The 55,387-nt window shown below is 62.7% G+C and carries 56 protein-coding genes and 2 pseudogenes (2 of these 58 only partly in view); 30 read left to right on the top strand and 28 right to left on the bottom strand.

Features of this window, described 5'->3' with window-relative positions:
• The 3 genes from ACCD11_RS06210 to ACCD11_RS06200 form a co-directional block, all read left to right on the top strand.
• Positions 1–296, top strand: partial view of an SDR family NAD(P)-dependent oxidoreductase gene (locus ACCD11_RS06210; RefSeq protein ID WP_413312998.1) — the 3' end only. Its footprint begins 469 nt before the window's first position; 296 of the gene's 765 nt are visible here — the last part of the coding sequence; its start codon lies off the left edge, out of view; its stop codon occupies positions 294–296.
• Positions 297–432: 136 nt separating this feature from the next.
• Complete coding sequence (locus ACCD11_RS06205; RefSeq protein ID WP_209536935.1) at positions 433–1,200, top strand: SDR family NAD(P)-dependent oxidoreductase; 768 nt, start codon at positions 433–435, stop codon at positions 1,198–1,200.
• Between the two features lie 53 nt (positions 1,201–1,253).
• Positions 1,254–2,630 carry an MFS transporter gene (locus tag ACCD11_RS06200; protein WP_413312995.1) on the top strand — a complete coding sequence of 459 codons (1,377 nt, stop codon included), beginning with the start codon at positions 1,254–1,256 and terminating at the stop codon, positions 2,628–2,630.
• A 228-nt stretch (positions 2,631–2,858) separates the two neighbouring features.
• On the opposite strand, the gene ACCD11_RS06195 is transcribed toward ACCD11_RS06200, so the two are convergent.
• Positions 2,859–3,197 carry a DUF4158 domain-containing protein gene (locus ACCD11_RS06195; RefSeq protein ID WP_413312994.1) on the bottom strand — a complete coding sequence of 113 codons (339 nt, stop codon included), beginning with the start codon at positions 3,195–3,197 and terminating at the stop codon, positions 2,859–2,861.
• 185 nt (positions 3,198–3,382) lie between these two features.
• Between ACCD11_RS06195 and ACCD11_RS06190 the strand changes: the two genes are divergently transcribed.
• Both ACCD11_RS06190 and ACCD11_RS06185 read left to right on the top strand, forming a co-directional pair.
• Entirely contained in the window at positions 3,383–3,754 is a 372-nt protein-coding gene (locus tag ACCD11_RS06190) for a tautomerase family protein (RefSeq protein ID WP_413312984.1), read from the top strand.
• A 59-nt stretch (positions 3,755–3,813) separates the two neighbouring features.
• Positions 3,814–5,163, top strand: coding sequence for an MFS transporter (locus ACCD11_RS06185; RefSeq protein WP_413312992.1), 1,350 nt, complete (start codon positions 3,814–3,816; stop codon positions 5,161–5,163).
• Between the two features lie 922 nt (positions 5,164–6,085).
• On the opposite strand, the gene ACCD11_RS06180 is transcribed toward ACCD11_RS06185, so the two are convergent.
• From ACCD11_RS06180 to ACCD11_RS06170, 3 genes are all read right to left on the bottom strand, one after another.
• Entirely contained in the window at positions 6,086–6,742 is a 657-nt protein-coding gene (locus ACCD11_RS06180) for a flavin reductase family protein (protein WP_413312990.1), read from the bottom strand.
• A 24-nt stretch (positions 6,743–6,766) separates the two neighbouring features.
• Positions 6,767–7,759 carry a tripartite tricarboxylate transporter substrate binding protein gene (locus ACCD11_RS06175; RefSeq protein WP_413312988.1) on the bottom strand — a complete coding sequence of 331 codons (993 nt, stop codon included), beginning with the start codon at positions 7,757–7,759 and terminating at the stop codon, positions 6,767–6,769.
• Between the two features lie 70 nt (positions 7,760–7,829).
• Positions 7,830–9,113, bottom strand: a complete 1,284-nt coding sequence (locus ACCD11_RS06170) for a serine hydrolase domain-containing protein (protein WP_413312986.1) — start codon at positions 9,111–9,113, stop codon at positions 7,830–7,832.
• 498 nt (positions 9,114–9,611) lie between these two features.
• Here ACCD11_RS06170 and ACCD11_RS06165 point away from each other — a divergent pair, with 498 nt between their 5' ends.
• From ACCD11_RS06165 to ACCD11_RS06150, 4 genes are all read left to right on the top strand, one after another.
• A complete protein-coding gene (locus ACCD11_RS06165) occupies positions 9,612–9,983 on the top strand; it encodes a tautomerase family protein (RefSeq protein WP_413312984.1) in 372 nt (123 codons plus the stop codon).
• 87 nt (positions 9,984–10,070) lie between these two features.
• Positions 10,071–10,823, top strand: a complete 753-nt coding sequence (locus tag ACCD11_RS06160) for an SDR family oxidoreductase (RefSeq protein WP_413312982.1) — start codon at positions 10,071–10,073, stop codon at positions 10,821–10,823.
• A gap of 55 nt (positions 10,824–10,878) precedes the next feature.
• Positions 10,879–11,802 (top strand): 3-keto-5-aminohexanoate cleavage protein, encoded by a 924-nt coding sequence (locus tag ACCD11_RS06155; RefSeq protein WP_413312980.1) that lies wholly within the window; start codon positions 10,879–10,881, stop codon positions 11,800–11,802.
• Positions 11,803–12,066: 264 nt separating this feature from the next.
• Positions 12,067–12,936, top strand: a complete 870-nt coding sequence (locus ACCD11_RS06150) for a helix-turn-helix domain-containing protein (RefSeq protein ID WP_413312978.1) — start codon at positions 12,067–12,069, stop codon at positions 12,934–12,936.
• A gap of 116 nt (positions 12,937–13,052) precedes the next feature.
• Here ACCD11_RS06150 and ACCD11_RS06145 read toward each other — a convergent pair whose 3' ends face one another.
• The 6 genes from ACCD11_RS06145 to ACCD11_RS06120 all read right to left on the bottom strand — a co-directional run bounded on the left by ACCD11_RS06145 (position 13,053) and on the right by ACCD11_RS06120 (position 18,336).
• On the bottom strand, positions 13,053–13,661 hold the full coding sequence (locus ACCD11_RS06145) for an NAD(P)H-binding protein (protein WP_413313020.1): 609 nt from the start codon (positions 13,659–13,661) through the stop codon (positions 13,053–13,055).
• Between the two features lie 88 nt (positions 13,662–13,749).
• The gene (locus tag ACCD11_RS06140; protein ID WP_413312976.1) at positions 13,750–14,640 is read right to left on the bottom strand and encodes a fumarylacetoacetate hydrolase family protein; all 891 of its coding nucleotides are present in this window, start codon (positions 14,638–14,640) and stop codon (positions 13,750–13,752) included.
• Positions 14,641–14,691: 51 nt separating this feature from the next.
• Positions 14,692–15,462, bottom strand: a complete 771-nt coding sequence (locus tag ACCD11_RS06135; protein WP_413312974.1) for a hydratase — start codon at positions 15,460–15,462, stop codon at positions 14,692–14,694.
• A 32-nt stretch (positions 15,463–15,494) separates the two neighbouring features.
• Complete coding sequence (locus ACCD11_RS06130; RefSeq protein ID WP_413312972.1) at positions 15,495–16,556, bottom strand: ABC transporter ATP-binding protein; 1,062 nt, start codon at positions 16,554–16,556, stop codon at positions 15,495–15,497.
• Between the two features lie 92 nt (positions 16,557–16,648).
• Positions 16,649–17,326: a hypothetical protein gene (locus tag ACCD11_RS06125; protein ID WP_413312970.1), complete on the bottom strand. Its 678-nt coding sequence runs from the start codon at positions 17,324–17,326 to the stop codon at positions 16,649–16,651.
• 188 nt (positions 17,327–17,514) lie between these two features.
• Complete coding sequence (locus ACCD11_RS06120) at positions 17,515–18,336, bottom strand: IclR family transcriptional regulator (RefSeq protein ID WP_413312969.1); 822 nt, start codon at positions 18,334–18,336, stop codon at positions 17,515–17,517.
• 132 nt (positions 18,337–18,468) lie between these two features.
• Here ACCD11_RS06120 and ACCD11_RS06115 point away from each other — a divergent pair, with 132 nt between their 5' ends.
• The 6 genes from ACCD11_RS06115 (at position 18,469) to ACCD11_RS06090 (ending at position 24,052) form a co-directional block, all read left to right on the top strand.
• The gene (locus tag ACCD11_RS06115) at positions 18,469–19,380 is read left to right on the top strand and encodes a carbohydrate ABC transporter permease (RefSeq protein WP_413312967.1); all 912 of its coding nucleotides are present in this window, start codon (positions 18,469–18,471) and stop codon (positions 19,378–19,380) included.
• A 5-nt stretch (positions 19,381–19,385) separates the two neighbouring features.
• The gene (locus ACCD11_RS06110; protein WP_413312965.1) at positions 19,386–20,219 is read left to right on the top strand and encodes a carbohydrate ABC transporter permease; all 834 of its coding nucleotides are present in this window, start codon (positions 19,386–19,388) and stop codon (positions 20,217–20,219) included.
• Positions 20,220–20,268: 49 nt separating this feature from the next.
• Positions 20,269–21,591, top strand: coding sequence for an ABC transporter substrate-binding protein (locus ACCD11_RS06105; RefSeq protein WP_413312963.1), 1,323 nt, complete (start codon positions 20,269–20,271; stop codon positions 21,589–21,591).
• Positions 21,588–22,445 carry a shikimate dehydrogenase family protein gene (locus ACCD11_RS06100; RefSeq protein WP_413312961.1) on the top strand — a complete coding sequence of 286 codons (858 nt, stop codon included), beginning with the start codon at positions 21,588–21,590 and terminating at the stop codon, positions 22,443–22,445. The genes ACCD11_RS06105 and ACCD11_RS06100 overlap by 4 nt, the downstream gene beginning before the upstream one ends.
• 77 nt (positions 22,446–22,522) lie before the next feature.
• Complete coding sequence (locus ACCD11_RS06095; protein WP_413312960.1) at positions 22,523–23,542, top strand: Gfo/Idh/MocA family protein; 1,020 nt, start codon at positions 22,523–22,525, stop codon at positions 23,540–23,542.
• An 81-nt stretch (positions 23,543–23,623) separates the two neighbouring features.
• Complete coding sequence (locus tag ACCD11_RS06090) at positions 23,624–24,052, top strand: cupin domain-containing protein (protein WP_413312958.1); 429 nt, start codon at positions 23,624–23,626, stop codon at positions 24,050–24,052.
• Between the two features lie 45 nt (positions 24,053–24,097).
• On the opposite strand, the gene ACCD11_RS06085 is transcribed toward ACCD11_RS06090, so the two are convergent.
• Genes ACCD11_RS06085 through ACCD11_RS06065 form a run of 5 tightly spaced genes read right to left on the bottom strand, consistent with a single transcriptional unit; the run spans position 24,098 to position 28,738 of the window.
• The gene (locus ACCD11_RS06085) at positions 24,098–25,009 is read right to left on the bottom strand and encodes a LysR substrate-binding domain-containing protein (protein ID WP_413312957.1); all 912 of its coding nucleotides are present in this window, start codon (positions 25,007–25,009) and stop codon (positions 24,098–24,100) included.
• A gap of 58 nt (positions 25,010–25,067) precedes the next feature.
• A complete protein-coding gene (locus ACCD11_RS06080) occupies positions 25,068–25,856 on the bottom strand; it encodes an enoyl-CoA hydratase/isomerase family protein (protein WP_413312955.1) in 789 nt (262 codons plus the stop codon).
• 40 nt (positions 25,857–25,896) lie between these two features.
• Entirely contained in the window at positions 25,897–26,787 is an 891-nt protein-coding gene (locus ACCD11_RS06075; protein WP_413312954.1) for an alpha/beta hydrolase, read from the bottom strand.
• A gap of 28 nt (positions 26,788–26,815) precedes the next feature.
• On the bottom strand, positions 26,816–28,003 hold the full coding sequence (locus tag ACCD11_RS06070; protein ID WP_413312952.1) for an alpha/beta fold hydrolase: 1,188 nt from the start codon (positions 28,001–28,003) through the stop codon (positions 26,816–26,818).
• 27 nt (positions 28,004–28,030) lie between these two features.
• Positions 28,031–28,738 carry a flavin reductase family protein gene (locus ACCD11_RS06065; protein WP_413312950.1) on the bottom strand — a complete coding sequence of 236 codons (708 nt, stop codon included), beginning with the start codon at positions 28,736–28,738 and terminating at the stop codon, positions 28,031–28,033.
• 245 nt (positions 28,739–28,983) lie between these two features.
• Here ACCD11_RS06065 and ACCD11_RS06060 point away from each other — a divergent pair.
• A pseudogene (locus ACCD11_RS06060) lies at positions 28,984–29,215 on the top strand (MarR family transcriptional regulator); the annotation flags it as partial.
• Between the two features lie 47 nt (positions 29,216–29,262).
• On the opposite strand, the gene ACCD11_RS06055 reads toward ACCD11_RS06060, so the two are convergent.
• From ACCD11_RS06055 to ACCD11_RS06025, 7 genes are all read right to left on the bottom strand, one after another.
• Positions 29,263–30,900, bottom strand: coding sequence for a tannase/feruloyl esterase family alpha/beta hydrolase (locus ACCD11_RS06055; RefSeq protein WP_413312948.1), 1,638 nt, complete (start codon positions 30,898–30,900; stop codon positions 29,263–29,265).
• Between the two features lie 103 nt (positions 30,901–31,003).
• Positions 31,004–31,435, bottom strand: a complete 432-nt coding sequence (locus ACCD11_RS06050; RefSeq protein WP_413312946.1) for a MaoC family dehydratase — start codon at positions 31,433–31,435, stop codon at positions 31,004–31,006.
• The gene (locus ACCD11_RS06045; protein WP_413312945.1) at positions 31,428–33,080 is read right to left on the bottom strand and encodes an AMP-binding protein; all 1,653 of its coding nucleotides are present in this window, start codon (positions 33,078–33,080) and stop codon (positions 31,428–31,430) included. Before ACCD11_RS06045 ends, ACCD11_RS06050 begins: the two co-directional genes overlap by 8 nt.
• Positions 33,077–33,817: a nitroreductase gene (locus tag ACCD11_RS06040; protein ID WP_413312943.1), complete on the bottom strand. Its 741-nt coding sequence runs from the start codon at positions 33,815–33,817 to the stop codon at positions 33,077–33,079. Before ACCD11_RS06040 ends, ACCD11_RS06045 begins: the two co-directional genes overlap by 4 nt.
• Positions 33,818–33,881: 64 nt before the next feature.
• The gene (locus ACCD11_RS06035) at positions 33,882–34,649 is read right to left on the bottom strand and encodes a 3-hydroxyacyl-CoA dehydrogenase (protein ID WP_413312941.1); all 768 of its coding nucleotides are present in this window, start codon (positions 34,647–34,649) and stop codon (positions 33,882–33,884) included.
• Between the two features lie 160 nt (positions 34,650–34,809).
• Complete coding sequence (locus ACCD11_RS06030) at positions 34,810–36,150, bottom strand: MFS transporter (protein WP_413312940.1); 1,341 nt, start codon at positions 36,148–36,150, stop codon at positions 34,810–34,812.
• A 119-nt stretch (positions 36,151–36,269) separates the two neighbouring features.
• Positions 36,270–37,307: an AraC family transcriptional regulator gene (locus ACCD11_RS06025; protein WP_413312939.1), complete on the bottom strand. Its 1,038-nt coding sequence runs from the start codon at positions 37,305–37,307 to the stop codon at positions 36,270–36,272.
• A 239-nt stretch (positions 37,308–37,546) separates the two neighbouring features.
• Here ACCD11_RS06025 and ACCD11_RS06020 point away from each other — a divergent pair, with 239 nt between their 5' ends.
• The 10 genes and pseudogenes from ACCD11_RS06020 (at position 37,547) to ACCD11_RS05975 (ending at position 48,075) form a co-directional block, all read left to right on the top strand.
• Complete coding sequence (locus tag ACCD11_RS06020) at positions 37,547–38,662, top strand: NADH:flavin oxidoreductase (protein WP_413312938.1); 1,116 nt, start codon at positions 37,547–37,549, stop codon at positions 38,660–38,662.
• 484 nt (positions 38,663–39,146) lie between these two features.
• Positions 39,147–39,515, top strand: coding sequence for a winged helix-turn-helix transcriptional regulator (locus ACCD11_RS06015; protein WP_413312936.1), 369 nt, complete (start codon positions 39,147–39,149; stop codon positions 39,513–39,515).
• Positions 39,516–39,620: 105 nt separating this feature from the next.
• Positions 39,621–40,214: pseudogene (locus ACCD11_RS06010) on the top strand (type IV secretory system conjugative DNA transfer family protein); the annotation flags it as partial.
• A gap of 487 nt (positions 40,215–40,701) precedes the next feature.
• Positions 40,702–41,664, top strand: a complete 963-nt coding sequence (locus ACCD11_RS06005) for a Bug family tripartite tricarboxylate transporter substrate binding protein (protein ID WP_413312934.1) — start codon at positions 40,702–40,704, stop codon at positions 41,662–41,664.
• A 32-nt stretch (positions 41,665–41,696) separates the two neighbouring features.
• Entirely contained in the window at positions 41,697–43,253 is a 1,557-nt protein-coding gene (locus tag ACCD11_RS06000; protein ID WP_413312932.1) for an AMP-binding protein, read from the top strand.
• An 8-nt stretch (positions 43,254–43,261) separates the two neighbouring features.
• Entirely contained in the window at positions 43,262–44,329 is a 1,068-nt protein-coding gene (locus ACCD11_RS05995) for a CaiB/BaiF CoA transferase family protein (protein WP_413312930.1), read from the top strand.
• 58 nt (positions 44,330–44,387) lie between these two features.
• Positions 44,388–44,849 (top strand): MaoC family dehydratase, encoded by a 462-nt coding sequence (locus ACCD11_RS05990; RefSeq protein ID WP_170855495.1) that lies wholly within the window; start codon positions 44,388–44,390, stop codon positions 44,847–44,849.
• A gap of 14 nt (positions 44,850–44,863) precedes the next feature.
• On the top strand, positions 44,864–45,277 hold the full coding sequence (locus ACCD11_RS05985) for a Zn-ribbon domain-containing OB-fold protein (protein WP_413312928.1): 414 nt from the start codon (positions 44,864–44,866) through the stop codon (positions 45,275–45,277).
• Complete coding sequence (locus tag ACCD11_RS05980; protein WP_413312927.1) at positions 45,274–46,419, top strand: thiolase C-terminal domain-containing protein; 1,146 nt, start codon at positions 45,274–45,276, stop codon at positions 46,417–46,419. The genes ACCD11_RS05985 and ACCD11_RS05980 overlap by 4 nt, the downstream gene beginning before the upstream one ends.
• Positions 46,420–46,422: 3 nt before the next feature.
• Positions 46,423–48,075, top strand: coding sequence for a CocE/NonD family hydrolase (locus tag ACCD11_RS05975; protein WP_413312925.1), 1,653 nt, complete (start codon positions 46,423–46,425; stop codon positions 48,073–48,075).
• Positions 48,076–48,080: 5 nt separating this feature from the next.
• Here ACCD11_RS05975 and ACCD11_RS05970 read toward each other — a convergent pair whose 3' ends face one another.
• The 6 genes from ACCD11_RS05970 to ACCD11_RS05945 all read right to left on the bottom strand — a co-directional run bounded on the left by ACCD11_RS05970 (position 48,081) and on the right by ACCD11_RS05945 (position 53,433).
• On the bottom strand, positions 48,081–48,773 hold the full coding sequence (locus tag ACCD11_RS05970) for a TetR/AcrR family transcriptional regulator (RefSeq protein ID WP_413312923.1): 693 nt from the start codon (positions 48,771–48,773) through the stop codon (positions 48,081–48,083).
• Positions 48,774–48,854: 81 nt separating this feature from the next.
• Positions 48,855–49,643: an SDR family oxidoreductase gene (locus ACCD11_RS05965; RefSeq protein ID WP_413312922.1), complete on the bottom strand. Its 789-nt coding sequence runs from the start codon at positions 49,641–49,643 to the stop codon at positions 48,855–48,857.
• 43 nt (positions 49,644–49,686) lie between these two features.
• Positions 49,687–50,652, bottom strand: coding sequence for a Bug family tripartite tricarboxylate transporter substrate binding protein (locus ACCD11_RS05960; protein WP_413312921.1), 966 nt, complete (start codon positions 50,650–50,652; stop codon positions 49,687–49,689).
• Positions 50,653–50,667: 15 nt separating this feature from the next.
• Positions 50,668–51,606 carry an NAD(P)-dependent oxidoreductase gene (locus ACCD11_RS05955; RefSeq protein WP_413312919.1) on the bottom strand — a complete coding sequence of 313 codons (939 nt, stop codon included), beginning with the start codon at positions 51,604–51,606 and terminating at the stop codon, positions 50,668–50,670.
• A 53-nt stretch (positions 51,607–51,659) separates the two neighbouring features.
• A complete protein-coding gene (locus ACCD11_RS05950) occupies positions 51,660–52,430 on the bottom strand; it encodes a class II aldolase/adducin family protein (RefSeq protein WP_413312918.1) in 771 nt (256 codons plus the stop codon).
• A 28-nt stretch (positions 52,431–52,458) separates the two neighbouring features.
• Positions 52,459–53,433 carry an amidohydrolase family protein gene (locus tag ACCD11_RS05945; protein WP_413312916.1) on the bottom strand — a complete coding sequence of 325 codons (975 nt, stop codon included), beginning with the start codon at positions 53,431–53,433 and terminating at the stop codon, positions 52,459–52,461.
• Positions 53,434–53,784: 351 nt separating this feature from the next.
• On the opposite strand from ACCD11_RS05945, the gene ACCD11_RS05940 reads away from it, so the two are divergent.
• From ACCD11_RS05940 to ACCD11_RS05925, 4 genes are all read left to right on the top strand, one after another.
• On the top strand, positions 53,785–54,165 hold the full coding sequence (locus ACCD11_RS05940) for a transposase (RefSeq protein WP_413312914.1): 381 nt from the start codon (positions 53,785–53,787) through the stop codon (positions 54,163–54,165).
• Entirely contained in the window at positions 54,162–54,386 is a 225-nt protein-coding gene (locus ACCD11_RS05935; protein WP_413312913.1) for a hypothetical protein, read from the top strand. Before ACCD11_RS05940 ends, ACCD11_RS05935 begins: the two co-directional genes overlap by 4 nt.
• A 697-nt stretch (positions 54,387–55,083) precedes the next feature.
• Positions 55,084–55,254: a hypothetical protein gene (locus tag ACCD11_RS05930; RefSeq protein WP_413312912.1), complete on the top strand. Its 171-nt coding sequence runs from the start codon at positions 55,084–55,086 to the stop codon at positions 55,252–55,254.
• Positions 55,251–55,387: the 5' portion of an excisionase gene (locus ACCD11_RS05925; protein ID WP_413312910.1), read on the top strand. 130 nt of this gene lie beyond the right edge of the window; 137 of the gene's 267 nt are visible here — the first part of the coding sequence; the start codon lies at positions 55,251–55,253; the stop codon falls past the right edge of the window. The genes ACCD11_RS05930 and ACCD11_RS05925 overlap by 4 nt, the downstream gene beginning before the upstream one ends.

Here is a 55,387-nt window from a genome sequence, read left to right as displayed (position 1 = left end):
TTGTCTACCAGGCTACTAAAGGCGCAGTGGTCAATATGACCCGTTCGTGGGCTGTCGAATGGGCGCCCTACAACATCCGCGTCAACGCTGTAGCGCCGAGCATTATTCGCACTCCAATGACCGAAGCGCTCACAAGTCAACCGGAAGCGGTTGCGAAATTCGAAGCGCTGACACCGCTAGGACGACTGTGCGAACCTGCGGACATGACCGGGCCAGTATTGTTTCTTGCTACTACCGCATCGAGCATGGTTACCGGCCATATCCTTCCCGTCGATGGCGGCGTGTTGGCGCAATAAGAGTTGAACCCAACCGATCCCAACAGATCGTCGATCCAGATTTGGGCCACGGGTTTCCTGTTCAGTACGCCACACAATTTGCCGGTTCTGCCCTGCAATTTCTGAATTAATTAAATTGAGACATGGAGAAAACACTATGAATTACAAGGGGTTTGACCTTGCTGGAAGAGTCGCAATAGTAACCGGCTCGACTTCCGGAATGGGGCTGGCCATTGCTCGTGGCTTGGCCCAATGTGGTGCGCAAGTCATTGTATCCAGCCATCTCCAGTCGGACACCGATGCGGCAGCGTCGTTATTGGCAAGCGAGGGTTTCGACGTCAAAGGTATCCCCTGCGACATCACCAATCTGGACGGCGTCAAACGCTTTGCCGAAGAATCCAAACGCGCTTTCGGTCGCGTCGATATTGTCGTTTGCCACGCGGCCGGCCCGGTCCCGGTCGGACCGATTGCCGACACCGACATTGATCAGCTGGGCGCTTTGCTCCTCACAACAGTGCGAAATAACCTGGTGTTGGTCCGTCAATTCTTGCCGGAGATGGCCGAACGCCGCTACGGGAGCGTTCTCATGACGTCCAGTATTGCATCGGAACGCGCCAGTCCGGCCCTCGGCGCCTATGGTGCCGCCAAGGCTGCGCTGAACGGCGTGGTACGCAGCATCGCGGCGGAATGGGGGCAATGGAACGTTCGCGCCAACGCCTTAGCCCCGTCGATGGTACGCACGGCGTTCTCGCAAATCATGTTGAACACCCCAGAAGCTGAAAAAGCGATGGCCGCAAAATCGCCCTCTAACCGCATCGCCGAACCAGACGATGTCGTCGGCGCCGCGATTTTGCTGGCGTCGCCAGCCGGATCGTATATATCTGGCCAAACCCTGCTCATCGACGGCGGTCGTTCAATCATTTAACCCGTACTACGGCGCGCTTCGCGCTGACCCACACAAAAAATACGGAGACAACCATGTCGGAGAATCAAAAAATTAATGTCCGCTCATTCATCGATGAGCGGCCGGTCGGACGCTATCAAATCTTTATCATTATCTTGGTTTTTCTGGTCGTTGCATTTGATGGCATGGATGTCGCGATCATGGGTTTCGCCGCGCCGGAAATCATTCGGACCTGGGGCATTACAAAGTCGCAAATGGGCTCGATCTTGGGGGCAGTTTTCTTCGGCGTAGCAGCCGGCGCCCTCATTGCAGGCCCCATCGGCGACCGCTACGGTCGCAAGCTCATTCTGACCGCGAGCGTGTTCTGGTTCGGCGTGCTGACCTTGGTTTCCTCTCAGGCGGCAGACGTCAATATGTTGATCACGCTGCGGATCTTGACAGGCCTCGGCCTCGGTGCGGCATTGCCGAACGCTGTTACGCTGATTTCCGAGTATGCGCCCATGAGAAAACGCTCGCTGATCGTCACGATCGTCTATAGCGGTTTTACTGGCGGGGCTGCCGTTGCCGGTCTGATTGCGGCATGGCTGCTTCCGGCATTTGGATGGCGAGTCATGATCGCAATTGGGGGGCTGCTCCCGATCGCATTGGCCCTCGTCCTAGCCATGTGGCTGCCTGAATCGGTCGCGTTTCTCACGCTGAAAGGAAAACGCCTTGCGGCCATCCCTAAAATTCTCCGCAAAATCGACAAGAGCTCCAACGTCCTCTCAGACGCCGCGTTTTGGATTCCGACACCCGTTGATCAATCAAAGGGATCTGTCGCCATCTTGTTCACAAAAGCCTATGCCATGGGGACTTTTTTGCTGTGCCTGGCGTATTTCATGGGCGTGTGCGCCACGTACGTCATGGTCAACTGGCTGCCAGTCATTGCCAAGGACGCCGGCTTCACCCTCGGGCAGGGCGTGGTCATTACGTCCCTGATCACGCTCGGCGGTCCGATCGGATCGATCTGTATCGGTGCGATCATGGATCGGGTACGTCCGCACTGGGTACTGGTACCGACGTTTCTGATCGCTGGCGCATTCCTCGCCTCCCTCAGCGTCGCACCAAGAAATTTCGGTGCCTTGTGCGTCTTGATGTTTGCCTTGGGATGCTTCTTCCATGGATCAATGACTGGCTTGCAGGCGCTCTCGGCTATGTCATTCCCAACTGCGGCCCGCTCGACAGGAATCAGCTGGATGCATGGCTTCGGCCGCTTGGGCGCTATTGCCAGCGGCTTTATCGGCGCAACCATGATGAGCTGGGGGTGGGGACTCGGACAGATTTTCCTGGCGCTGGCGGTGCCGATGGTCGTCGCAGCCTGCGCCGTCGCCCTTTTGGGCATGCGCAATAAGCGCACGCGTATCGAGCGTATTGAAATAGGTAACTCACAGGCACTCAGTTTGCGAACCTGACCCTCGAACGGTCCTTCTGGTCGTTCGGTATGGTTGGAGTCTCATTACGACCAGCGGCTCGTGCAGCATGGCGATGCGGCCGTACGGACCGTACGACATCAGCATCGGATGACGACCAGCGCCATCTGGTCGAAAAACATCGGCGCTGACGCGTTGAGGTCGACAGGGTAAGCGTTGCCAGGCGACGTAGCACGGCCGCGCGGGCCGGGGGCGGTGTCGCCTTGGCGATCAGTCCGTCGTCCGTGGGTATCTCGACATCCCAATCGCGATGATCAGCTGGTGCTCATACAGCCATTGGCCTACATGCACCAAAAGCTGTTCACGATCGACGCGGCGCAGCGCTTCATCGCGCAGCACCCGCACGAGCGCTCGGCGCTGGTGTTCGCTGATCCAGCGGAACCCAAGGGTCTCGCAGGCCAGTTGCTGATGGTTCGACAAAGTGCGCTTGCGTATACAGCGATCGCAGCGAGGCAAGGTATCGGACACCTCGATGTCGAGCTCCGCGCTGAGGTAACGCAGCAGGGCAGCAGGCAGGGCCCAAAGTGTGTTCAACGGCCGCCCACCCATGCGCACGAGAGAGCGAGTGCCAACGGCGAGATCAATGTGGGGTCAGCACCGGCTCGCGCAGAACTGGCCGCACGACGCCATGTAATAGCACTCTCAAGCAAGTGGTGGCGCCGCGCTGCAATCGGCAACGGCTTTGCTCCGAGAGACTGGGAGCCTCAATAGCCCCCTTTCCACGGAGACACGAAATGCCCGTCATTGTTTGCGAATGCAAGGCCGCAATCCCAGCCGGCGTCAAGGCCAGGATGGCCGCCGAGTTCACCAGCGCCATCAGGGAAATCATCCTCTCGCCGCTCGACCTGATCAGCGTCGTCTTCCATGAAGCCGCTCCCGAGAACACCTACCGTTCGGGAGAGCCCACCGCTGAAACGCTGATCTTCTGCCACATACGGGACGGGCGCAGCGACGGCGCCGTGCTGTCGCTGGCCAAAAGGGTGAGCTCGATCTGGAGCGCGTGCACCGGGGCTTCAGAGGACGAAGTCGAGGTTCTCGTCGCGCTTTATCCCGCCAAGTACGTCGTGCGTGGCGGCGAACGCCTGCCCGAAGCCCCTCGCGTATGAGGTTAAGGCAGTCTGCGCGCTGCGTCCTAAACCTCGTACAAAAATAAGGAGACAAGTCAATGAAATCAACCCGCCCGATAGATGTTCATAAACTGGCCGACGAGGCTAAGTTCAACAGCTTTCATTGCTCCGTGCTGCTCTGGTGTTTCGTGGTCCTGGTGCTTGACGGCTACGACCTGGCGGTCGCCGGCATCGCGCTTCCGTCGATCATGAAAGCCATGAATGTCGAGGCCGCGACCGCGGGATTCATGGCCAGTTCGGCGCTGTTCGGCATGATGTTCGGCGCTATCGCGCTCGGCGCGCTGGCCGACAGGATTGGCCGCCGATGGGCAATTTCGATCTGTGTGTTGTTCTTCAGCGTCTTCACCGCGGCCGCCGGGTTTACCCACGACCCGATCACTTTCAGCGCAATGCGTTTCCTCGCCGGGCTCGGCATCGGCGGCGCCATCCCGAATGCGGCCGCCCAGATGAGCGAATACTCACCGAAGAAAGTGCGCAGCGTGATGGTCACGCTGATGTGCTGCGGCTACCCGGTTGGCAGCATCCTCGCTGCGCTGCTTGGCAAGCAGCTCATCGAGACCTACGGCTGGCAATCGGTCTTCATCGCCGCCGGCGCCCCGGTGTTACTGATCCCGTTCATCCTGAAGTACATGCCTGAGTCACTGCCGTTCCTGGCCAAGCAGCACAACGACACGTGTCTGCGCGAAGTGGTCCGGAAGATGCGACCCGACATTCGGCTTGAGCCGCACGAGGAGTTTCTCGTTCCAGCTGAGGACAAAGCCGAAGGCCCGGCGATAGGCAGGTTGTTCCTGGACGGCCGCGGCCTTAGCACGTTGATGTTCTGGCTCGCTTTCATGACCTGCCTGTTCACGCTCTACGCGCTCAGTTCGTGGCTCGTCAAGCTGATGGGCATGGCCGGATACAGCCTCGGTTCCTCGCTGAACTTTCTGCTCGCCTACAACGCTGGTGCAGTCGTGGGCGCTGTCGGCGGCGGATGGCTCGCCGACAAGCTGAACATCAAGTGGGTGACGAGCGCCTTCTTCGCGGTCGCCGCGGTCTCGCTGACGCTGCTCGGCTACGGAGCGCAGCCGCTGTTCCTCATCGTTGCAGTCATCGGCGCGTCTACGCTGGGCACGCAGATCCTGCTGTATGCGTATGCCGGGCAGTTCTATCCGACGTCGATCCGCGCGACGGGACTCGGCTTTGCTTCGGGGGTCGGGCGCATCGGCGCAATCGCGGCGCCGATCATGATTGGACTGCTGGTTTCTATGAAGCTGCCACTGGTGCAGAACTTCCTCGCCATTGCAATTGCCGCGGTCATCGGCGGTGTCGCGGTTGCTCTGATCAGGCAAAGGCTGCCGATCTCTTCACACAGCCACGACACGAGAGCCATCGGCCAGCTGCCTTGACGCTCGACCTGCTGAGGGTGGGCGATTTGATGGCGAAACCTACTCAACAGCCTACCCTCTGAGAAGCGGCACGGCGACGGACTGAAGCCGATGACTTGTTCTACGTCCGCCGTCGAGCTTCGGGATGGACGACGAAAATGATCACCCTCGCGCAGTTGGAGAGCCCAACCAGTCGCGCGGCCGACGCTTTGCCCTGATTCGAATTGAAGCAGCGCAACCACGCGGAGCTGTGTCTCGAAAACTTGCCTGAGATGGCTCTTCCCTGACTGGAAGTGCAACGCTTCGATGAGCGACCTCCACGCACCGGCGCCCCCGGAACGTCTAGACGACACGTCGTGACACTCTTATGGCGTGCACGTCGAGTAGGAACCAGGTGCGCCTTCCTCCTGCAACAGGCGCATGCAGTCTTCTATGGCGACGCGCAGATGCTCGAGTCCTCGCGCCAAGCGCTTCAGCCAATTGCCGTTCGGCTTGATATTGAAGCTCGTGAGCCCCCCACATCATCTGCAGCCCAGCCTCCGGCACCGGTCGGCCACGTACTCCCGTTGAATCCATCGCGCCGCCAACAATGGACGAAGGTTTCGATGCAGGCTGCATTCCGCCATTCCCATGGCGCGCGCCAAGTCAATCAAGCGCACGGGGGCCCCGCGCTCAGAGCGTACATTGCGTCTCATACCGCGTGGTCTTGATACGAGGCCAATGAGCCGCAGGAATGGGGCCGCGGCGGCGCTCGCTTCATCGGAATTCTGCTCGGCTCATGCCGAGAGACAGTGGTCTGATCCGAAGCGCGGAACCGCAGTATGTGGCAGGCTGCAGGCGCGACGGCCGGACGAGTCAGCGCGCGAACACTGTCGGCGCGCGGCTCAAAAGAAGCGCAACACACGCCGCGCTTGCTTCTGACTCTGACATCTAGCGGATGTTGCTATCCCTTGCCATGCGACGACGGGCTGCTGGCGCCCGCGAGCCGCGCGATCTGAAAAACACTCTCCGGCGAAACCTGAACATAGTCATTCAGCCCCCCGGAGCGCATGATCGGATACGCCTCTGCCGTCTGATAGACGCCGCCTTTCAGAAGTGCCATGTCTATGTATACGCCCACCACTTCGCCCAGCACTAACCAGCCACTTACCTTTTCGCCCGCGGTGTTTCGGAACTGCACGATGTCGATCACCTTGCATTCCATGGCAGCGCGGCTTTCGCCCACCCGCGGGACGTTGACCATGCGGCCTGCCACCGCTGTGAGGCCCGCGAACGGGAATTCGTCCTCCCCATGCGGAAGCGGTGCCGAGGTCTGATTCATCTGATCGCCGAGTTCGCGCGTGACCAGGTTCCAAGTGAACTCACCCGTTTCCGATGCGTTCTGAACGCTATCTTTCCAGGCGATCGAAGAAAATCCGATGATCGGTGGATCGTAGTTGAACGCATTGAAGAAACTGTAGGGTGCGAGATTGACCCGCCCCTGGGCGTCGCGTGACGAGATCCAGCCGATAGGCCGCGGCGCTACCAGCGCATTGAGCGGGTTGTGACTCAGCCCGTGACCCTTGGCGGGCTCGTAGTAATGAAAGTCTCGAACGGTCATCTGAGGGGCCTTTCTGTAGCGGCGCTATTGCGCCACCAGATGAAGCGTCTTGGCGACGTTGATGAACTTCTCGTTTTCTGCACGCAAGAAGGTCGCTGCCTGCGGGAGGGTCATGGAGTCCAGCTTGCGCAAACCCTGCGCGGTGGCGAGCGCCAGGAATTCCGGACTGTCATTCCATTCTCGAAAGGCCGTGCTCAGGCGCGCAGCGACGGAATCGGGCGTGCGAGCGGGCGCGAACAGGCCGGTCCAGATGCCGAACTCGAAGTTCTTGAACCGAGCGTCCTCACTTAGCGTCGCCAGGTTCGGCAGGAGCGGATGACGCTTGGGGCTCGCGATGGCGATGGCCTTGATGCGCCCAGTCTGAATCATTCCCAGAATTGGTCCCGCAAGAGGGACAAAGGCGAGATCCACCTCGCCGCCGCCGATGGCCGTGGCGATGGGAGCGATGCCTTTGTACGGCACCTCCAGCAACTTGGCGCCGACACGCCCCTGGAATTCAGCGGCCGCGAGATGAGCGAGCGTGCCTTGGCCCCAATGGGCAACGGAAAGCTCCTTCGCGCCTGGCTTTTGCAACTGTTCGACGAGTGCGTTGAGGGTGTTGAAAGGTCGGTCGGGATGGCTGACGAGGACCATGTCCGCAATCCCGAACGAACCAATGAGCTTGAAGCTGTCGAACGTGTACTTGGCCGAAGCGACCGTGAGCGGCGCCACCACGAAGTCCGGACCGGCGGTTGCGAGCAAGGTGTATCCGTCAGGCGACGCGTTCAGCACGTTCATCGCCGCGATGGAGCCGTTCGCGCCAGGCATGTTGTCAACCAGAAGAGACTGTCCAAGGGCGCGCTGCAGCACGGGTACGGATGGCCGCACCGAGGCGTCAACGCCAAACCCGGCAGGATAGGCGACCTTGATCAGGATGGGCTTGTTCGGATAGGGCTGCGCGTTGGCGGTGGCCGCGGCACCACAAAGTGCGACCGCAACAAGGGCGGTCTCAAAGAGTCTGCGGATCGGTGTTTTCATGTTTGTCTCCGTGCGCCAGTCGAAAGGCCGGCAAGGTGTTGTGATCGGTCATGTCATGGGTGCTGCACAGTCAATCTGAGGCGGTGATCCTCCCTTCAGGGCAACAGTTCAGCGAGGCATAGACGCTCTTTTCAAAACCGTGGAACAGGTCAAGGGTTCTCGGGTCCGAGAACGGCAGAGCCTGCGTCATAGCCAGGCCTGCGATGCTCAGACTGGGATCGATCCAGAAGTACGTGTTGGCCAGTCCCGCCCACGCCAGGCTGCCGGCGCTGCGGCCGGTGGGCGCCGCGCCCTCGTTGACCAAGAAGCCCAGGCTCCAGGTGGTGGGAACGCCAGGGAAAAATTCCACGTCGCGTGAGAAAAAGGGGATCTGCGTTGGCAGCTTCCTCACGCGAAGCGCGCCCATGGCATTGCGCGACATCAGGGCCACCGTCTCCGGCCGGAGGATCTGATTGCCATTGCCCTGCCCCCCATTGAGGATCATGCGCATGAACTTCAGGTAGTCGTTGGCGGTGGAGTACAGGCCCGCGCCGCCTGACTCGAACTCGGGATCTTGCACTTTGCCGAGATCGATCACCGACAGTTTTCCGTCGTCGCCGCGCAAGTGCATGCCCGCAAGTCGGGTGCGCATGGGCGCGCTGATCTTGAACGCCGTGCTGTCCATGCCCAGCGGGCCTGTGATGTTGCGCTGGAAGTATTCACCCAAGCTCAGGCCGCTGGCGGCCTCGACAAGCTGGCCCACCCAATCGATGCCTAAGCCATATTCCCAGCGCGTGCCGGGGTCGAAGCACAGAGGCACGCGCAGCGCCGCTTTCTGTCCCGTCAGAACGCCGGGGATGTTCTGTGTTCGGCAGAAGCGCCCAAGGTTCGCATTCCAGATCTCATAGGCGAACCCGGACGTGTGGGTGAGCAGGTGCCGCAGAGTGAGCTGCCCCTCTGCATCGCGCAGCAGGGGTGCATCATTCGCGTCCCAGCCCTGCAGAACCTTGAGAGCGCCCAGCTCGGGGACAACTGCGGCAGCTGGATCGTCCAAGCTCAACCTGCCCTGCTCGACCAGCTGCATGGCTGCGGCGCTCGTGATCGGCTTGGTCATGGAGGCGATGAACATCACCGTGTCCAGATCCATTGCTGCGGTGGCGCCGAGCGTGCGCGCCCCCTGCGCTCCGGCGTAGAGGGTCTGATCGCGAGTAATCACCGCAGCAGCTACGCCGGCCGTGTCGCCGTATGCCACGGCACGGGCCAGCACGGCATCGGCGCTGGCCTTCAGCGCGGTGGTTTCTTCTGATGGCGCGCTGAAAGCCGCGGCCGGCAAGGTTGCGGTCGCCCTGAGAAGGGTTCTGCGAGCTTGTGCCAAGTTTGTCTCCGTGCACCGGCCAAGAACGGCAAGGTGCTGTGACTGAAGAATCATTCGTTGTGGCTTGGCCAGCTGCGTCAGCTCCGAGCCTGGGTGCACATTTGTGCGAGTGTGATCAGTCCTCAAACCATCAAGTTGTCTCCGATTTCACGTTGCATAGTGGCATCGCCCAAACAATATAACGATCGTTTAGTAAACGAAGGCTATGCCATCAACCGCTTTGCGTCAACAAGGATTTCCTCCATGGCATGGAGCGCTGGACGCATTCACGGAGCACTGAATCGGCGCGGACATGACCGTGCGGCCACGAAGGTTTCATGTACACCAGGCTCCGAACGCGGCGCCTCCGGCAACGTCATTGACGCAGACGCAACCCGTATCTGTCAGGAACCCATTCGTGGCACTCCCAAGCAAGTGGTGGCGCCGCGCTGCAATCGGCAACGGCTTTGCTCCGAGAGACTGGGAGCCTCAATAGCCCCCTTTCCACGGAGACACGAAATGCCCGTCATTGTTTGCGAATGCAAGGCCGCAATCCCAGCCGGCGTCAAGGCCAGGATGGCCGCCGAGTTCACCAGCGCCATCAGGGAAATCATCCTCTCGCCGCTCGACCTGATCAGCGTCGTCTTCCATGAAGCCGCTCCCGAGAACACCTACCGTTCGGGAGAGCCCACCGCTGAAACGCTGATCTTCTGCCACATACGGGACGGGCGCAGCGACGGCGCCGTGCTGTCGCTGGCCAAAAGGGTGAGCTCGATCTGGAGCGCGTGCACCGGGGCTTCAGAGGACGAAGTCGAGGTTCTCGTCGCGCTTTATCCCGCCAAGTACGTCGTGCGTGGCGGCGAACGCCTGCCCGAAGCCCCTCGCGTATGAGGTTAAGGCAGTCTGCGCGCATCTGCACGCAACTGATCCTCGCAGCATCCGAGCCCACTCCACTCGCAATCAATCAAGGAAACTCTCATGTCACGCAAACTCGACGGCAAGATCGCAATCGTTACCGGTGGATCCACGGGAATCGGGCTCGCCACCGCCAAGCGGTTCGCCAGCGAAGGAGCGCATGTCATTGTCACCGGCCGTCGGCAGGCCGAACTCGATGCCGCGGTGTCCGAACTCGGTAACGCCACCGGAATGCGGGTCGACTCATCGAACATGGCCGAACTGGACACGCTGTTTGATTGGGTGAAATCGGAAAAGGGCCGAATCGACGTGCTGTTCGTCAACGCAGGGGTCGGCTCGAAACTGCCGCTCGGTAAGATTACCGAGGAACACTATGACAACACCTTTGGCAGTAACGTCAAGGGCGTACTGTTTACGGTGCAGAAGGCTCTGCCCTTGCTAGCGGACGGCGCATCAGTCATCTTGAATGGCTCCACCGCTGCCAGCGGCGGCACCGAGGCATTCAGTGTCTATGCCGCCTCAAAGGCCGCCGTACGCTCATTCGCCCGCAACTGGATTCTCGATCTGAAGGGCCGCGGCATCCGGGTCAACACGCTCAGCCCTGGACCCACCAAGACGCCGGGCTTGTTCAACCTGGCCGGCACAGATGCAGAACGGCAGCAGGGAATACTGGACGCCCTCGCATCGAAGATCCCGATGGGCCGCGTCGGCGATCCGGACGAAATTGCCAAGGTGGCAGTCTTCCTTGCTTCCGATGATTCAAGCTTCGTCAACGGTATTGAACTGTTCGTCGACGGTGGCAAGGCCCAGATCTGAAGATGGCGACGGTGGCACCAAACTGGCCATCTCATGCGGGCTTCCCTTTCGCAATATGAGCAAAGTCATCATCACATGTGCTGTCACCGGCGCGATCCACACGCCCTCGATGTCTCCGCATTTACCGGTTACACCGGAAGAGATCATCGAAGCCTCGGTGGGCGCGGCCGAAGCTGGCGCCGCGATCATTCACCTGCATGCGCGTGATCCTGTCACGGGCAAGCCAGATCAAAGCCCCGATGCATTCGGTCGATTCTTGCCGCAGATCAAGGCACGCACCGATGCAGTGTTGAATATCACCAGCGGTGGCTCGCCCTACATGACGATCGAGGAACGCATCCAGCCGTCGATGCGCTTTGCGCCCGAGGTGGCCTCTCTCAACATGGGTTCCATGAACTTCGCACTGTTCCCGATGCTGGCGCGTTTCAAGGAGTTCAAACATGCCTGGGAGCGCGAGGCGCTCGAAGCCAGTCGTGACTTGATCTTTCGCAACACCTTCAGGGATATCGAATACGCCCTGGCGCAATGTGCTTCCAACGACACGCGCTTTGAATTCGAGTGCTACGACGTGAGCCATCTTTACAACCTGGCGCACTTCGCCGAGCGTGGCCTGGTCAAAGCGCCGTTCTTCGTTCAGACCGTGTTCGGGATCCTGGGCGGTATCGGATCGCATCCAGAAGACGTGTTGCACATGAAGCGGACAGCCGATCGCCTGTTCGGCGATGACTATCGCTGGTCGGTGCTGGGGACAGGCAAGGATCAGCTTCGCCTTGCAGCAATGTCTGCCAGTATGGGCGGCAATGTGCGCGTCGGATTGGAAGACAGCCTATGGCTTGGACGCGGCACGCTGGCCGAGAGCAATGCGGCGCAGGTGCTGCAGGCGCGCCAGATCATCGAAGGGCTTGGTCTCGAAATCGCCAGCCCGAACGAAGCCCGGGAAATCCTCCAACTGAAAGGCATCGGGAAAGTCAAGTTCTGAGAGGGAACAGGGTTGACGTGTTTGCCAAAGCCAACGGCGGCGGCTCGTTGCCCTGGGCTCATCGCAACGCCGTTGCTGCAGCACAGCACAAGGAGCCAAGGTGTAGTAGGATGGAGACGCAAGCGAGACGGTTGATTTGACCTCTGTCTATGTGTCGACGGCTCTCCCTTCAAGGGGAACTCACCCGCAATTGATTCGCTTGCAAGGTCAGGGGAGAGGACGCGCCGCACAATGACGGACGCAAGGCCGAAGCGGAGGCAAGCAATGCATGGCCACCTAGACGCACAAACGGAATATCGCGAGGTGGGAGGCGAATTCGTATCCGGCACGATTGTTGATTCGCGCACCACGCATCTTGAAGTCCTCGCGCGCCGAGCGACCGGCCCTATTTCCTGGCGCTTTCGTCAACCGCGGCTCGCGCTGTTCTGGTTTCGCAACGGCCTTAAAGAGTTGAATCTGGAGCTCGACGGCCGCCGCATCCACTCCGGAATAAGACAAGGAACAAGCCTTGCGCTGTTCCCGGCCTCGACTTCGGTCGAAGGCGAGTTCGACGTCGCCCCGCACTTCGACTACACGGTGGTCTTCCTCGACCCGACCGTTGCGTCCGACACTGGCTGCCACTTCGACAGGCCGCTGATTGCCTTCGGCAATGACGATCTGCAACGTGGCCTTTCGGTTCTATGCCGTGAGGCGCGCAATGCAGACAGCCTTTACGGGCTGTTCGCCGAGGGTTGGGCAATGCAAGCACTCGCGCTGCTCGGGCGCGTCAACGGTAACCCGACAGCCACCGCTCGCCCGTCCGGGGGCCTCGCACCTGGCAGCTTGCGGCGCGTCATCGACTACATCGAGGCCGACTTGTCGAGACCGTTCACGATCGATGGCTTGGCGGAAATCGCCGGCGTCAGTCCTCGGCATTTCATGCGGGCTTTTCGGGAAAGTTCCGGTCAGACGCCATTGCGCTTTGTGTACAGCCTGCGTCTGCAGCGGGCCAAGGAATTCCTTTTGGATCCTCGCCGCACTGCAACTGAAGTCGCGCTGGAATGCGGCTTCAGCCATGCTCAGCACTTCAGCACTGCGTTCAAGAAGGCGACCGGCGTGACGCCGTCCGATTTCCGCAGGGCTGCAATGCGCTGATGCATCCCACGGATCGACCCAGCTGCCGTCTCGGGAAACCGCGCCAGTGGGCCAACTCGGAGCCGGCTCGCCTGCGCGCGATGTTTCGATTCCTGGCGGGCGGGGGAATGGAGAGCTCAGGCTCGAAATTCGCTGAGGTTGCGCGGGCCGGACAGGTGGTACGCACGTTGCGACGTTGGCTCGATCTCCTCAAGCAACGCGATGCGCGCCACCTCGGCAACATCGCGGGTATCGATGAAGTTCACTCGGCCATTCCCCGCAGCGCCAGCCCAGGACCCGGTGGCGATGTGTGGCCCCACGCGCTTGAGCACATCGGGGAAGGTCGTCGGCCGCAAGACCGTAGACGCGATCGGCTGCCGTGCCAGATGCGCCTCGATCTGCATATGCCAGGCGAGGGGCAGAAGCCGGGTCGCAGGACCGAGGGCAGACAGTTTGACGATGTGCCGAACGCCTGTTGCGACGGCTGCATCGATCAACGCGATTTCGTTGACGACCTGTTCGAGGGAGGTGCCATGCGCGATGAAGAGCCGGTCGACGCCGCGCAGGGCCCTGCCGAGCGTCTCAGCGCCTTTGAAGTCGACCTTGGAAATGGCCCCCCTTCGGGCAGTTGCGCTGGGCTGGATTGGCGCGGCAGCACGACGAGATCGACCGGATCGTCGACGAGCAGCGCCGTCAATCTGCCCCCAACGCGTCCTGTCGCACCCGCGAGAAGCTAGGCATGGCATGTACACCGGCTCGACGGTCGCCGGCGTGCGAACGCAGCTCCCATCCTCGCCGGGCCCCCTTGGGTATGCACCCGCGCAGGCAATCGCCTTAAAGCGCAGGCAAGTGGCCAGCGCGCCAGGCGGCGCCCATGGCGTCGCTGTAGGCGATGGTTTGCTGGCGCTGCGTGCCGAGCAGTTCACTGCCCAAGGTCATCACATCACCGTCCTTCAGGAACACAGGCGGTTTCTGGCCGAGACCGACACCCGGCGGCGTACCGGTTGGAATCACGTCGCCGGGCTGAAGCGCCATAAAGCGGCTGAGGTAGGACACGATGGTGGCAACGCCGAAAATCTGCGTGCGGGTGTTGCCCGTCTGCCGGCGAGTTCCGTTCACGTCGAGCCAGAGGTCGATGTTCTGCGGATCCGGCACTTCGTCAGCCGTCAGCAACCAGGGGCCAATCGGCGCATAGCCCAGGTAGCTTTTGCCCTTGGTCCACTGGCCTTCCATTTCGATTTGCCAGGCACGCTCTGACACGTCGTTGCAAAGGCAGTAGCCGGCCACATATTGCAGCGCTTCTGCTTCGCTGACATGCCAGGCCGGACGACCGATCACGATAGCGAGCTCGACCTCCCAATCAAGCTTGCCCGAGCCGGGCGCGATGACGACCGGGTCGTTGGGGCCTGCCAGCGCGCTGGTGTGCTTGTTGAACACAATCGGCTGCGTCGGGATCGGCGTGTTGGTTTCTGCCGCATGGTCGGAATAGTTGAGGCCGATGCAAACCACATTCGGAACCTGGCCGACGCAGGGGCCGAGCCGTGTATCGACGGGCACGGCGGGCAAGCTCGAGGTATCGAGGGCGCGCAGCCTTGCAAGGCTCTCGGGTGAAAGTGTTGGCCCGTGAATGTCGCTCACGACGGAAGACAAATCGCGCAAGGTGCCTTGTGCATCAATGAGGCCGGGTTTTTCAGAGCCACGGGGGCCGAATCGAACGAGACGCATGGGGAATCCTTTTGGCTTTTGAAGTAGGTATTCAGGCTGAAGGCCGCGTTGTCAAAGCGGCTCGAGCGTCAGCGCAAGCTCGCCGAAGTTGCCATAGCGAAGCACGGCGGGACGCTTGAACGGCAGGTCGATCGCCCCCGCCAATGAGCCGGTGATGACGGCTTGCCCGACCTCCAGACCCATGCCCTGGCTGCGCAGAAACTCGGCCAGCCAGTAAAGAGGCAAGCGCGGGTCGCCGTTGGGGTGGCTGGCTGCAAATGTGATGTCGTCCTGGCCCTGCACCGAGAGTGCAATCTCGAAGGGACCAGGAAATGGCTCCTGCGCAAGGTCCACGGCGACAGTCGGCCCCAGCGCCACGCTTTGGTGCCACAGGCTGTCGGCCATCAGTTCAGGGCCGCTGGCGCCTGCAGCATCGTCATAGCGACAACCGAGCACCTCGACCGCCAGCCGCACGCTACCGATGGCGGCGTTGACATCGGCAGGGGTGTAGGGGGTGGCCCGTGGCGACAGGCTTTGCTTGAGTTCGAAGGCCAGTTCGGGTTCGATGCGCGCTGCGCCCGTTGGTCCGGCAGGCGCGGCAGCCACACCGCCCGATGGCCTGGCATCATGCAGCGCGGCGGCGACCCAGCGATCGCCCGGGGGCAACCCGCATTTCCAGCCGATGGCGGGGCTGCCGCGCAGTTCGCTGATCCGCCGCTGGATACGCCAACCGTCTTGCGGCGTGGCAGGGCGCAAGCCGGCCTCCAGCCTTGCACCGAAGCGACCCGACGACTGAAGTGCGTGCAGGTAGCGCGCGGCAGCCTCGATGGCGCTCGGCTTCATGTTGGTCATTCCTCTTGTGATCCTTGCAAGGATCAGTGCAACGTCTCGAGCCGTTCGCCGGAGTCCACGCGGAAAAGATGAACATGCGCGCTGTCCGCACCCAGGCGCACCTGGTCGCCGGGGCGCACACTGACCCGTTCGCGCAGCACGCAGGTGAGCTTGGTGCCGCCCGCATCCACGATGAGGTGCGTCTCCGAGCCGGTGGACTCCACCACCAGCACCCGCGCCTCCACGCCATCGGCGTCCAGCCGCAGGTGCTCGGGCCGCACGCCCAGCGTGAGGTCCTGCCCGCTTGCGGCCGGCACACCGGGCACGGTCCAGTGGTTGCCCGCGTTGTCCACAACGCCCTTGCCGTTCATCTTGACGGGCAGCAGGTTCATCGACGGCGAGCCGATGAAGGCCGCGACGAAGACGTTGCGCGGCCGGTCGAACAGGTCGAGCGGCGTGCCTACCTGTTCCACGATGCCATCGTGCATGGCCACAATCTTGTCTGCCATCGTCATGGCCTCGATCTGGTCGTGCGTGACGTAGACGGTGGTGGCCTTCAGGCGCTGGTGCAGCTCGCGAATCTCAGCGCGCATTGCCACGCGCAGCTTGGCGTCCAGGTTGGACAGCGGCTCGTCGAAAAGGAAGACCTGCGGGTCGCGCACGATGGCGCGGCCCATGGCGACGCGCTGGCGCTGGCCGCCGGAGAGCTGCTTGGGCAGCCGCGTGAGCAGTGGCTCCAGCCCCAGGATCTTGGCGGCCCGGGCCACGCGCTCTTCGGTCTCCTGCTGCGGCGCATGGCGCAGCTTCAGCGAGAACGCGAGGTTGTCCGCCACCGTGAGATGCGGGTACAGCGCATAGTTCTGGAACACCATGGCGATGTCGCGGTCCTTGGGCAGCAGGCCATTCACGCGGCGCCCGCCGATGCGGATCTCGCCCCCGTCGATGCCTTCCAGGCCCGCGACCATGCGCAATAGCGTGGACTTGCCGCAGCCCGACGGGCCGACCAGCACGACAAATTCACCGTCTCGGATGTCGATGCTCACGCCGCGGATGATCTGCGTGCTGCCGAAGGACTTGGCTACGTCCTGGATCTCAACTGTTGCCATCTTGTCTCCTCATTCAAAAAGTGAAGCCGGTGTCGCGCACAGCCGGCCGCGTGCCGCCGGGCGCACGCCGGGTCGAAGGAGGTTGTGATCCCTCACCCCGCTTGCCAGGCGGTTTTCAGCCGCGTGTATTCATGCAGATAGCGACCCACGGCAGCGTCACGCAGTTCGGTGGACTGTTGCAACAGCGCAAGGGCCGCGTCAAAGGCGCCGGGATCACAGGCTTCCAGCAACAGCACCCAGCGAGCCGGGGCCTGCAGGTCCTTGCGGTCCTTGCTTTCGGCGGTGCGCTGGCCCGACATGCCGACGTCCGAGCCCAGCAGGTGCGCACCGCTGATGCGCGGCAGCCGCGCAGCGGCTTCCAGCGCCGAGCTCAGACGCGGCACCACGTCGCGCACCGTGTCGTCCGCGATGTCGAAGCGCACGGTCAGCATCGCGCCACCCGAGCCCACGCCGTGGCTCGCCACCACGCGCGTGAGTGATCGCGTGGTCGCCTGGAAATGTGCGGTGGCCGCACGCGTCCACTCCGTAGGCTCGTTCAAGCGCGACAGATAGTCGCTGCCCTGGATGACTTGGAAGCTCGCGGTTTCATACAGGGTGAAGAACTCCGGCTGCGTCGCTGCGTCGGCAGCGCGATAGCGGCGCCCCCGCACAAAGCCGGGAATGCCCACGCGCTCGGGCATGTGCTCGTGCAGGTGCCAGGCGTAAAACTCCGCGCGCCCGGCCTCGGCGATGTCGTTCCAGATAGCCACTGCACCTTCACCTGCCAGCATGATTTTGCTCCTTGAATGTGGTGGGTACGGCCTCGCGCAGGTTGAGCGCGGCTTGGCCGACCCTTCGGAAACACAGCGCAACCGCTCGTGCGGCCGCGCACGATGGACGCCTGTGAATGAAAGCGACGCCTGGTGCGGCGCTTGCGCAGGACACCTCGGCTCCGGCAAGCTTCCGACGGGGAAGGCCTTCAGCCATTGGAGACTTTCAGCGGCGTAATCCCCATCATGGCTTCCATCACCTTGCGGCTCGGCCACAGGTCGGCGATCTCCGCCGCGGTGGCTTGCACGTCCGGCGCGATGGCGGCGATGCGCTCTGGTGGGAGTCGCGCCACGGGACCGGCCACGCTGACGGTACCGATGGCGCGGCGGCTTTGCGGATCCACGATGGCGCAGCCCACCGCACACGTGCCGGGCTCCCCTTCCTCGATGGAGGTGCCATAGCCGCGCTCGCGCGTCAGTGCGAGTTCGGCACGCAGGCTCGCCTCATCGCGCACGATGGGCCGGCCGAAACGCGAAGGTACGACAAAGCCGCGCGCCTTGACCAGCGCCACGGCCTGCTCTTCGTCCAGGCTCGCAAGCCAGGCCTTGCCGGTCGACGTGGCATGCAGCACCACGGGTTGCCCCATATCCGGGTCATAACGCAGGCCCGAAAGCGCACCTTGGGCCTTGGCGATCCAGATGAGCGCATCGTCTTCCACCAATGCGAGGCGTACCAGTTCGCCGGTGCGCGCGGCCAGCCGGTCCAGGGAGGGCTGACAAATTTCCGTGATGCCGGAGGCCGCGAGGAAACGAAAGCCGATGGCTGCCAGCTTCACCGTCATGCGGTAGCGCTGGCTGTACTCGTCCTGCACCGCCAGCCCACGCCTCACCAAGATGGACAGCAGCCGGTGCACGGCGCTCTTGGGCAATTCCAGTCGCCGCGCGACCTCGCTGATTGGCAGCCCTTGGGGGTAGTCGGCCAGCAGCGTGAGGATGTCCAGCACGCGCTCGATCATGTCGCCAGTGGCCACGAAGATCTCCATGTATTTAGAACAGAGTTCCAATGTAGCATCACATAGCAACCCAAAGCCGAGGGATATCCCGCATGACTAGGCACATTCAAGCCACTACATTGGAACAATGTTCTATGTAAGGTCGTTTTTATGAATGCCATTCCCTATGCGGAGGCCGCGACTGTGGCGCAGGCGCCCCCCCGACCGCCGGGCTTCTGGGCGCGTTTCGCCTGGTTTGCGCCAGCCGTCGCCGTGCTGCTCGCCGTCACGCTCTACCCCACGGCCGTGGTGCTGTGGCTGAGCGTCCACCGCACGCGCCTCTATGAAGTGGTGGAAGGCGTGGGCCTGGCGAACTACGTCTCGGTGATCACCTCTCCCGCCTTCCTCGAACTCAGCCTCAACTCCCTGCTGTACGTGTTCGGCGCGCTGGCCGTGGTGCTGCCTCTGGGTCTGGCCAGCGCCCTTGCGCTGCAGAACATTGCGCGCGGCGCTGCGTACGTGCGCACCCTGCTGTTGCTGCCCTGGACGCTGTCCATGGGCGTGGTGGGCTGCTTCTGGCTGTGGCTGCTCAATCCCTCGTACGGGCCCATGAGCTACCTGATGCGGTCCCTGGGCATGGAGCCCGGCCTGATGCTGGGCGATCCTTCGCTGGCGCTCGTGCTCGTCATCCTGGTCACCGCGTGGTGGTCCTTCCCCTACGTGATGGTGATGATGAGCGCCTCGCTGCAAAGCATCCCGGCCGAGCTGTACGAGGCGATCGACATCGACGGAGGCGGCCTGCGCGCGCGCCTGCGCCACGCGGTGTGGCCGCACATCGCGCCCACGCTGGGCAGCACCGCGCTGGCGCTGGGCATCCTCTATCTCACGCTCATCACGCTGATCCTGGTGCTCACCGGCGGCGGGCCGCTGGGCTCGACCGCCACCTGGAGCTTCGAAGTGTTCTCCAGCGCTTTCCGCTCGGTGGACCTCTCGCCCTCGTCGGTCATCTCCGTCGTGGTGCTCGCGGTCAATCTCTTCCTTGGCTACCTCTACACGCGGCTCACCGGCCGCGTCTCGGGCTGAACATCATGCATATCCGTCGTTCCGAAAAAATGCTGTCCTGGGCGGTGCTGGCCGCCCTGGTCCTGGTCGTGCTGATCCCGCTGTCCTGGGCGGTGTTCACCTCGCTCAAGAGCGAGGCCAGCGTCATGGCCTATCCGCCCACCTTCTTCCCTACCGAGCCCAGCCTCTCGGCGTACAAGGCGGTATTCCGGAACGAGACCTTCGGCTCCGACCTGTTCAACTCGGTGCTGTACGCGATCGGTGCGGTCGCGCTGGCGGTTCTGCTGTCCGCGCCCGCTGGCTACGCGGCTTCACGCTTCGAGTTCCGCGGCAAGCGCACCGTGATGCTGCTGATCCTGTCCACGTCCATGATCCCCGGCGTCGCGCTGCTGGTGCCGACCTACTTCCTGTTGGACGCGCTGGGGCTCCTGAACAACGCTGCAGTCATCATCGTGGTGCAGGCCGCGCGCCTGGTGCCGCAGACGGTCTGGTTCATGCAGAACTTCGTGGACGCCGTGCCGCGCGAGCTGGACGAGGCCACCCAAGTGGACGGCGCCAATCACTGGCAAACCTTCACAAAAGTCATCCTGCCGCTGGTGCGGCCCGGCATCGCCGCAAGTGCCGTCATCGGCATGGTCACGACCTGGAACGACTACATCACCGTGGCCGCGTTCGCGCCCGAGGTGGCGCACCGCACGCTGCAAGTGGCCCTGGTCAACCAGGTGTTCGACAGCATCGGCATCACCTGGTCATATGTCATGGCCTACGCCGTGGTGTCCTCCCTTCCCATCGTCGCCATCTTCGTGCTTGCGCAGCGATGGTTCATCAGCGGCCTGACCGCCGGCGCCGTCAAGGGCTAGTCCACCACGTGCGCACTCGCGACATGCGCACCTAAACCAGGAGACAAACATGAACGAGCAGAAACCAGAAAGCATGAACGAACAGAAACCAGCGCCCCGTACGAGCCGGCGCATCTTCCTGGGTGGCATGGCTGCCATGCTGGGCGCACCCGCGGGCCGGGCCTTCGCGCAGACCACCGAGACCATCGCCTACGACACCTTTCTCGACCCGGCCAACACCAAAGACCCGCGTGCGGCGGCGCAGACGCAGATGATCGCGGCTTTCGAAGCCAGCCAGCCGCGTGTGAAGGTACGCGTGGTGGTGGACCCCGCCGGGCAAAACGGCGTACGCGCGGCGCGCGCCAAGTCGGACAGCCCCGACGTGATCCGCGTGAACAACTTCCAGATGCCCGAGTTCGTGTCCACCGGCTCGGTGCTGGCCATCGACGAGCTGATCGCGCGAGACAAGGTGGACACCACGGACTGGCTGATCGGGATGGACCAGACGCGCGTCAACGGCAAGATCTGGGGCTTGCAGCAGGACTATCGCATCCCGATCTACGTCTACCGCAAGAGCAAGTTCGACGAGGCGAAGATTGCGACCCCGCCGCGCACGTACGCAGAAGTGAGCGCGCTCGGCCCGCTGCTGACCAAACAGAACCAGATGGCCTACGGCGTCCCTATCGGCCTGAGCGGCGGGATCGGCGGCGCGCAGGCGTTCATGGAGTTCATCGTGAGTTCCATCGTTGCGGGCAACAGCGATCCGTTCTTCGCACCCAGCGGCCGCGAGATCGGCTTTAGCGACAAGCGGCTGCTGCTGGCAGCCACCATCGTCAAGGACCTGTTCCAGAAGAAAGCGGCGACACCCGTGAGCCTGCAGTTCGCCTACAACGAGCTCCAGGATGGGATGCGGGCGGGCACGGTGGCATCCGCCACCTTCGGGCTGTACCGCTACCGTGGCCTGAAGGCCGCCGTGGCCGACGACTTGGCCTGGGCGCCGGCCCCTTCGGTGGAGCCCGACGACAAGCACGCGGTGTATGGCTTCCAGATGTGCATCAACCGCCATTCGCCACGCCAGGGCGGCGCATGGGAGTTCGTCAAGTTCATGGCCAGCCCGGCCGCTCAGGCGATCGCCGCGCGGGGCGGCGAAGTGGTGGCGCGCGCCAGCGCCTACAAGGACGCCTACTTCAAGACGCCGGAAGCCGAGGACCAACTGGGCTGGAAGGCGCTCGTGGAAAAACGCGGCCGAATGGTGAACTACTCCATCATCCAGTCGACCTTCAACCAGATCTGCGGCGAAGCCTTCCAGCGCATGATCCTGCGTGATCTGGCACCTGCAGCCGTGGCGCTCGAGGTGCGCACCCGCTATACCGAAGCGCTGGCCAAAGCATGATGCCGCATGTCACAGGAACAACCCGGCTCTACGGGTTGGTGGGCGATCCCCTGACGACAGCCAAGTCGCCCGAATTATTGAACCGGCTCTTTTCCGAACAGCGCGCAGACGCGGTGTGCATCCCATTCGCGGTCAAGGACAATGACCTGCCCGCATTCGTCACCGGTGCACGGGCGCTGGGGAATCTCTCCGGCGTGCTGGTCACGATGCCTCACAAGCAACGGATGCTGGCCTTTGTCGACGAACTGCATCCGACTGCCCGCCAGGTCGGCGCACTCAACGTCGTCCGTTGCGATAAGGATGGGCGCTGGGTCGGCGCCATCTTCGATGGTCTCGGTTGTGTGCTTGGCATGCAGTGGGAGGGCAACCATCCGGCGAACAAGTCCGTTCTTCTCGTCGGCGCCGGGGGCGCGGGAAGAGCCATCGCGTTCGCAGTCGCATCCGCGGGTGCCCGGACGTTGACCATCTTCGATGTCGACGGGCGCCGCGCCGACGAGCTCGCCGGAGCCGTTGTGGCCGCAACAGGCTGCAACGCGCGAGCCGGCTCGCCCGATCCACACGGATTCGAGATCGTCATCAATGCCACGCCGCTGGGCATGAACGCGACGGACGCCATGCCCGTGGATCCCGAACGGCTGGAGCCCGGCAGCATCGTCGTAGACATCGTCAATGCGCCCGAGCCGACGCCGCTTTGCCGCGCCGCCCATGCGCGCGGTTGCCGCACCCAAGGCGGACGCCCCATGCATGAAGGACAGGCATTGCACGCCCTGCGTTTTCTTGGATTCGATTACCGACCTGACGGGAAGTCACTACCAGACGCGCCCGAAACCACGCAGTTGTGGCCATCTCAATGAAAGGAAGATGTCATGAATAGGCTTTGCAGGGTTGCCGCTGCATTCCGTGCGGCTCGCTGCGCGAGAGGAGAACACGCATGAAAGTTGCTTTGCTGGAAGCCAGCCATTGGCATGTCCCGCTCTATCTCGATGCGCTCGAGGCGCCCGAGATCGAGGTGGTTGCCGTTTCCGATTCGGAGCAAGTGAAAGGGCAAGCGATCGCAACGCGATTCGGAAGCAGGCTGTACTCGTCGCCCTATGAGCTGCTCGAGCGCGAGGAAGTCGATTTCGCGTTTGTGTTCGGTCGGCATTCCGAAATGCCAACGCTCGCGGAGGCGGCGATCGCGCGGCGAATTCCATTTGCGCTGGAGAAGCCCTGCGGCATCAACATGTCGCAGGTGACCCGGCTGCGGAAACTGACCGAGGAAGCCGATCTTTATTGCGCGGTACCGCTCATCTTTCGCATGAGCGACCTGCTCAGTGCGCTCCACGGTGCCGAGGGTCGCATCCCTTCGGACTTCAACTACATGTCCTTCCGGTTCATCGTTGGTCCGCCTGGCCGTTACGAAGCTGCAGGCGCAGGCTGGGCGCTCGATCCCGCATTTTCCGGTGGCGGATCCACGATCAATGTCGCGACGCACTTCATTGACCTTTTCAGATTGCTGACCGGCAAGGAAGTCACGCGCGTCTCAGCGACCATGAACGCTCGGACGCACCGAGGTGAGGTTGAAGACTATTCGTTGCTGACGATGCAAACCGAAGATGGCGTGATCGGACTCGTGGAGACCGGATACAGCTTCCCCAGCACGCCGGACGAGCAGCGCGAATTCTCGTTCACCCTTTCATCCGATCGCATGTACGCGAAATCGGGCCCCGACCGGATCGAGTTCCGCGACCGAAGCAATCTTGCCGCTGGCACACGGAGTCTGCGCCTCGAGTTGGACACCGACGCCTACTACCCCCTGTTCGTCAAACGGGTCCTTGCTGAATCTCGCACAGGTGCAAAGCCGATTGCGTCATTGCGCGACGCCGAGGCAATGATGCAGATCATGGACGCGGCCTACGCTTCGGCCCGGCAAGGGGGCGCGCTCCAGAATCTGGCGCCGATTGCCGGCTGATCGACCAATCGCCCCTCCCCTCCGACGCCCGCGCCGCGCATCTCGACGGCACTCGCTGGCCAATCAACTGAAAGGAATCCGATGAGCAAGACTGCGCGATACCAAGGTCCCTTGGCGCTCGACCAGGCGAAATCCAAATTTGTTCTCACCCCTCTGGAGGACAACCGCTTTCATCGGGATGGTCCTCGCGCCAACGTGGAGTACCGGGATCTCGGAATGGCGGAGGCTTCGGGGGGACGCATCAGCGCCAAGCACATCCGCGCTGTCCAGCCGTTCGGCAAGGAGACCGGTTGGCATTGGCACGACATGACCGCGCACTTCGTGTACGTGCTGAAAGGCTGGGTCGAATTCCGGTTTGACGGCATGCCGGAACCGGTGACCGTCGTTGCCGGCTCCTGCCTCAGTCAGCCCGCCGGAGTGGCGCACAACGTCATTCGCCAGTCTGACGACCTCGAGCTGATAGAGATCAACACGCCCGCAGATTATGTGACGGTCGAATGCTCTCCCTGAGCGGCCGCGGCGCATCCTCGCCTCCACTTTCGGATTTCGGAAAGATCAGCTGGGTCGCAAGTCTTCGTGGCGCTCGAAGAGCGTCACCGCCCAGTCGATGAAGACACGCACCTTCGCACTGAGGTAGCGGTTCGGCGCATAGATCACGTGGACGGGGATCGTGGGCGTGCGCCAATCTTTCAGCAGCGCGACGAGTCTCCCCGCCGAGATCGCCTCATGAACCACGTACGAAGGCGCCTGGATGATGCCTAGACTCGCTAAGCCTGCTGCCAGGTACGAGTTGGTGTCGCTCACGACCAGCCGATGACTCAGCGCGGGCTCGGTCTTTGTAGAGCCGTCGGAGAACTGGAATGGCAGCGCACGGCCGGAGCGCGCGTAGATCATGCCGATGCTGGGTCTTGTACTCAAATCGGCAGGCGTCCTCGGCGTTCCGTGGCGCTGGAGAAAGTCGGGTGTTGCACAGGTGACGAAGTGGAACTCGCCGATCCGGCGCGCGACCATCATCTGCTCGCTCACTTCACCGGGGCGAATGGCGCAATCAATGCCGTCGCTCACCAGGTCGGTGTGCTTGTTGCCGACGTCGAGCTCGACCTCGACCTCGGGATAGCTCTGGTAGAACTCCGAAAGCGCGGGGACAATGCCCCCCGCGGCGATCGCCGCCGCCGTCTCCACCCGCACCTTGCCCGAGGGCTTGGCCAAGGATTGCGTGGTCGACGATTCGATGTCCGCAAGATCGGCGAGCAGCCGCACCACGCGCTCGTAGTAGATCGCCCCTTCTGGCGTGACGGTGACCGACCGGGTGGTGCGATGCAGCAGGCGCACTTTCAGTTCCTGCTCCAACTGCTGAATGAGCCGGGTGATCGTCGCATTGGGCACATCGAGCGTGTCAGCCGCTTTCGTGAATGTTCCAGCTTCAACCACCCGGACAAAGGCGTTCATCGCAGTGATGCGGTCCATGATGCCTGCTCCAATTGACGTGCAGGCGATCATTACACCGCATCCGGCGCACTTGCTTTTACCGGCCCTTGAAGTCGAGGGTCGGGCGGGGCCGGCCGGCCTTCAATGCGTCCACAGCCGACTTCAGGCCGCGCTGAACGTTTTCGGCCTCGAACAGCGGCATCGCGATGTCGAACATGGCATCGTCGGCGGAAGACACACCGCCGACGGCCCAGGCCCGCAGCAGCGCCTTGTGAGCGGCATAGGCCCGGGTGGGGCCCTGCGCGACTTTCTGCGCGAAGGCACGCGCTTCGTTCAACAAGTCGGCGTCAGCGACGACGCGGTTGACGACGCCGAAGCGCTCCATCGTGGCCGCCGGTACTTTCTCGGAGGTCATGGCCCACTCGGAAGCGCGTGAACGGCCGGCCCGCTCGGCGACCCGGTACGCGCCGCCCAGGATCGTGACGATGCCCAGGCTCTGTTCGGGATGCCCGAACGTGGCCGACTCGCCGGCAAAGATCATGTCGGCACGCAGGGCGAGCTCGAAGCCTCCGCCGAAGCACAGCCCCTGCACGGCTGCGATGACCGGCATCGGGATGCGCTCGAAGCGGTTGAACACCGACATGTAGTGCTCGAAGCGCGCGCGCAATTCCTGGGTGACCGCGCCCGGCCAGCTCGTGATGTCGCCGCCGAAGGAGAAGTTTTCTCCCGTGCCGCACACGAGCACGGCGCGCGAGCCACTGTCCGCGATAGTTGTGATTGCCGCGGCCAGCTCGTCGACCATCTGGTCGTCGATGCGATTTTGCGGCGGGCGGTCCAGGGTGAGCGTGGCAACGCTCTCGTCAAAGCTGATGGTCAGATGAGGCATGGAAAAGTCCTGTGAGGTTGTATCCGTTGAATGGGAGCCGTCAGCCCAGGTGCAGCCTGAACCACTCGACGGCGGCCGTGTTGGACTCTTTGAACTGCGACAAGTAAGGATCGAAGTGGCCGCCCTCGATGGTCACCAGGCGCTTGGGCTGCAGCGCCCGTTCGAACGCCGCGAGCTCGAGATCGGTCAGGGTGACGGTGTCTCGCGTGGCCACCACCATCAGCAGAGGCGTAGGTGAAACGCGAGCGATCCATTGCCCGGGCTCGTACATGCGCGCGGCGCGCGTCGAGCGGACCGTCACGCTGTTCTCCCAGGCACCAGCGGGCACCGGCTGCAGGTAGAAGTCGATGGCGTCCCGGGCGCGATAGGAGGCGGGAACGCCGGGGTCGGCGCTGACGATGGCCTGGCGGCGCGGCGGCTCCCCGCGCAGCTGCGCGCGGTCATCGTCTGCGAGCGCCTCTTCGAACGCGGCGCCCCCTTCAGGCGGGATGCGGCGCAGGCTCTGCTCGTAGCCGCTGATGGTCGGAACCTGCGCAACGACACAGCGCAGTCGACGGTCGGTGGCGCCGAGCACCAACGCGTGACCACCGGCGTAGCTGGTCCCCCACAGGCCAATGCGCTTCGGGTCGACGACGTCCAGGCTCTCGAGGTAGCTGATGGCGCGTCGCCAGTCAGCGATCTGACGCCACGGGTCGACGTCGTGGCGTGGCATGCCATCGCTCGCGCCGAAGCCGCGGTGGTCATGGAGCAACACGACGAAACCGGCCTCGGCGAAGGCCTTCGCGAACCGCTCGATGCCATGCTCCTTGACGCCGGCGTAGCCATGCGCCATCGTGATGGCGGGCCGACGCCCCTCGCCGGCCGGCACGAAGAGCCAGCCGCGAAGCTTGACGCCGCCATCGACTTCGAATTCAACATCGGTGCGTTTCATCTTCTCGATCTCCTGTGACGGCGGTGCATCAGGCCGCGCTGAAGAAGTGCGCCGCGGCAACCCTGCCATTGACGCGATGGCCCAGCTCGGCCGAGAACTTCATCGCACCGCCCAGTGGACGGTGGTGGATGGCCGCGTGTACGACCTCTCCCTGTTCGTTCTTTGAGAGGATCGTGACGCCGAACAGCTTGTCGCCACCGAAGGCCTGAGCCTCCCATTCAAGGTAGGTGCGCAGCCCGCTCGTCGCCTCGCGGGTGAAGGCGAGCGCTTCGTAGATCGTGCTGGCAGCTGCCATCACCGCAGTCACCTGCTCGGCACCGATCACTGGCTTTGCGAGCGCACTGGCCTCGAGAACGATGTCTGCCGCGAATGCTTCGGCAAAGACGGTCGCCGACTTCTGTTCGAACGCGTGAGTCCAATCGTGCCGGCCCACTGCGGTGCTCCGGGCATGGTCCACGGTCGCCAGGAACTCGCTGAGGACCCTGGCAAAGGCTTCCGGCTGCTCGACGTGCGGCCAATGGCCCGCGTTGCCCAGCGAAGCGATGACAGGCTCGTCGAAACGCGGTGCAACGGCGCTCGAGATGACCTCGGCGGTGACGAAGGGATCGGCCTCGCCGCGGACGATGAGAACCGGCCCCTTGTATCGGCTGTGCTGTGCGCCGAGAGCATGGCCCCGGTTCCACATGTCGGCGAAGACGCCGACTGCGGCGGCCTCGACGCCGTCGCCGAGCCGGCTGAGCGTTTCCAACCGTTCGTCGTCGAGGCTAGTCGAAAAATTTCGACGCAGTACGCGTTGCGCGCCGGGGCTCCCTCCCAGTGCATGAAAGGTCTTCATCACTTCGTCGGGCAGTTCGGTGCCGGCCAACGGCACGGGGGTCAGAAGGACCAGGGCTCGGACCTGTTCATTGAGCTGGCCCGCGACCAGCTCCGCGAGCTGCGCGCCCATGCTCTGGCCCACGAGAATGATGGGGCGAGCCAAAGCACGAACCTGCGTGGCGACATCTTCGGCGAAGCTGTCGAGGCTATGCGGTCCGGGCTCGCCGGCGCGCTTGCCCATTCCTGGAAGATCGACGCGCAGCGCATCCGCGGCGCGGTCACCAAGACCAGCCACGACCGCGTCCAAGGCGGCGGAACCGTCGAGGAAGCCGTGGATGAAGACGAAGGTGGATGGCGCGTACGCGCTTTCGTGTGCAGTGGATAGGTTGTGCGAAGTCATTGGAGTCTCCTGTAGGTGGATTGAGATTCAGCGGGTCGAGCCGGAGGCGGACCATTCCTTGGTGTCGATCGGCGAGTAGCCGTCGGGTTTGCCATCCAGCCGCCCGGCCCGTTGGCCGTCCAGCGCGGCAAGGAGCTCTTCGGCCAGCGGCGTCGTGAAGGTGTTGTGCACGAGGGTGTACTCGGCGGCCAGGCGGCCGACGGCTTGCAGTGCACCCGTGTCGATGCGGCCGCCCTCCAGGTAGACGTCGTCGCGGATGTTGAAGCAGACCACCTGGCCGAATACCACGTTCTCACCCACGGCGATGGGGATGATCCGATCGAGCCTGCATTCGAGCGAGATGGGGACACCCTTGATGCGCGGAGGGCGGACTGCTGCCGAAGCTTCCTTCTCCACCCCGACGGCGGTGAACTCATCGACGTCGGAGGCGAACTCGAAGGCCGTACGGTGCAGCGCGTGCGCCAGAGGCAGCGTGGCCAGGTTGACGACGAACACTTCGGTGTCGCGGATGTTCACGAAGGTGTCCTTCAGGGTCACGCCGTCGGCGCGCGGCTGCAGCGAGAGCGACACCATTGGCGGCTTGCGCCCGACGGCCGTGAAGAACGAGATCGGTGCGAGGTTCGCCACCCCGTTGCTGGATTGAGTGCTGACCCAGCCGATCGGGCGGGGAAGGATGGAGCCGATCAGCAGCTTGTAGGCCGAGGTGGAATCCAGTGTCGAGAAGTCGATGATCATGATGCGGTCTTTTTTGCAACGGGAAGCGGTGAACGTTCAGCGCGACGCGCCACCCTCAGCCATGCGCGGAGGTCGGCGGACTCGTGGGACTTATCGTCTTGCGGACCGCGGGGCTACTCTATGAGGCGCCTGCCCTTCGAGTAAGACGACGGGGGCGAAAGCACTATTTCAATTCGGTCAAAGATCGGGGGAACGCGACCGATTGCAGGCACCCAGACCGTCGTCGCCTCTATCGATGTGCAAACATGTTGCATAGAACAAGCGGCGTGGCCGTCGAAGTCGAGGGCCTGACGACGCAGCATGGGCGGTGCTCGGTGCCCAGGCGCGCGACGAGGCCGCGGGGGGGGAATGAGCGTGGGCGACCTCGCGCGCTACCTGAAGGTCAGCCGCATGGAGCGCGACGGGCACGTAAAGACCGCGCCCGACAGTCGCGATCGGCGCTCACCGCTGGTCACGATAACCAAGTTGGGGCAACACGAGTGCTCACACATTCAGCGCAAGGTTGCTCCAACCATGCCGGATGACTATGGAGCCGTGCAGATGAAACTTGATTCGGCGTCGGGATCGCCGCTTCCGTTGTACTTTGCGTACTGCGGGTACTTGCAAAGCGGGCGTTGCATGGCTTTTGTCCCCGGAGCCGCCAAGCTATTGGTCGCCACGATTTTCTTGCTCGAAGGCTTCACGCCTTTTTCGATCCAGTCAAACATGGGCCCGACCAGGTCGACCCTGTCAGCGCCTTGTCCGACACCGAGCCCGTTGGCGCAGTGATCCACGCCAGGCGCCTGGTAGTACTCGACAAACTGGTCCGCCGTGGCTTGGCCGCCGGCTGACGCAATCACCTTGTTGTAGTAGTCCGTGGTGTTATGCGGCGTGATCAACCAATCCGTCAGGCCATGCCAAAGCAGCAGCTTGCCCCCGTGCGCCCTGAACTGCGAGAGGTCCGGGTTCACTGCGTCGATCAAGCCGACGAGATAGTCGAGACGCGATGTGTACTGCGCCGGGTCGATCTGCAGGGGATCCGCGGTGGCGCTCTGCGCAACGAAGTATTTCATGAAGTCGCCGCCAAGCAACGTCGGACCGGGTCCACCCCAGGCCTGTAGGCGCGCCGGGTCGGCCGTTTCTCCTCCAAACGGAAATCCCGGCCAGGTGTAGCGCCCCCCTGCCACGCTGGTGGATTCGTACATCGTCCTGGCCGATTCCAGCTGGGTATCCGTCAGGCACGAATTCGACTCGGCGCCAGTGCACTTGAGCGCGGACAGGTTGAACGTGCAAAGGTCGGGCCGACCGATGACATTGTCTTTGAGCCCATCGAGTCCGTCGCACTGGTCCATCACAGCATTGGCAATGGTCTGAACCTTCGCCTTGCTCAGGGCCGCGCCGGGCTTGGCCAATTGCTTCATCTGCTTTTGGTAGTAGAGGAACTGCGGCGTGTAGGCATTCGCAGGTGCGCGCGAAATAACGCCGTCGAATGCGTCTGGATATCGCTGCGCCTGGATCAGGCCTTGGCGTCCACCGCCGGAGCAACCCTCGTACACCATCTTCGCGCCGGCGACTTCTGCGCTGCCCAGGCGGGCCTTCATGATCGCCTTTGCCGCAGGAAGCACCCGTGCCACCGCCAGGTACGCGTAGTCGTTGAGCATGTCGGCATCCAGGGCGAAACTTCCCTCAAGGCTCGACCCGGTGTGCCCGTGGTTCGTCGCGATCGTGGCATAACCCCCTTCGGCCACGCCTGGGCTGTACGCGCTGGCGGTGATCACGCCATCGAATCCGCCGCCCCCCATGAAGACGGTTCGATGGTTCCACACCGTTGGCATCCTGACTTCGAAGGCCAGATCCTTGGGCATCTCGCCGCGTACGAGGCAGTTCTCGGGAACTGCGCCCGTGGTCGGAAAAAACTGCGCCTTGGCAACGACCGCACCTTCGAAAGTCTGGCCCTGCAATTCCATGCATGCAGCTTCGGCCGACTTGGGCGCCACTGGTGCTGCGAGCACCGCGGGCGCTGCTCCCGAAGAACCGCCGCCGCAACCAACCAACAAAAGGGGTGCCGCCAGCAAGAGCGAGGCCGCCTTCTTCAGAGAGCGTCCAGGAACCGGTTTGCTTGCACGATGTGCTTTGGCGGCGGCCCCTGGCCAAGCGCGAGAGGGCCTATCCAGATTGATCATTTCTGTCTCCAATAGCTCGTTTTAAGAATGGGCAGGCGCCTGCTTGCCCGAGCGAAACGGGTCACCCTCGGGGCGTGACCTCGACTTAGGGTTCCGGATCGAACTAGACCCTGCCGTGCGCGAGCACGCTGACCCGCCCATTCGCGTCCTTCATCGAACCCTCCAGTTCGAGAACGCTCCCGTACTTCCGGCGGGCGGCGGCCGATGTGGATGTCACGATCCACGCCAGGGTCACGGTCTCGGTCGCCAATACGGGATACAGCAGATCGACCGAAAAGCTCGTGCCCAGGACATGGCCCCTCTTGGCGAGGTGAGACCCGACCAGGCCCATCAGAAGTGACGTCGTATGCGCCCCGCTCGCGATCAGTCCACCGAATCGCGTGTTGCGCGCGAAGTCTGCGTCGTGGTGCAGCGGGTTCTCGTCCCCTGCGGCCCGTGCAAACGTGCGAACCTGCTCGTCATCGAAGCGATGGACGCGCGAGAAGCAGTACCCGGCCCGGATCGCGGGGCCCACCGCCGGTATGCACTCAATCATGGGTTGCCAGCCTGGTGATGGCTTCCGTGCTTCCCGCTTCCTGGCGCAAACGGAACTTCTGGATCTTTCCGGTCGCAGTCTTGGGAAGGCTTGTGAACACCACGCGGCGCGGACATTTGAAGTGGGCCAGGCGTTCCCGGCAGAACTTGACGATCTCCTCTTCGGTCGGTGCTGCAACGCCGGCTCGCAGTTCAATGAAGACGCAGGGGACTTCGCCCCACTTCGGGTCTGGCTGAGCGACCACGGCAGCGTGCAGCACCGCCGGATGCCCATGAATCACGTCTTCGACTTCGACGGATGAGATGTTCTCTCCGCCCGAAATGATCACGTCCTTCGAACGGTCGGTGATCTGGGCATAGCCGTTCTCATGGAGCACCGCGACGTCGCCGGTACGGAACCAGCCGCCCGCGAGTGCCTTGCGCGTGGCCGCTTCGTTCTTGAAGTAGCCCATCATCACCGTGTTTCCGCGCAGCATCAGTTCACCGACGGTCTTGCCGTCCCGAGGAACAGGATCGAGCGTGTCCGCGTCGCCGACCATGAGGCCTTCGAACATGGCGGCCCTCGCGCCCTGCCTCACTCTGAGCTTGCCTTGATCGGCCGGCGGGAGGTCGCCCCACCCATCCTGCCAGACACAGCTCACCGGCGTGCCGGACACCTCTGTGATACCGAAGACATGCTCCACGTCGAAGCCCATGGCCAGCACCGCGTCCAGCACGGCGATCGGCGGAGGCGACCCGGCGGTCAGTACGCGCACCGGCCGGCTCAACCTGGTGTGCCGCGCAGAGTCCGCCAGCATGGCCATGACGATCGGCGCGGCACAGAGATGATCGACCTGGTGCGCCTCGATCGCCAGCAGTACCGCTTCGGCGGACACCCGGCGCAGGCAGACATGCGTACCCGCCGCTGCCGTGATGGCCCACGTGAAGCACCAACCGTTCGCGTGGAACATGGGCAGCGTCCACAGATACCTCGGCGCCCGCGGAACGGCCCAGTTCGTGTTCTGGAGCAGGCTCATCAGGTAAGTGCCGCGATGGCTGACGACCACGCCCTTGGGATCGCCAGTCGTGCCGGAGGTGTAGTTCAGGGCGATGGGCTGCCACTCGTCGGACGGCCAGCGGCCCGCGAAATCCGGATCGCCACTTGCGAGCAGCGATTCGTAGTCGGCCTCGCCGATGCGCTCGCCTGGCGGTGCCAGATGATCTTCGATATCGATCACCGAAGGCGGATGGTCGAGCTTCTTCAGCGCCGCGGCGACGACAGCGGAGAACTCGCGGTCGACCAGCAGCAGCCTGCACTCGCCGTGCCGCAGGATGAACGCGATTCCCTCCGCGTCCAAACGGTGATTGATGGCGTTGAGGACCGCACCAGCCAGCGGCACGCCGAAATGCGCTTCCAGCATGGCCGGTGTGTTGGGCGCGAGGACGGAGACGGTGTCGCCCGGCTCGATGCCCCGCGCGACAAGTGCCGACGCGAGGCGATGGCAGCGCTCGCGTGTCTGCTCCCACGTCCGCGTCAGATCGCCATGCACCACCGCCACGCGCTTCGGATGCACAAGGGCGGCCCGATCCAGGAAGCCAAGCGGCGTCAGTGGCACGTGGTTCGCTTCGCAGCGGTCAAGGCCCGTTCCGTAGGATTTCGCGCTCATGGTCTTGTCCCCTTGGCAGTGTGGTGAAACGTCGTGAAGGTCGACACCGGCTCACGCTCGGTGACGAGCGAGTTCTCGATGGAAGCTGGGTCGGCATAGCCAAGGCTCATGCCGCACACGAGCATTTGCCCGACGGGAATCTCCAGGAAGTCGGCGATCTGGCGGTGAAACTTGAGGAACGCTGCCTGAGGGCAGGTGTGAATATTCCGCGCCCTCGCAGCGATCATCACGCTCTGCAGGAACATGCCGTAGTCCAGCAGGCTTCCTTCCGCGAGTTCGCGATTCACGGTGAAGAAGAGCCCGACGGGAGCGTCAAAGAAGCGATAGTTGCGCCCATGCTGCTTGTGCATGCGCTCCTTGTCGCCCTTGGCTATTCCCAGCAGACCATACAGGTCCCACCCAACTTTTCGGCGCCGTTCGAGATACGGAGAAATCCATTCGCGCGGGTAGTAGTCGTAGGGCTCCTGAAGGTCCTGCGAACCTTCGGGGTCGTCATCGAGCTCGGCCAGCACTGCAGACAGCTTCGCCTTCGCCTCGCCGGTCAACACATGCACGCGCCACGGCTGCATGTTCATGCCGGAGGCGCTGTAGCGCGCCGTCGAAAGAATGGCTTCGACTTCCTCGGAAGGCACGGGCCTGGGTAGGAAAGCCCGCACGCTCCGCCGGCTGGAGATGGCCCAATCCACGGCTTCTCGCAGGACTTCTGCGCTCAATGCGGGCGCGGTCACTCGGTTCATTCGAAAAATCCTTCTCTTCTCATATCTTTTGTGCCGCGCGTCAGGGGCAAGGCGTACTCGCTGATTACTTGGGAGCCATCCGGATTGCGCCGTCCAGACGAATCACTTCGCCGTTGAGATACTGGTTTTCGATGATGTGCAGCACCAGGCTCGCGAACTCGTCCGGACGACCCAATCGCGGAGGGAAAGGCACCATCTGTCCAAGCGCTTGCTGCACCTCGGCCGGCATGGCCGAAAGCATTGGCGTTTCCATGATTCCCGGTGCCACGGCCACCACCCGGATTCCCACGCGCGAGAGTTCTCTCGCAACAGGCAGCGTCATGGCGGCGATGCCTCCTTTGGAGGCGGCGTATCCCGCCTGGCCAATCTGCCCATCGAAGGCGGCAACCGACGCCGTGTTGACGATCACGCCGCGCTCGCCGTCTTCCGCGGCGCGGTTCTTCGCGATCTCTGCGGCCGCCAGCCGCAGCACATTGAAGGTGCCGACCAGATTGATCTGGATCGTGCGTGCGAAGGCCTCGAGGTCATGCGGACGTTCGCGCCCCAACACCTTCTCTGCGGGCGCAACCCCGGCACAATTGACGACGCCGTGGAGGTCGCCGAAGGCTTCGCGGAAAAGCCGCAGCGCATTCTCGACATCGGCCGCGGACGTGACGTCGGCCCGGACTGCGATGGACCGGTCTCCCAGCTCATGGCAAAGGACCTGCGCTGCGGCAATGTCCCGGTCCAGCAGAAGGACGGAAGCTCCCGCCTTCACCAGGCGCCGAGCCGTCGCGGCACCCAGGCCGGAACCTGCGCCCGTGATGACAAAACCACGATCTCTTGCTTGCATTCCTGTCTCCTTCGCACCTGCTCACCGGCAAGTGCCTTGTCGGTTCACTCTATCCACCGAACCCCTTCGCGGCCATGCCCGATCACGTCAGTAACGTGGGGCGTACGGACACCCCTCGAGGCCCGGCAATGCCGCCCCTTTTTGATGGGGGCTTCGCTTGCTAGCTGGCCAGCGCGTTCACAGCTCTGGTGCGCGTCGAATCGGCTCGCGATTGGTTCACGAACGTGACGGCGACAGCCCCGAGAAGCCCGGCAACCGCGATCGCCATGAAGTTCTGCGCCATGGGAAGCTTCAAGGAGACAAGCCAACCGATCAGAACCGGCGCGACGATGGCGCCGATGCGGCCGACACCGGATGCGAAGCCCACACCCGTTGACCGTGTCGCAGGCGAATAGAAATCACCGGCGTATGCATAGGCCAGGAGTTGCGTGCCCAACGTGGAAGCTCCCACGATGAACACGGCCAGGAACAGCAGTTCGGTCGACTTCGTATAGGCGAGTGCGGTCAGGGACATGGCACCTGCTGCATAGAAGCCGATCAGAACGTGCTTGATGTTGAACTTGTCGCTCAGCAGTCCTCCGCCGATCGCGCCGACAATGGCGCCGACGTTGAAGACGATCACGAAGTTCAGGGCGGAGCCGAGGCTGTAGCCTGCCATGGCCATCAGCTTGGTGAGCCACGAGTTCAGCGCGTAGACCATGAAAAGGCCCGTCATGAATGCGACCCAGATCATCACGGTGCTGAGCCCACGGCCCTCCTCGAACAGGCTGCGTATGGGTGCTGCGCGCACCTTGTCGGTGGGCGATCCAACGTAGATGGCGTCCATCGCATGCGCCTGCTCGGGCGCAATCCTTGCCGCAATCGCCCGCAGCTGCCGCTGGTCCCCCTTCTTGACCAGGAACGACAGCGACTCCGGCATCGTCTTGAGGATGAGCGGGATCAGAAGCACAGGAAGTCCCGCCACGTAGAACACCCACTGCCAGCCATAGCCCTCGATCAGTTGCTTGGCGGTCAGAGCGACAAGAATGCCGCCCACTGAATAGCCGGCAAACACCAAAGTCACCAAGCGAGTGCGCAGATTCGATGGAGCGAACTCACCCATTTGCGCCGTCACAATGGGAAGCACGCCTCCGATGCCCAGGCCAGCGATGAAGCGGGCCACGCTGAAGCTGATCGGGTCATGGGTCAAACCGGCCGCGGCGGTGAAAAGACTGAAGAACGCGACGCACACGGCGATCATGCGCGGACGCCCGATTCGATCCGCCAAGGTGCCAAGAAAGATGGCCCCCAGCATCGTGCCAAGCAACGCGGACCCGGCCATGACGCCGGCGCTTGTCGCATCGACCCCCATGTCTTTCATGATCGACGGGAGCGCTGCCCCGACGACGGCCAGGTCATAGCCGTCGATGATGAGGATCAGCACGCACCAGAAAAGGACGAGCCCGTGGAATCCATTGAAGCGCGATCGGCCCGCCAAGGCGTGCACATCGACTTGTTGCATGTTGTCTCCTGTCGTTGGTGTTGGCCGCTTTGTGCGGCGTCGACCGGAGGTTATTTCTGCAACTGTTCGGTGCCCATGCCCAAGGACCTCGATATGGACGGGGCGTCAGGACACGAGAGCTACGGGCGCGATGAGCGTTCCTGCGTCGGATTGCTGGCGGAACGATAGGCGCCGGGGCTGACGCCGGTCCACTTCTTGAAGGCGCGATGGAACGCACTCGTTTCCTGGAATCCGGTCTGTGCGGCAACCTCCGCCACGGTCAGCGACGCGCTCGATAGCAGGTCAATGGCGATGTCCCGGCGCAGGTCGTCCTTCAACCGTTGATAGCTCAAACCTTCCTGCTGCAACCTGCGCTGGAGCGTGGTACTGGAAAGGCGTAACTCCCGAGCGATTTTTTCCAGCTCCGGCCACTCGTCTGGCATCCGGCTGCGCAAACTCTTTCGAATCTGCGCGCTTGTACTGGCGTCGTTGTGATACTTGACAAGCAAGTTCGCGGGAGCCGCGCGGAGAAAGCTGTCGACCGTCTCGGGCGTCTCTGCGATCTTCAGGTCCAGCAGGTCGCTCGCGAACACGATGTGCGTGGTCTCGGCGTTGAAGCTCACGTTGTCGCAGAACCGTGTGCGGTAGTGACTGTCGTCGGCGGGAGGCGCGCACCGAAACTGCATTTCGCTCAAGGGAATGCGCCGATGCACCAACCAGCATGCCAGGCCGTGCACGAGGATGAACCAGGTGCCGTAGCCGAACAACCGACGCAGCACGCCGCCGTCGTGCAGGATCACGCGAGCTTCGCTTTCCGTACGGATCAACTCGCCACGAAAATCGTCCAGCGTCGATCGAAGGAACCTCAGAATGCGGCGCAGGGCATGCTCCAGGTTGTCCGAGCTGACAGCAGCACGGGTCATGAGCGCATAGCTTCCGCGCCGCAGCCCGTGGCTGTCCAGACCGAAGAACTCGTCGTCCATCAGATCCGCAAGCGCAACCCACATGCGCGAATACGCCGCGGCGGAGATGCGTGCACGCGGAGAGTTCAGCAACTCGCGATCCAGCTTGGCGAGCTCAAGGACATGGGTGATCTCCATGTTGCGAAGCCGCGCGGCATGAAGCGCTTCATGAACGAGTTCGATCGCGATGGTTCCCTTCAGTCCTGCGGACTTCATGCTCGTCTCCGGCGAATGGCTTTGATCAGGTGGGTGTGCCATCAATGTGCCTGGGCGGCCTTGAAAAATCCAGTCGCTTGCCATGCGAGGCATGAGGCGCGAAGTCGGCGGCGAAGCATTGAAGTGGGCGATCAACCATGGCCGGTTTCCTCGGATATACCTGGGCACTTCAAAGTACCTAGTTGACACTAGGTCTACTGTATATACCATTCGCCGGGTCTTACAACCGAGAGCTATCCATGTCATCCGTCAACACCAGCGTGCTGTTCCAGCCACTCACCATCAAGAATCTCCAACTCAAGAATCGGCTAGTCATGGCGCCGATGACCCGCACCTTCTCGCCCAACGGTGTCCCCATCGAGGCGAATGCGGCTTACTACCGGCGCCGTGCAGAAGGCCAGGTCGGGCTGATTCTTTCGGAGGGTACGGTCGTCAATCGCCCTGCCTCCCGCAACGATCCCAACATCCCGTTCTTCCACGGTGAAGCTGCGCTGGCCGGCTGGAAGGGGGTGATCGATGCCGTGCACGCAGCCGGCGGCCACATGGGTCCGCAGCTCTGGCATACCGGTTCGGCGCGCTACACCGAGTGGGAACCCGATTCGCCGGTGGAGAGCCCGTCGGGTCTGGACGCACCGGACAAGCCGCGCGGTGAAGCCATGACCGAGGAAGCGATCGCGGACACCGTGGCAGCGTTCGCTACAGCCGCGGCAGATGCCAAGCGCCTGGGCTTCGATACCGTGGAAATTCATGGTGCACACGGCTATCTCATCGACCAGTTCTTCTGGTCCGGCACCAACAGGCGCACCGATCGGTATGGCGGCGCCACACTCAAGGAGCGTTCGCGGTTCGCCAGCGAGATCGTGGCCGCCACCCGCAAGGCGGTGGGTCCCGACTTTCCGATCATCATGCGCGTCAGCCAATGGAAGCAGCAGGACCTGACCGTGCGTCTCGCACCCACCCCAAAGGAAATGACGGATTGGCTGCTGCCGCTCGTGGAAGCTGGCGTGGACGTGTTGCATTGCTCGCAGCGGCGGTTCTGGGAACCGGAATTTCCGGAACTCGATGGCGAAAACGGCCTGAACTGTGCGGGCTGGGCCAAGAAGCTGACCGGCGCGACCACGATCAGTGTGGGCTCCGTCGGCCTGGATGGTGACGTCCTGAACGCCTTTGCCGGCAAGGGATCGAAAGCGGCGAGCGTGCAGCGATTGGTCGAGCGCATGGAACGAAACGAGTTCGACCTGATTGCCGTCGGCCGTGTATTGCTCAGTGACCCGCACTGGGTTTCGAAGATTCAATCGGGCGATCACACGAACCTGAAGGGCTTTGACGCCGCCGCGCTGGGTGCACTCGTCTGATCGAACTGCAACGCCGTTCACTGGTCGCTAGACATTATGGTCGCCTACCCCCGATAGGCGGCCAGTCTCCAACATCGTAGGTCGGGCGGCACAATCACCTCATGTACCCCGTGGCTTTGGCCGCCATGCTGCGCGCGGGTATGGTGGGGGTCACCGTGAACCCGCTCTCATGGTGACGCCGTTGCCGATGTCTCACATCGTTCCGCTCAAAATGGCTTTGACGGCTCTTGCGAGCGGGGCGCTCACACGAAATAACGGCGATGGCGGAATTCGATCGTCTGACAGTGATTCAGAATTCGAAGACAAGGACCGGCCCATACCTCCATCGAGTCCCCTGGTACTTCGGCACGACCTCACTAGAGAAAACCTTGTTCTTTGTCTTTGCGTCGTTCGCCCGTCGCACGGGAGCTGCGAGGTACACCAAGTAAACTTGGCGTCAATCAGGCACTTAGGATCGCCCAGGTATCACGAAGGAAACCGCCCAATGCCAAAGATCACGCCGGAATGCTTTTCTTCAGAGTGTCCAAGTCGAGCTTTGTTCGACCAGATCGCGGATAAGTGGTCGATGATGATTTTGGCCGTGCTGGATGACGAGCCGCACCGGTTCAACGCCATCAAGCGTCGCCTGGAAGGCGTCACCCAGAAGGCGCTGACCCAGAGCCTTCGCAGGCTCGAACGCAACGGCTTGGTCTCCCGTCGCGTCATTCCGGTTTCGCCCATTGCAGTGGAGTACGGCATCACACCGCTTGGGCGAACCTTGCAGCAGCCGCTGCGTGCACTGCACGATTGGACGATGGTCCAGCTGCCGTTGGTCCAGAAGGCACGCCACGCATTTGACCAGCGAGGGCTTTGACCTGCTCGTGAGTGACGATCTCAGCCGCGGTCAAGTGTTCCCGCGGCACGCCATGGAAAACGGGGGGCGGCACTTCTGTTGAAACCCGTTGGATTTATTGGCGAAGTGGACAGGAGAGGAGCAAACGGCATCCTGTTCGGACAGATTGTTGTGGTGTTGGGCGTCACGACGAGGGCGTGTGGGCGGCCACGCAGTGGACGGCGCATGCACTCGGTTATCAGTCGCAGCTCGGAGCGCCCTGGTCCAAGACGCTGGGCGTGCCTGTCTACAAACCCTGGAAGCTGTTCGATGTGGTACTGGTTTGATGCCTATGCGCCTGACATTTTCCTGCGCGGCGGAACCATCGCGGCACCGAGCGGGATGCTCGCTACCGGCGCGGCCATCGGCATGGCTGTGTGGCGTTCGCGAGTGGCGGCCCGCGTCACGACCTACGGCTCGGCACGCTGGGCCGAGCTTGGAGATATTGCCAGCACTGGATTGATGAAGCCTGCCGGCGTGTTCCTTGGGCGCTCGGGACTCAAGGATGCCTGCTATATCCGGCATGAAGGTCCAGGGCATGTGCTGGCCTTCGCACCCACGCGTTCCGGCAAAGGCGTGGGCTTGGTCGTACCGACGTTGCTCGATTTCGCCCTGGTTCCGTGGCGGCCTGTGATTGAGCCGCGCCTTGGGCAGCAGGTCTCCGCGATGATGCAGGCTCGTCGGTGACTTGGGAGGTGGGCCGGCAGTGCGGACTTTCGGCTTGGTCAGCTGCGTCAGCTCCGAGCTTGGGTGCACATCTGTGAGAGCGTGATCAGCCTTCAAACCATCTAGTGGGCTCCAATTCCACGATGCAGCGTGGCAGTGCCTACGCTGCATAACGGCCGTTTAGTAAACGGCGGCCATGTCGTCATCCGCTTTGCGTCAACAGGGTTTCCTCCATGGGATCGGCGAAGCGCTGAGCGCCTGCGCGAGGTACTGCATCGGCGCGGACATGACCGTGCGGCCACGAAGATTTCAAGTACGCGAGGCTCCAAACGCGGCGCCTCCGACAAAGTCATTGGCGCGTCGCAAAGGACGGCGGACTGTGATCCAGGGCTGAGAGCGCAAGGACCAGCTGCACGGCCTTCATCGATTACCCTATTGACAACACCGATAGATCAATCTACTATTGCGGCTCGGGTCATCGAACAAACAACGGAGACGACATATGTGGAAACTCGCGTTCACTTTGGCGGCAGCTGTGGGGCTATTGGCTCCGGCGTCTGCGGATACCTTCCCTGCCAAGCCAGTACGCCTGATCGTGCCGTTCCAGGCCGGCGGCTCAGATCAGCTCTACCGCGCGTTGGCAGTGGAACTCTCGAACATGTGGAGGCAGCCGGTGATTGTTGAGAACCGGCCCGGAGCAGATTCGCTGATCGGTGCCGAGTTCGTAGCGCGATCCCCAGCTGACGGGTATACGCTGCTCGCAACCGTTGACACCACCACGGTCATCAACCGATTTCTCTACAAGAAACTGCCGTACGACCCCGACAAGAGCTTCGCCCCGATTTCACTGCTGGCGCAGACCGACTTCTTCATCGTCGCGAACCCGAAGTTTCCGGCTTCCAACCTGCGTGAGCTGATCGCCTACGTCAAGGCGAATCCCGGCAAGGTGTCGTTCGGTTCGTTCGCACGCGGCAGCCAGGCCGATCTCATGATCCACGCCATCAACAAGCGTGAGCGAACTGACATCCTCACTGTTCCGTACAAGGGTGTTTCCCTTTCCATTGGCGCGGCAATCGCGGGCGATGTGCAGCTGGCAAGCGGCGGCTACGGCGTCGTCGGGCAGCACTTCAAGGCCGGGAAGCTGAAGCCTTTGGCGATGGCCGGCACGACCAGGAATCCCTTCTTCCCTGAAGTAAGCACGACTGCGGAACAAGGCGCGCCGTATGCGCTGGCCAGTATCTGGTACGGCTTGTATGCACCCGCGGGCACGCCGGAGGCGATCGTGCGCCAGATCAGCCAGGACGTCACGGCCATCCTCCAGGATCGTGATTTCGCGCAGAAGCACATGCTCGCCAATGGGCTGACACCGGTCGCAAGCACGCCACGGGAACTAGCCGACCGTATCGCGTCCGATGTCAAGCTCACGGCCGAACTCGTCGAAGCTGCGGGCATCAAGCCGGAATAAAGAGCTCGGCACGCCCTCACCAGGAGATCTCCATGAGCACCCGTTTCGCAAATTGCGAGTCGATCTCGGACCTGTATGTGCGCAACTGCAGCTGGAAAGGACAGCGACAGTTTTTCGTCGATGACGAGGGCGGCAGCTTGAGCGGCGATCAGGCCCTCGACCAGTCGCTGCGATTCGCCTCAGCCTTGCGCGACGCTTCACTTGCGCCAGGTGATGTCGTCGTCTTTCTCTGCCTGGGCTCGGTGTCGCACATGGCTGCCTGGTTCGGCACGTTCGCTGGCGGCTACGTCGCCGCCAATTTGCACACGCGAAACAATTCAGTCGCGCAAATCGCCGAAGCGCTGCAATGGCTGGGCGCGAAGATGATCGTGCACGACGCCGAATTCACGTCGGCCGTTGCGGCAGCCGTGAATGAGAGCGGTCTTCCGATCCAGACGCTTGCCCTCGACGACGGCACAAACTGGAAGGCTCTCCTTGATGCCGCCACGCCCCTGGATTACGGACGCCAACGCCCCGACCCGGACGCAGTAGCCGCAGTCATTCTTTCATCGGGCAGCACGGGAAAGCCCAAGGGTGTCATGCATAGCCAGGCCACGTTGCTGGCCTGCGCTCTCGCGGGCCAGGCACTCCTTGAAGGAATACATAGGCACGACACGATCCTGATCCCCATGAACCCGTCGTTTGCCGGGTGGGTCATGTTCATTCTGCCGGCCGTGGCCGGTCGAGCGCGGCTCTTGCTTGTCCGGCGGTTCGAAGCCGCAAGTGTTGTCGACCTTGCCGAGCGCGAGCGCGTCACGATCCTGAACATGGTGCCCACGATGTGGCGCATGGTGATCGACGTCGTCACGCCAGAGCGGGACTTTACGTGCGTGCGCCTGACCTGCGTGGGCGGAGAACTCCCGACCGCAGACGACATCTCGCGCATCACAGCGCGCTTCTGCCCTCGCGTCACGGCGATCTACATGGCAGGGGAATCAGGTAACGGCTGCGCGGTCACCGTCACTGCAGAAGACATGGCGGACGGCGCAAAGGTCGGTTCGACCGGTCTACCGACGATAGGTGCCGACATGCGCATCGTGGACCTGGACGGTTCGATCGACGATGTGCTGCCGCCCGGCCGGCGGGGGGAGATCGCAGTCACCGGTTCCACGGTGGCGTTGGGTTACTGGCGCGAGCCAGCCTTGACCGCGAAGAAATTCGTGGATGGCTGGTGGCGCAGTGGCGACATGGGGCATCTCGACGAGGATGGCTATCTGTGGATGAGTGGCCGGGCCGACAACGTCATCAATACCGGCGGCATCAAGGTTCACGCGGAAGAAGTCGAGGCCGCAATCATGTCCCTGGACGGCGTGTCCTCCTGCGTGGTGGTCGGCTGCAAGGATGCGAAGTTCGGCCAGCGGGTGGAGGCGTATATCGTCGCGACCCGTCCGGACGTGACCGCGGATTCGGTCAGGGCTCACCTGAAGGACGTGCGGCAGTTGAGTGCCTACAAGGTGCCGAAGGCTTTCCACTTCCTCACGGCCATGCCCACCGGCCTGACGGGCAAGGTTGATCGACGCGAGCTGCAGCGTCGAAGCGAGTCGCAATGACCGGGCCGTTGAACGACCTCACCGTCGTCGAATTCGCGGGGCTCGGCCCCGGCCCTTATGCGGCCATGTTGCTCGCGGACATGGGTGCAACTGTGATCCGGATCGAACGACCCGATGCGCAGCCCGCGCGAGCGACGGCGATCTCCCAGCGAGGCCGCGCGAAGCGCTATGCGGCAGACCTCAAGAATCCGGAAGATCTCGCGTCCGTCCGCAAGCTCGTCAGCGGCGCCGACGCCCTGATCGAAGGCTTTCGCCCGGGCACGATGGAGCGCCTGGGCCTCGGGCCCGAAGTCCTGATCGCAGACAACCCGCGACTCGTTTATGGGCGGGTCACGGGCTGGGGACAGGCCGGCCCGCTCAAGACGACCGCGGGGCACGACATCAACTTCATCGCGGTCACGGGTGCGCTCGCGGCCATCGGGCCGCGAGAGCGCCCCGTCCTGCCATTGAACCTGATCGGAGATTTTGCCGGTGGATCGATGTTCGTCGTCAGCGGCATGCTGGCAGCGCTGATAGCCGCGCGCCGCACCGGCAGGGGCCAGGTGGTCGATGCCGCAATGTGTGACGGAATCGTTTCGCTGATGACTGCGATCCATGAGCAGATCGCCGATGGCGAATGGACGGACACGCGCGAATCCAACCTGTTTGACGGCGGCTTGCCCGACTACAGCGTCTATGAGTGCGCTGACGGCAAGTTCGTTGCGGTCGGTCCGCTCGAAGAGCCCTTCTACGCCAAGCTATGCGCAGCGGTGGGCCTCGCGTCGCCGCCGAAGCGCGATGCGCCGACGGATCGCAAGATCCTGCGTGACACGTTCTCTGGAATCTTCAAGACGCGCACCCGCGACGAGTGGAGCGCGCTGCTCGAGCAGGGCGACAACTGCGTGTCGCCCGTCTTGAGCTACCTCGAAGCGCCGCGCCATGCGCATCTCGCCGCTCGCGGGTCGCTGATCGAGATCGACGGTGTATCCCAATCGGGTCCCACGCCGCGTTTCTCCTTGAATGCCACCCGCCCATCGGCGGGCGCACGCCATCCAGTGCCCATCACGACGGCCATGGCTGCGGATGTGACCGGCTGATTTTCAGCGGCCGCACCGGCCGCCGTGTGTATTTCTTCAACCCAAGCAGGAGCTGCAAATGAGCAAATCGCGCAACGCAAAATACTGGCACGACTTCGAGGTCGGCGAAGTGATCGAAACCGGGGGCCGCACCATCGAAAGTGGCGACGTGAACCTTTTCGCCGGGCTGTCCGGTGACTTCAACCCCGTCCACGTAAACCAGGTGTATGCAGAAAAGGGCATGTTCGGCGTGCGAATCGGCCACGGCCTCCTGACTCTCGCCGTCACCTCCGGCCAGATGAACCAGACCGGGATGTTTGAAGGAACCACTATCGGCTTCCTCGGCATGGACAACGTGCGCTTCTCCAGCCCTGTCCGATTTGGCGACACGGTGCTCACGACAGCCACGGTCACCAGCACGCGCGAGTCGAACAAGCCGGGCCGTGGCATCGTCGCAATGACGATCACCACCAAGAACCAGCGCGGAGAAACAGTGCTGACATACGACCAAGCACTATTGATGGCAGGCAAGCCCGCCTGAGAGGCCCCGCCCCGATGACCACCGACCGCCCTCTACCCATACCCACGCCCGAAACCGCCCATTTTTGGGAGGGCACGCGCGTCGGTGAACTTCGACTCCAGTCCTGCCGCGACTGCGGCAAGACCTACTTCCCGCCCAGGCCCTTCTGTCCTTCGTGCACGTCCAGGCACGTGGAAGTGGTCCGGGCCAGCGGGCGGGGAACGCTTCACAGCTACGTCATTTCGCAATTGCCTGCCCCCGGTTTCCATCCCCCCTACACCATCGCAGTGGTCAAACTGGACGAAGGACCCAAGATGATGACGAACATCGTGGGAACTCCTTGTGACCCCGCGTTGCTGCCACTGGACCACCCCGTGGAGGTCACCTTCCAGGCCTTCAACGACAAGATTTCCCTGCCGCTTTTCAAACTGGCCGGAGACGCGCGATGAACCGGGCGCGTGCAGCGGTCATCGGCGCCGCCGAAACGACCGAGATGGGAAAGCTGCCGCACATGTCGCAGATACAGCTGCATGCGGACGCTGCGTTGAACGCGCTCGCGGATGCGGGGCTGAAGCCGTCCGACATCGACGGGATTGCGACAGCGGGCGAAACCCCTGAGTCGCTCGCGCTCTACCTGGGTATCACCCCGACCTGGATCGACGCTACGGGCGTCGGCGGATGCTCGTTCATGATGCACGTGCGTCATGCAATGGCGGCGATCGAGTCCGGGCTGTGTCGCCACGTCCTGATCACCCACGGGGAGAGCGGGCGCTCGCACATTGCCGCAGCCGGGTTTCCACACCCGATGCCCGGAAGCCTGCCGCAGCAGTTCGAGACCCCGTTCGGCACGTATGGGCCGCCAACGATGTTCACGCTCCCTGTGCTGCGCTACCTGAAGGACCGCGGCTACGAACAAGAAGACCTGGCCCGTGTCGCCGTCGTCCAGCGCGAATGGGCCGCCCTCAACCCGCGAGCCAGCCAGAAGACGCCGATCAGCGTCGACGACGTGATGGCCTCGAAGATGATCGCGTACCCGTTCCGGATGCTGATGTGCTGCCTGGTCACCGACGGCGGCGGTGCGATCGTGCTGTCTTCCGCCGAGCGTGCGGCGGACCTGCACGACCGACCGGTCTATGTGATCGGCACCGGCGAAAGCGTCGAGGGCAACATGATCAGCCAGATGGAGGACTTCAGCTCCTCCAAGGCCTTTCGCGTGTCGGGACGCAACGCGTTCGCACAGGCCGGTATCACTCATGCGGACGTGGACCACCTGATGATCTACGACGCGTTCGCGCACCTCCCGCTGTACGGACTGGAAGACCTTGGGTTCTGCCAACCCGGCGAGGCGGCGGCGTTCATCCGTGAAGGGCACACGCGCCCCGGCGGCAAGCTGCCGCTGAATACCAACGGCGGCGGTCTCAGCTACATGCATTCGGGCATGTATGGCATGTACGCCCTACAGGAAAGCATCCGACAAATGCGCGGCGTTGCGCCTGCGCAGGTCCTGGGCGCGAAGATTTCAGTGGCTCATGGCGTCGGCGGCATGTTTGCGGCGAGCTCGACGATCATCTTCTCCAGCGAAAACACCTGAACGATGTCTACCTTCGAGATGCGTTTCACCCGGGGTAAATTCCCTGCGGGCGGTGGCTACCCGGGTCACCGGCCCGGGACGAGGACCGACGAGAAGCTCGGCATGATCTGCGAGTACGACGTGCCGGTCACGATGCGCGACGGCGTGAAGCTCTACGTCGACATCTTTCGCCCCGCGACGGAGGGACACTACCCCGTCGTCCTAGCCTGGGCGCCTTACGGCAAGCATGCTGGTGCGGAAGACTACTACGCGATGCTTCCTGGCTGCGGCCAGGCGAAGGCACTTCACTCCGAGTACGGCATGTTCGAAGGGCCGGACCCTGCGCACTGGTGCCCGCACGGTTACGTCATCGTGAAGGTCGACCCGCGCGGCGCGTGGGGATCGGAAGGCGACCTGACGTTCATGAGCCCGCAGGAGGCGCTGGACGGCTACGACGTTGTCGAATGGGCCGGCACGCAGGCCTGGAGCAACGGTAAGGTGGGCATGAACGGCGTGTCCTACCTGGGCTGGACCCAATGGAAGATCGCCTCCATGAACCCCCCGCACCTGGCCGCGATCAATCCATGGGAAGGTGCCAGCGACTTCTATCGCGAGCTGTGCTTCCATGGGGGCATCCGCAGCAATTTCACGGCCATGTTTCCGGGGACGATGTGCCGGCCAACAAGGCGGGCGGAAGACCTGCTCGCGATGTGCAAGGAACATCCGCTGTTCGATGACTACTGGGCCAGCAAGAATGCCGACCTCGAGAAGATCACGGTGCCTGCGTTCGTCGTTGCGAGCTGGTCCGACCACGGACTCCATACGCGCGGGACTTTCGAGGGCTTCAAGAAGATCTCCTCGAAGGAAAAGTGGCTGCGGGTGCACGGCCGCAAGAAGTGGGTGGACTACTACGCGCACGTGGAGATGCAGCGGCAGTTCTACGACCGGTTCCTGAAGTGCATCGACAACGAGGTCAAGTATTGGCCCAAGGTCAACCTGGAGATCAGGGAGCGATCGCACGTCGGCAACTTTCGTTCGGAGAACGAGTGGCCCCTGGCGCGCACGGTCTATACGCCGCTGTTCCTCGGCGCGCCGCGGGGCGAACTCAGCACGGAGCCATTCGACGACGCCGGAAAAGCGACCTACCGCGTCGACAACCCGAAGGACAAGAGCCAGAACGCCACGTTCGAAATGACGTTCCCCCGGAAGACGGAGCTGACCGGCCACGCAAAGCTCAAGCTGTGGGTCGAAGCCGAAGGCAGCGACGACATGGACCTGTATGTGGTGCTCGACAAGATCGACCGCAGCGGCAACAGGGTTCCGCTGCCCTCGCAGAGCGCGTATGACCTTGGCCCGGTCGCCTATGGCTGGTTGCGCGTGTCCCATCGTGAACTCGACGAACAGCGCTCGACGCCCTTTCAGCCCGTGTTGCTGCACCGCCGTGAGATCAAGCTCGCAGCCGGCAAGATCGTGCCCGTGGAAATCGAGCTGTGGGCCGCGAGCATGCTGTTCGAAGCCGGCGAGGGATTGCGCGTCACGGTGATCGGCAGCGACCTGCACGCGCAGGAAGCGTGGGAGCATGACGCGGTGCGCACCGTCAATCGCGGCATGCACGTGATCCACACGGGCGGCCCGTACGACTCGCACTTGCTCGTGCCGGTGATCCCGGCCCGGTAGCAGTTTCAGGGCCTGGGTTTCGCTTCCAGGCCCTTGAACAACACTTCGAGCAGCGTGTCGCTGAGCGAGGAAACGGCTTCCGGCGTCGTGGGCATTTCGCCATACACCTCCTTGAGCAACCGGCTCAGCGTGAACGTGAGCACGCAGGCGCCGACGATGATGTTGGTGACGTCTCGCACCGGGAGCTTGCGCACCACCCCCGCGGCGATCGCCGATCCGATGGCGGCGTTGAAAGTCGCGTAGCCTCGGACCATGAAGCGCTTCGCGAGCCACTTCAGGCGTGGCGAGTCGTTCATGCCCTCGTGAATGAGGATGCGCGTGAGGTCGGGGTCCGCCGCATTGGCGGAAATGAAACGGCGCAGCATCACCTTCAGGCGCGAAAGATCATCCACGTCGCGCAGGTCTTCCATGTTCAGGGAAAACATGTTCCCGCGCGCGTGCATGAGGTGCTCCACGGCAGCCTTCCAGAGCTTCTCCTTCGTCCCGAAATGGTAGTGCACCATCGACTGGGTGAGCCCGGCGGCGGTTGCCACTGCGCCCGTACTGACCGCATCGAAGCCGTGCTGCGCGAACAGTGCCACCGCAGCTTCGAGCAGGCGCTCGGCAGGCATCTCGGGCATAGGCGTTACCGCCGGTGCGGCCCGGCGCAGTGCGGACTTCGGCTTGGCGAGGACAGGAGCGTCAGGGGTCCGTTTCATTGGCAGGTATTGTAGATTGGCGGATCGAAGTTCCAGATCGACCTATTTTGATGTACAAGCTTCCGGCCGGACGGAACGTCCCTAGAAAGTTGACGACAGCTGGCCGCCGTCGATCACGATACTCTGGCCGATGATGAAGCTGGCGTACTGGCTGCACAGCAGTGCGCACAATGCGCCGACGTCCTTTGCATCACCCAGCCTAGAAGCCGGGATGCCCACTTGCGCGATCCACTTGTCCATCTCCTCCTGGGACGTGGTGCCGTTTTGCTTCGACAGCGACTCGAAGCGCTGCTGCATCGCCGCTGTGTCGAACATGCCGGGAAGGATGCTGTTGATGGCGACGTTGCTCTTCGCCAGCCCGCTGGAGATCGCAGCCGCGTAGTTGCACAAGGCGGCGCGTGGCGGCCCTGAAAGAAGGCGGCTCTCGTGCGGCCGTTTTGCCGCAATCGTGCCGATATTGACGACGCGGCCGAAGCCGCGCTTCGCCATACCCCCGACAGTCGCCCGCATGAGTTCGACCGGGCCCAGCAACGTGGTCGAAAGCGCGTCCATCCATTCTTCGGGCTCTGGCTCCACATAGCTCTGCAGGAACCGCGGCGGCGAACAGGTGATGACGAGGATATCAGGCTCAGGGCATGCCGCGAGCAGGCGGGCGCGACCCTCGCTGGTGCCATGGTCGGCTACAACGGGAACGACGCGGACGCCCGTCGCCTGCGCAATTTCCTGGGCGGTCGCTTGCAAGCGAGCCTCGCCCCTCGCCGATATGCAGACCTCCACGCCTTCCCTCGCAAGCGCCAGGGCGCTCTCTTTTCCCATTCCCGCGCTGCCTCCTGCGACGATGGCCTTCTTTCCTTTGATCCCGAGTTCCATCTTCTATGCTTTCGATGCTTTGTGTTCCTGGAATACCGCGTCACTACTCAGGCTTGATGCCAGCTTCCTTGAAACCCTGCTCGCTACGCGCTACGTCCTCGGCGATTCGCCTGGCGAGATCTTCCGCGTTGCCGCTCAACGGCCTGATCCCGCGGGACGCGATTTTCGTTTCGACAAAATCCTTGTTGGCAAGGACCGCCTGGATGTCGGCACTGATCTTGTTCACCACCGCACTGGGTGTCCCTGCAGGCGCAAAAACGCCGTACCACAGCCTCGAGATGAGATAGGGGAAACCTTGCTCCGTGGCCGTCTTGACATTGGGGAACTGCGGATGGCGTGAAGAGCCCGTCATGGCGAGCACCTTGAGCTTCTTCACCTGGATGAGCGGTTCGGCGACGTTGGTGCCTCCCATCCCCAACTGGATTTCCCCGCCCGCCATCCCGGCCAACACGGGCCCGATACCCTTGTACGGAACGGCCAGCAAGTCGATGCCTTCGCGCTTGTTCAACATCAGAAAAGCAAGGTCGGCCTGGCTGCCCTTCGAAAACGAACCGAAACTGACCTGCTTCGGGTGCGCGCGAGCGTATGCCACCAGTTCCCGGAGGTCGTTCGCCGGCAAGCTCTCGCTCGCAAGGAGGAACATCTCTGTCTGTGCCACGAGCGACACCGGCACAAAACTCTTGTCAGGGTCGTACGGCAGCTTCGCAAAGAGAAATCGATTGGCGACGAACGTAAAGTCGCCCGTTGCCAGAATCGTGTACCCGTCCGGCGCGGCCTTGGCCACTGCCTCGGCGCCTATCCGCGAATCCGCACCTGCACGGTTCTCCACGATGACTGGCTGCCCCCATTTGTTCGATAGCTCGACGGCCAGCGCCCGATACAGGATGTCCATGCCGCCGGACGGATACGGCACGATGATCTTCACCGGCTTCTGGGGAAACGGGTGCGTCTGTGCATGCGCGCCAACGCATGAAAACACCAACCCGATCAAGACAAGCATCCACTTCATATCGTCTCCTTGGTTCTAATAGGTCAACTGGTCTTTGACTGGTGTCAATAGACTCTTGTTGATGCAGCTCTCAGGCAGCCTTCCATCCAACAGCGACAGGATGTTGGCGACCGCCGTCCGCGGGATCTGCTCGATCATTTGCACCGTATGGCCGACCGAGTGCGGGGTCAGGATGACATTGGGAAGCTGCCGGAACGGGTGGCTGGCGGGGAGCGGTTCGATTTCGAAGACGTCGAGGGCGGCGGCGCCCACCTGCCCGGACTGCAAGGCCTCCACCAACGCGTCCTCGTCCACCAGGCCGCCCCGGGCCGTATTGACAAGGAGCGCCCCGCGCTTCATCAGTTGCACACGGCTTCTGTCCAGCCAATGCCTGCTGCCCTCGTCCAGCCGGGTCATCAGCAGCACCACGTCGCTGGCGGCCAGAAGATGTTCGCTCGAAACGAAAGAGATGCCTTCCTCGTTTTCCTGCGCCTGGCGGGTATGCACCAGAATCGTCGCCTGCCAGCCCTTGAGGCGGTGAACGATTTCCCGCGCAATGCCGCCATAGCCCACGATGCCAACGGTGCGGCCCTTCAGCATGTTGCGATGCTGGACCCGTTCGCCGCCCACCCGAAGCTCGGTTTCCGTTTCGCGCAAACGGTACAGCAACGCCAGCACGAGCATGATGGTGGCTTCGGCCATGCTTTCCCTGCTCTCGCGAATCTTGCCGTTGACCACGGGAATGGACCTGCGTGTGGCCTCCTCTACATCGATCCATTCGTAGCCGAGCAGCGGCGACACGATGCCTCGCAGCGCCGGCATTGCGTCCATTTCCTTCGCCCCGCAGGGGGTCATCAGGCAGACGAGCACGGTTGCTTGCGCCAGCTGCGGGAAGTCCAGCAGTTGCTGGCCTTCGGTCGCAATCACCGACGCTGGACGACCGGCCTCCTCGAGCAAGGATGCGATCTTTTTCATGAGCGGCCCGGTCCGTGCCGGCCCAACGATGAAGAGCATGGGCTTGCCGGGTGCTAATTTCGAAATGATGGATCGATTCGGTCCAGCATTCTCAGCAGGGGCGGCCAGTCGCGTTGATCGGCCTTGTCACGGTTCTGGTAGAACAGGTTCGAGGTCTTCTCGATCGCATCCAGCGATGGCATCAACGGCTTGACACCGCCGCCCAGCGCCGCGACCTGTGCCTGGCAGGCACGTTCGAGGTAGTACATCGTGCCAAAGGCCTCTGCCACCGTGCGGCCGCAGGCCAGCAGGCCGTGGTTCTCCAGAATCATCGCGTTATGCCCACCGAGGTCTCTCGCCAGTCTTTCCCGCTCTGCCAGGTCGATGGCGATGCCTTCATACGCGTGCCGCGCAATGCGATGGTGGAATCGCATCGCATGCTGGGTGATCGGCAGCAAGCCATCCGGGTGCGTCGACACGGCCATGCCGGCCGCGGTATGGGTGTGCATCACACATTTGATGTCCGGACGCGCGGCGTGCACCGCGCTGTGGATCACGAAGCCGGCGGCATTGATGCCCACGCCTGTCGGGTCGTCCAGGATTTCCCCGGAGGCGCTGACTTTGACCAGGTTGGAGGCGCAGACTTCTTCGAACAAGAGCCCGAAAGCGTTCAGCAGAAACTCCTCCCCGCCGTCAAGCCGCGCGGAGATGTGCGTATAGGTCATGTCGGTCATGCGGAAATGCGCAGCCAATCGGTAGCACGCCGCCAGGTCCGTGCGTATGGCTTGTTCACTTGGCGCGTGGGACGGCGTCGAGTCGGCGTCGGAGGCAACTTCATTCAGCATGTCTGGAATCCTTGTCGCTGATCGATGCTCAGAAACCGAACAGGCGGCGCGCGTTACCGGAAGCAATCGCCCGCTTGTCATTCGGGCTGATGGCACACTCATCGAACCATTGGGTGATCTCGCTCATTGATTCGTAGGGATAGTCCACCGCAAAGAGGACGCGATCCACCCCGATTTCGCTGATCGTGTGCAGCAGGCCTTGCGTGCGAAAGGTTCCGGAGGTGGTGACGTAGAAGTTGTCACACAGGTACTCCATTGGAGTTCGCAGGTGCGTGCCGTGCGACCCCGGCATCTGGTGACGGAGCCGGTGTTCCGCCCGCGGCAGCGATAAAGCCAGGCCTTCGCCGAGGTGCCCGAGCATCACGTTGACCTTGGGGAAGCGATCGAAGAGTCCGCTCAGCATCAGGCGAAGCGCGTGCGTGGCAGTTTCGTGGCCAAAACCCCAGGCCGATCCGACCAGCCCGGGATATCCCGCGTAGGCTTTTCGCTGACTCACGAGCGGCATGCGGGGGTGGAGATAGACGGGGACGTCCAGCTCGCTGATGGCCTGCCAGAACGGAAGCACCTGCGGCTCATCGAGATAGGTCCCGCTGTCGTCGCCAGTATTGGTAAAGCCGTTCACCAGCACGCCGATGCAGCCCAACTCCGTGCAGGCGCGCCTGGCTTCGTGGGCAGCCTGCTCGGGGTCCTGCAGCGGGACGCAAGCGAATGTCTTGAGGCGCTTGGGATCGCGCATTGCCAGGGTCTCTGCCGCGTAATCGTTCATGCGGCGCGCGAAATCGACGGCCGCCCGTTTGTCCTGGATGCCCTGGACGCCCGGCTGCGTCAATGAGAGAACGGAAATGTCGATCCCCGCAACATCCATCTCCTCTAGCCGGCGATCAACTTCCTGCAGACGTTGGTTCAGGTGAGCCAGGTAGTTGGGATCGATGAATCCAAAGGTCGAGGGGGTATCGACTTCCGGGGATTCCCAGTGCTCTTCAATCGCGATCTTTCCTCGCATGTCGGTCCTTCGTTCGGGTTCGAATCCGGCGGGGCACACGACCTCCGCCAGGCATTTGACGTACTTCGCAATGCGCTGCGTCGAAGCGACTGTCCATTCACTGCCAGTCAAGCCATTGTAAATAGTTTAATCTATGTTGTCAATAGATCTATTTAGACAACATTGCTGCCGACTTAGGAACCCGAGTGCGCCACCCGAACGGAAAGCCGGGGACTGAGCGGCACCCCGTTGCGCCGACTCTATGCGGCGACCGCTTCGAGCATCCCGCTCAGCGTAAGCGGCCAGCCGCCCCACCTTGAGCAGAGCCGGTAGCTAAACGATGCTGTCCAGTTAACTTCTAACTGGACGGTTATGGACGTGAACCCGAAGTCGCGGCGCAGACACAGCGCTGAGTTCAAGGTACAAGTTGTGGCCGCGTGCGCGGAGCCTGGCGCCACCGTTGCAGCGGTCGCGCGAGCCTTCGGCCTGAATGCCAACCACGTTCACGACTGGTGGCGTGGTCGCAGCGGCGCGGGCGTTTCCAAGACCAACGGGACCTCGCCGCAAGAATCACCGCCGGCGTTTATTGCGCTGTCGCTGCCTTCATCGCCGCCGTCCCCCTCACCGGCGTCGGCGGTCGCTCCCGAGGGGATCCGTCTCGAGTTCAAGCGTAGGGCTATCGGCGTAAGCGTGACGTGGCCCATCTCGGCCGCTGCCGACTGCGCGGTGTGGCTTCGCGAGGTGCTGCGTTGATCTCGTTAGAAGGGCAGCAGGACGACAAGTCGTGGCAGGCGACTCGCCTGCAGTTCGAAGACGCTGTCAAGCGACTCACGACGGTGAAGCCGGAAAGCCGCCACGTCGTCGATTTCAAGTTCCCTGACGGCGGGTCGGAGCGATTCGGCATGGCCTCCGAAGACGAGGCTTCGCGCCTCACCAAAACCCTGACGACCCTTTCCAAAAGGACCAAGCGCTAGTCCCTGGCGCCTGACCACAGTACGACTGTCTCTGCGGCGTTAAGCGAGCACGTCCAGCGCTTCGCTCCTGTGTACCCGCCAAAACTGTTCTTTGCGTTCACATAGACCGTGTAGTCGCGCAGGATGATCCCGTCTGGTGTTCGCCGCAATCCCATTCGAATCGGTGCGTCGAACCTCGCGCTCTCCGGGTCTTTCAACTCGCCCGTAATAGCCGCCTCGCACATCGTGCGCGCGGCAGCGAGAGTCTCAGACGATGCTGGCTCGTCAGCAGGCATCGGAGGCACCTTGCGCGGCTGAGGAACGCCCTGAATAGCAACCTCCTTCGCATCTTGGCCGCACGGCTGCTGCGAAAAAGTATTGCCGCATCGGTACATCGTTTGTGCAGACGCGAAAGCGGAGGCACACAGCAGCGCGCCCCCCATGACTAACCTCAAATGACGCATCGTCTTCCCCCTCAATTCGTCGTTTCGCGAACAGGATAAGGCCCTATTTCCAGAGTGCGACACGCCGTATCCTATTTGTATCTTAGCGTTACTGCGCCCTAGACTGCCCTCACCAGCAACCAACTTGGAGCGCATAAATGGTGATTAGGAATACAGAACTTGGTGGTCTAGTTAACGAACTCGCAAGCCAACATGGTGCCGATGTTTATCACTTGGCAATGATGCGGCAAGTGTGCATTGGAGCGGTACGGAACTTGAGCGCAAAGACGGGCATTGACTTCTCCAACGTGATTTACATGCTGCATTCCTGCGTAGCTTCGCACATGCTGCTCACCGGCACCGATGCCGCGGCGGTTGATCGCGTTTCAGCGGACGCGGACCATGCGTTCGCGGTCGCTAGCATCATGAGCGAGCTTTCGCAATGATTGAGGAAGCGTTTGACGCCTTTGCGCGTTCCGTCGCGGCACACGTGGCATGCGAGATAGCCCCCTGCCCTGTCTACCTGGCGCCGGATCGATTCGTGACGATCAAACTGCATGCGGCAGTCAGTGGCTACAG

It is taken from the genome of Variovorax sp. Varisp36 (genome assembly GCF_047304235.1).
Lineage (GTDB): Bacteria > Pseudomonadota > Gammaproteobacteria > Burkholderiales > Burkholderiaceae_C > Variovorax.
Note: the sequence above shows the minus strand (reverse complement) of the source record. Positions and strands in the feature narration are given on the sequence as shown.

Excerpts from the sequence above, each read along its gene's own strand:
- ACCD11_RS06005 (WP_413312934.1), top strand. The coding sequence starts at position 40,702 with ATGTGGAAACTCGCGTTCACTTTGGCGGCAGCTGTGGGGCTATTGGCT.
- ACCD11_RS05970 (WP_413312923.1), bottom strand. The coding sequence starts at position 48,773 with ATGAAACGGACCCCTGACGCTCCTGTCCTCGCCAAGCCGAAGTCCGCA.
- ACCD11_RS06200 (WP_413312995.1), top strand. The coding sequence starts at position 1,254 with ATGTCGGAGAATCAAAAAATTAATGTCCGCTCATTCATCGATGAGCGG.
- ACCD11_RS06165 (WP_413312984.1), top strand. The coding sequence starts at position 9,612 with ATGCCCGTCATTGTTTGCGAATGCAAGGCCGCAATCCCAGCCGGCGTC.
- ACCD11_RS06025 (WP_413312939.1), bottom strand. The coding sequence starts at position 37,307 with ATGAAGTCCGCAGGACTGAAGGGAACCATCGCGATCGAACTCGTTCAT.
- ACCD11_RS05940 (WP_413312914.1), top strand. The coding sequence starts at position 53,785 with ATGGACGTGAACCCGAAGTCGCGGCGCAGACACAGCGCTGAGTTCAAG.
- ACCD11_RS06150 (WP_413312978.1), top strand. The coding sequence starts at position 12,067 with ATGCATGGCCACCTAGACGCACAAACGGAATATCGCGAGGTGGGAGGC.
- ACCD11_RS06205 (WP_209536935.1), top strand. The coding sequence starts at position 433 with ATGAATTACAAGGGGTTTGACCTTGCTGGAAGAGTCGCAATAGTAACC.
- ACCD11_RS06180 (WP_413312990.1), bottom strand. The coding sequence starts at position 6,742 with ATGACCGTTCGAGACTTTCATTACTACGAGCCCGCCAAGGGTCACGGG.
- ACCD11_RS06000 (WP_413312932.1), top strand. The coding sequence starts at position 41,697 with ATGAGCACCCGTTTCGCAAATTGCGAGTCGATCTCGGACCTGTATGTG.
- ACCD11_RS06090 (WP_413312958.1), top strand. The coding sequence starts at position 23,624 with ATGAGCAAGACTGCGCGATACCAAGGTCCCTTGGCGCTCGACCAGGCG.
- ACCD11_RS06045 (WP_413312945.1), bottom strand. The coding sequence starts at position 33,080 with ATGAGCGCGAAATCCTACGGAACGGGCCTTGACCGCTGCGAAGCGAAC.
- ACCD11_RS06095 (WP_413312960.1), top strand. The coding sequence starts at position 22,523 with ATGAAAGTTGCTTTGCTGGAAGCCAGCCATTGGCATGTCCCGCTCTAT.
- ACCD11_RS05975 (WP_413312925.1), top strand. The coding sequence starts at position 46,423 with ATGTCTACCTTCGAGATGCGTTTCACCCGGGGTAAATTCCCTGCGGGC.
- ACCD11_RS06080 (WP_413312955.1), bottom strand. The coding sequence starts at position 25,856 with ATGCCTCATCTGACCATCAGCTTTGACGAGAGCGTTGCCACGCTCACC.
- ACCD11_RS06135 (WP_413312974.1), bottom strand. The coding sequence starts at position 15,462 with ATGAAGCCGAGCGCCATCGAGGCTGCCGCGCGCTACCTGCACGCACTT.
- ACCD11_RS06050 (WP_413312946.1), bottom strand. The coding sequence starts at position 31,435 with ATGATTGAGTGCATACCGGCGGTGGGCCCCGCGATCCGGGCCGGGTAC.
- ACCD11_RS06195 (WP_413312994.1), bottom strand. The coding sequence starts at position 3,197 with ATGGGTGGGCGGCCGTTGAACACACTTTGGGCCCTGCCTGCTGCCCTG.
- ACCD11_RS06140 (WP_413312976.1), bottom strand. The coding sequence starts at position 14,640 with ATGCGTCTCGTTCGATTCGGCCCCCGTGGCTCTGAAAAACCCGGCCTC.
- ACCD11_RS05980 (WP_413312927.1), top strand. The coding sequence starts at position 45,274 with ATGAACCGGGCGCGTGCAGCGGTCATCGGCGCCGCCGAAACGACCGAG.
- ACCD11_RS06125 (WP_413312970.1), bottom strand. The coding sequence starts at position 17,326 with ATGCTGGCAGGTGAAGGTGCAGTGGCTATCTGGAACGACATCGCCGAG.
- ACCD11_RS06040 (WP_413312943.1), bottom strand. The coding sequence starts at position 33,817 with ATGAACCGAGTGACCGCGCCCGCATTGAGCGCAGAAGTCCTGCGAGAA.
- ACCD11_RS05945 (WP_413312916.1), bottom strand. The coding sequence starts at position 53,433 with ATGCGAGGAAAGATCGCGATTGAAGAGCACTGGGAATCCCCGGAAGTC.
- ACCD11_RS06020 (WP_413312938.1), top strand. The coding sequence starts at position 37,547 with ATGTCATCCGTCAACACCAGCGTGCTGTTCCAGCCACTCACCATCAAG.
- ACCD11_RS06190 (WP_413312984.1), top strand. The coding sequence starts at position 3,383 with ATGCCCGTCATTGTTTGCGAATGCAAGGCCGCAATCCCAGCCGGCGTC.
- ACCD11_RS06175 (WP_413312988.1), bottom strand. The coding sequence starts at position 7,759 with ATGAAAACACCGATCCGCAGACTCTTTGAGACCGCCCTTGTTGCGGTC.
- ACCD11_RS06160 (WP_413312982.1), top strand. The coding sequence starts at position 10,071 with ATGTCACGCAAACTCGACGGCAAGATCGCAATCGTTACCGGTGGATCC.
- ACCD11_RS06130 (WP_413312972.1), bottom strand. The coding sequence starts at position 16,556 with ATGGCAACAGTTGAGATCCAGGACGTAGCCAAGTCCTTCGGCAGCACG.
- ACCD11_RS06105 (WP_413312963.1), top strand. The coding sequence starts at position 20,269 with ATGAACGAGCAGAAACCAGAAAGCATGAACGAACAGAAACCAGCGCCC.
- ACCD11_RS05950 (WP_413312918.1), bottom strand. The coding sequence starts at position 52,430 with ATGCTGAATGAAGTTGCCTCCGACGCCGACTCGACGCCGTCCCACGCG.
- ACCD11_RS05985 (WP_413312928.1), top strand. The coding sequence starts at position 44,864 with ATGACCACCGACCGCCCTCTACCCATACCCACGCCCGAAACCGCCCAT.
- ACCD11_RS06185 (WP_413312992.1), top strand. The coding sequence starts at position 3,814 with ATGAAATCAACCCGCCCGATAGATGTTCATAAACTGGCCGACGAGGCT.
- ACCD11_RS05960 (WP_413312921.1), bottom strand. The coding sequence starts at position 50,652 with ATGAAGTGGATGCTTGTCTTGATCGGGTTGGTGTTTTCATGCGTTGGC.
- ACCD11_RS06075 (WP_413312954.1), bottom strand. The coding sequence starts at position 26,787 with ATGAAACGCACCGATGTTGAATTCGAAGTCGATGGCGGCGTCAAGCTT.
- ACCD11_RS06070 (WP_413312952.1), bottom strand. The coding sequence starts at position 28,003 with ATGACTTCGCACAACCTATCCACTGCACACGAAAGCGCGTACGCGCCA.
- ACCD11_RS06145 (WP_413313020.1), bottom strand. The coding sequence starts at position 13,661 with ATGCCATGCCTAGCTTCTCGCGGGTGCGACAGGACGCGTTGGGGGCAG.
- ACCD11_RS05955 (WP_413312919.1), bottom strand. The coding sequence starts at position 51,606 with ATGAAAAAGATCGCATCCTTGCTCGAGGAGGCCGGTCGTCCAGCGTCG.
- ACCD11_RS06155 (WP_413312980.1), top strand. The coding sequence starts at position 10,879 with ATGAGCAAAGTCATCATCACATGTGCTGTCACCGGCGCGATCCACACG.
- ACCD11_RS06055 (WP_413312948.1), bottom strand. The coding sequence starts at position 30,900 with ATGATCAATCTGGATAGGCCCTCTCGCGCTTGGCCAGGGGCCGCCGCC.
- ACCD11_RS06085 (WP_413312957.1), bottom strand. The coding sequence starts at position 25,009 with ATGGACCGCATCACTGCGATGAACGCCTTTGTCCGGGTGGTTGAAGCT.
- ACCD11_RS06110 (WP_413312965.1), top strand. The coding sequence starts at position 19,386 with ATGCATATCCGTCGTTCCGAAAAAATGCTGTCCTGGGCGGTGCTGGCC.
- ACCD11_RS06015 (WP_413312936.1), top strand. The coding sequence starts at position 39,147 with ATGCCAAAGATCACGCCGGAATGCTTTTCTTCAGAGTGTCCAAGTCGA.
- ACCD11_RS06115 (WP_413312967.1), top strand. The coding sequence starts at position 18,469 with ATGAATGCCATTCCCTATGCGGAGGCCGCGACTGTGGCGCAGGCGCCC.
- ACCD11_RS06100 (WP_413312961.1), top strand. The coding sequence starts at position 21,588 with ATGATGCCGCATGTCACAGGAACAACCCGGCTCTACGGGTTGGTGGGC.
- ACCD11_RS05965 (WP_413312922.1), bottom strand. The coding sequence starts at position 49,643 with ATGGAACTCGGGATCAAAGGAAAGAAGGCCATCGTCGCAGGAGGCAGC.
- ACCD11_RS05990 (WP_170855495.1), top strand. The coding sequence starts at position 44,388 with ATGAGCAAATCGCGCAACGCAAAATACTGGCACGACTTCGAGGTCGGC.
- ACCD11_RS06030 (WP_413312940.1), bottom strand. The coding sequence starts at position 36,150 with ATGCAACAAGTCGATGTGCACGCCTTGGCGGGCCGATCGCGCTTCAAT.
- ACCD11_RS06035 (WP_413312941.1), bottom strand. The coding sequence starts at position 34,649 with ATGCAAGCAAGAGATCGTGGTTTTGTCATCACGGGCGCAGGTTCCGGC.
- ACCD11_RS06065 (WP_413312950.1), bottom strand. The coding sequence starts at position 28,738 with ATGATCATCGACTTCTCGACACTGGATTCCACCTCGGCCTACAAGCTG.